This is a genomic window from Kitasatospora sp. NPDC059146, assembly GCF_042786665.1.
In the GTDB taxonomy this organism is placed as follows: Bacteria; Actinomycetota; Actinomycetes; order Streptomycetales; family Streptomycetaceae; genus Kitasatospora.
The window spans coordinates 1-40,523 of record NZ_JBHZCY010000036.1; the positions used below are offsets into that span (position 1 = coordinate 1).

Sequence of the window (40,523 nt, forward strand, 5' to 3'; positions counted from 1 at the left end):
GCTGCGGCACGGTCGGCTGTGGCTCGGCGACCACCGGCCCGGCCGGCGCGGCCGGTGCGGCCTGGTACGGCTGCTGCTGGTACGCCTGGTACCCCTGCTGCTGGTAGCCCCCGTACGAGTCCTGCCCGTACACCGGCTGCCCGTACTGGTCGTACGTCGGCGGCTCGTACGGCTGCGGCTCGTACCCCTGCTGCCCGTACGACTGCTGCTGCGGGAACTGCCCGCCCTGCTGGCCGCCCTGCTGGTAGCCCTGGGCCTGGGCCTGGGCCTGCTGCCCGCCGTACGAGCCCTGCCCGTACACCGGCTGCCCGTACTGGTCGTACGTCTGCGACCCGTACGGCTGCTCCTCGTACTGCTGCCCGTACGCCGGGGGCTGCTGCTGCCCCTGCGGGTGCCCCTCGCCCTGGCCCTGGCCCTGGTACGACTGCTGGTACGGCTGCTGGTACTGGCCGGTGGACCACTCCTGCGGCTGCCCGCCGTTGCCGCTGCCGTTACCGCTGCGATCGGTCACGCCCGCTCCTGGCTCAGGTCCCGTGCGGCGCGTAGAGCGCCCGCTTGTCGATGTAGCGGACCACCCCGTCCGGGACGAGGTACCAGACCGGCTCGCCCTTGGCGACCCGGTTGCGGCAGTCCGTGGAGGAGATGGCCAACGCCGGGACCTCCACCAGGGAGACCCCGCCCACCGGAAGCCCGGCGTCCGACAGAGTGTGCCCCGGACGGGTGCAACCGATGAAGTGGGCCAGCGAGAAGAGTTCGTCCGAGTCGTGCCAGGACAGGATCTGGGCCAGCGCGTCGGCGCCGGTGATGAAGAAGAGGTCCGCGGCCGGGTGCAGGGAATGCAGGTCGCGCAGGGTGTCGACGGTGTAGGTCGGGCCCTCGCGGTCGATGTCGATCCGGCTCACCGAGAACTGCGGGTTCTCGGCGGTGGCGATGACCGTCATCAGGTAGCGGTCCTCGGCCGGGGTGACCTGGCGGTCGCTCTTCTGCCACGGCTCACCGGTCGGGACGAAGATCACCTCGTCCAGGTGGAACGCGCTCGCCACCTCGCTCGCGGCGACCAGGTGGCCGTGGTGGATCGGGTCGAAGGTGCCGCCCATCACCCCGAGGCGCTTCTTCACCGGTTCCGGTCCGCCGGGATTCCCGGCCTGCTCTCCCATGCCGCCACACCTTACGCGACGCCCGTTGCGGTGCGGGAACGCCCGTGTGGGGGTTGTCCGCAGATGCGTGAGGGAGCGGCCGGCGCACCGGCCGGACGCTCCCCGAGCGGTCCCGGGACGGAGCTCAGCGGTCCCGGTTGAAGCGGGTGGTGATGAAGAGCAGGAGAACCAGGATGAACAGCGCGGCGCCACCCGTCAGCAGCGGGTTGAGGCTGTCGTGGTTGCCCCCCTCGGCGAGGAGGTTCAGGGCGGGGAGTGCGGCAGCAGTGCTCATGGTCGGCGGGACCTTCTCGGCTCGGTGACGGACCTGGGGGTGGTTCCGGGCCGGTGAGGGCCCACCCGTCATCGTACGGGGGGTTACGCGGCAACCGCTCGGCGGCCCACCGCCGCTGACCGGGCGTGAGCGAACCGAGGGGGACGCGGCGTCTACTGGCCCCGGAAGGCGCGGGCCATGATCCAGACCAGCAGGCCGATCCCGACGAAGGAGGCGATCACGATGATCCGCAGGAACAGGCCCGGGCCGGCCTCGTCGGAGATGGGTGCGGCCAGGCTGACCAGCGCTTCGGTGGACATCTGAGGGACTCCTCGAACTGCTCGGTACCGCGGCCGGGTCCGGTCTCGGTTCTCCAGGGCATTCAGGGTAAACCCGCCTCACACCGGCAGCGCCCACCGGCCCCCGCGCCGCGCCCGACCCACCACCGACCCGCCGCCAAGCCGCCGTCAAGTCGCCGCCGCACCGCCACCGCGGCCGTGCCCGGGGCCGTGCCCGGGGACGAGTACGCAACCGCGGACGTTGCACAGGCAGTCGTTGCAGACGAGTCACTGCCGGCGAAGACCAGCGGGGGGCCGGGCGCTGCGCCGAGGCCGCCGTCGACCAGGAGGTACGCAGACCATGACCGACACGACCGCGAACGCACCGAGCCGCCGTCGTCAGCGCTTCCCCGAGATCTCCACCCGGGCCTGGGAGCACCCCGCCGACCGCTCGGCGCTGGTCGCCCTGCGCCGGCTCTCCGGCTTCGACGACGTCCTGCGCAAGCTCGCCGGGCTGGTCTCCGAGCGCTCGATCCGGCTGATGTTCCTGGCCACCGCCGTGAAGACCTCCGAGCGCCAGTTCCCCGAGCTGTACGGCATGGTCCGCGACGCCGCCTACGTGCTCGACCTGGAGCAGGTCCCGGACCTGTACGTCAGCCAGGACCCGACGGTCAACGCGTTCACCATCGGCATCGACACCCCGATCATCGTGGTCACCAGCGGCCTGGTCGAGCTGCTGGACGAGGAGGAGCTGCGCTCCGTCATCGGCCACGAGGTCGGCCACGCGATGTCCGGCCACGCGGTCTACCGGACGATGCTGATGATCCTCACCAACATCGCCACCCGGATCGCCTGGGTGCCGCTCGGCAACCTGGCGATCATGGCCATCGTCACCGCGCTCAAGGAGTGGTTCCGCAAGGCCGAGCTGTCCAGCGACCGGGCCGGCCTGCTCGCCGGGCAGGACCTCCAGGCGTCCATGCGGGCCCTGATGAAGCTGGCCGGCGGGCACAACCTGGCCGAGATGAACGTCGACGCCTTCCTGGAGCAGGCCGAGGAGTACGAGAAGGCCGGGGACCTGCGCGACGGCGTGCTCAAGCTGCTCCAGCTGCTGCCGCAGACCCACCCGTTCGCGGTGGTCCGGGTCGCCCAGCTCAAGAAGTGGGCGGAGAGCGACGAGTACCGCTCGATCCTGGCCGGCGCCTACCCGCGCCGCACCGACGACCCGGACACCTCGGTCGGCGAGCAGTGGAAGGCCGCCGCCGAGCACTACACGACCTCGGTGAAGGAGAGCAAGGACCCGCTGATGGGCCTGCTGCGGGACGTGGCCGGCGGCGCCGCGACGGTCGGCGGCAAGCTGCGGGACACCTTCACCGGTGGCGGCCGCAACGACTCCGGCCCCCGCAACGGCTCCGGGGAGCGCGGCGACTCCGGGAACCGCGCCGACGGCTGACCCCCGCCCCCTCCCCCTCCGGCGGGACGGCCGGTGCCCCGCCCGGGTCACCGGCCACCCCGCCGCCGCCCCGCCGCCCCGCTGCCCAAGCCGCCCCCGACGCCGCCACCACCCCGACGCCCGCCCCGCTCAGCTCCCGGCCAGCACCCCGCACACCTGCCAGGCCGGCCGCGCGTGGTTGCCCGGGTCGACCGGCGTCGGCGCGGCCACCGCGGTGCCCTGCGCGGTGGCCAGCACCGGCTGCAGGAAGCCCGCCATCGAGGCGGTGCACGGCTCCGGGCCGGCCTGCAGCACCGCGTCCACCAGCCGCAGCTGCGCCTGCCCCAGGTCGACCCGGTCCAGTTGGAAGGTCAGCTCGCGCCGCACCGTCTCCAGGGTGACCGGGGCGCCGGCCGGGGCGCCGGCGGGCTTCAACGCGTAGACGAAGGTGTGGTCGGTGGTGATCTGCAGCGTGCCGCCGTCCGACTCGTCGACCCGCATCGCGCCGACCACCTTCACGGTGTCGGAGGCCAGCGCGACCTGCGCCGGGTCGAAGCGGACGATCCAGCCGGTCACCGCGTGGTGCCGGTCGTCCACCGGCTGGGCGACGCTCGCGTCGAACTGGGCCTGCTCACCGGGCGTGACGAAGACCCGCACGTCCGTGGTGGCGCCCTGGACCAGCTCCGCCGGCGCCAGCGAGGAGGCGACCAGGTAGCGCTGCACGGTGTCGAGGGCCTTGGTCACCTCGACCTTGCTGAAGTGCTCGGTGCCCGCGCCGCTCGGGGTGTTCAGTCCGGCCGCCCCGTCGCCGTACCCGGTCGGCAGCGCCGCGAACGGGTGCGCCGGGTCGGCGACCGGGCGCACGGCCGAAGCCGGGCTCAACGCGACCAGGCTGACGGTCAGTTGACTGCCCTCCGGCCGGGCCGGGATCCCCTTGGGCGAGTTCACCCCGAAGTACACCGCGGCCCCGAAGGCCAGCAGGATGAGCAGCAGCAGGGCCAGCGCCTGACGCGGCACGCTGCCCAGCGGCCCGAGCCGCACCCGGGCCCGGGTGGCCTTGCCGAAGGAGCCCGCGAGCCGCTCCCGGGCGGACAGTTCCTGGATCCGGGCAGCCCGGACGAACGACTCGTCGAAGACGACGGACCGGAACTCGTCCTCATTGCCGGAACCGCCCTCGGGCGTACCCTCAGGAGGCTCGCGCGGGTCACCCATAGCACCAGGGTAGGCGCACACCGGGCCCGCCACGAGGGCCCCGGCGCAGATTGCCGGGAACGCTCCGTGACCACCGCCCCGGGGCGTGCGCCCCCGGACACTCCCTTAGGGCGTCGACGCCGCCAGTGACGGCTCGGCCGGCACCGACCGCGGGTCCGCGCCCGGGCTGCTGCTGCCGGACTCCGGGCGCCGGGGCGCCCCCGAGGAGCCGCCCACGCCCTGGTAGACGGCCGCGACCGCCACCGCCACCAGGCTCACGCCCATGATCACGGCGAGCACCCAGGCCACCGGCCGGTGCCAGCGCTGCTGGGCCACGTACCGTCCGCGGGCCCGCACCGGGTCGTAGCGCCGCCCCCACCGCCGGCCCCGGCGGCCGGTCGCCCGGCCCGGGCCCGACCAGGGGTCAGGGTAGAGGTGGTCCTCGTCGAGTCCGCTCGGGTACGGGCGCAGCTCCAGCGGAAGCCCGTCCGCAGCCGGCACGTCATAGCTCCAGCCCGGTCCCGCGGAGTCCGGCTCGAACCGCGCCTCGGCGGCGGCGAGCTGCCGCTCCTTGGCGGTCGGCTCGTGCACGGCGGCGGACCGGACGAAGGCCTCATCGAAGACCACGGTGGCGAACTCGTCGTCCGCACCACCGTGGTCGGCGCCGTCGGGGTACGGCAAGCCCCCCACATCCTCAGCCACGGATTCAGCGTATTACCGGCCGGGCGATTTGTCTGTGGCTCCCGGCAGTTGGTCCGTCACCCGTGTGACGACCGCCCCGCGCGGCGCCCCGTTCGGCGCCCGCGCCCCGCCCTCACTCGGCGTCCGCGCCCCCGCCCACGGTCTGCTTCTCCTCGCCGCGGACGTGCCCGTCACCAGTGACGATGTACTTGGTGCTGGTCAGCTCCGGCAGGCCCATCGGGCCGCGGGCGTGCAGCTTCTGGGTGGAGATGCCGATCTCCGCGCCGAAGCCGAACTCACCGCCGTCGGTGAACCGGGTGGAGGCGTTGACGGCCACCGTGGTCGAGTCCACCAACTGGGTGAACCGGCGGGCGGCGGCCTGCGAGGTGGTGACGATCGCCTCGGTGTGGCCCGAGGACCAGCGGCGGATGTGCTCCACGGCCGCGTCCAGCGAGGGCACCACGGCCGCCGCCAGGTCGTACGAGAGGTACTCGGCGCCCCAGTCCTCGTCGGTGGCGGGCACCGCGGTGACGCCGGTGCCCTCGGCGGCCTTGAGCACCGCCTCGTCGCCGTGCACCGTCACCCCGGCCCCGGCCAGGGCGGCCAGCGCGAGCGGCAGGAAGGCGTCCGCGACGTCCTGGTGCACCAGCAGCGTCTCGGCGGAGTTGCAGACGCTGACCCGCTGCGCCTTGGAGTTCAGCAGGATGCCGACGGCCATCGCCAGGTCGGTCCGGGCGTCCACGTACACGTGGCAGTTGCCGGTGCCGGTCTCGATCACCGGGACGGTCGAACCCTCGACCACGGTGCGGATCAGCGAGGCGCCGCCGCGCGGGATCAGCACGTCGACCAGGCCGCGGGCGCGCATCAGCTCCTGCACCGAGTCCCGGCTCTCCCCCGGGACGAGCTGGATGACGTCGGCCGGCAGCCCGGCCGCGACGACGGCGTCCCGCAGGACGGCGACCAGCGCGGTGTTGGAGCGGTAGGCGGAGGCGGAGCCGCGCAGCAGCACCGCGTTGCCGGACTTGAGGCAGAGCGCGGCGGCGTCCACGGTGACGTTCGGCCGGGCCTCGTAGATGATGCCGACCACGCCGAGCGGCACCCGCACCTGACGCACGTCCAGGCCGTTCGGCAGGGTGTAGCCGCGCACCACCTCGCCGACCGGGTCGGCCAGGCCGGCCACGTCCCGCACGTCCGAGGCGATCGCGGCGATCCGCTCGCCGGTCAGGCTCAGCCGGTCGACCACCGACTCGGCCGTCCCCGCCGCGCGGGCCCGGGCCACGTCCTCGGCGTTGGCGGCGACGATCTCGGCGCTGCGGGCGACCAGCGCGTCCGCGATCGCCAGCAGCGCGGCGTCCTTGGCCCGGCGCGGCAGCGGGGCGAGCGCGGCGGCCGCCTCCCGGGCACGGCGCGCTACGGCGAGGACGGGGCTGTCGGCGGTGGCGAGGTCGTTGGTCATGCCGCCAAGGGTAGCGACTGCCCCCGCGCCGCCGAGCCGTCATTTCGCCCGGTGAGACACCGCCCGGACGGCTCCGCGCGCCCTCGGTACGGCCCGCGCCCCGCCCTCAGCACGAGCGCGCCCCACCACCGGTACGGCCGCGCCCCTCCCTCAGTACGGGTGCACCCCGCCCAGGTGCGGCGGCGGATCGCCGAAGCCCTCGGCGACCCGCTTGCGGTACGTCGCCCGGTCGACCACTTCCAGCCCGACGATCTCCCACGGCGGCAGGCTCGCGGTCACCTTGTGCTCGCCCCACAGCCGCAGCGCTATCGCCGCCGCGTCGTGCAGGTCCCGGGCCTGCTCCCAGTAGCGGATCTCGGCGTGGTCGGCCGCGTAGCGGGCGGTCAGGAAGAACGAGTGGTCGTGCGCCAGCCGCTCCAGCGAGGCCCGCAGCGCGGACAGCGGGGTGGTCTGCCCGGCCACGCTCAGCACCACGTGCCACAGCCGGGCCTGCTCCGGCACGCTCGGCGGATCCGCCGCCTGCGCGCGCTGCGGCCGCAGCCGGCGCACCCCGCCGGGCCCCTGCGACGGCGGACCGGCCGGCTCGGCGGGGCCGTCCCCGCGTCCGCCGTCGATGCTGGTCAGCCGCCGGCCCGCCGTCCCTCCGGTCAGCGCTGCCTCGCGCCTGCGTTCCACCGGCGGCCTCCTGTTCGGCGATCTCGTGTCGTCCCGTACCGGCCCGCCGGCCCCCGGCCGACCGGTACGGCTGCGCCCCTCCTCGCCCGCGGCCGGTCCGCTCCCGTACGGAGCGGCCCGCCGACCGCGCCGCGCCGTCCGGCCGCTGCCGGCCGTACGGCCGGTCAGCCGTGCAGAACGACCAGGTCGTCGCGGTGGACGACCTCGCGCTCGTACCCGGCGCCGAACTCCTGGGCCAGGTCGCGGGTGGACCGGCCGAGCAGGCGGGGCAACTCCCTCGCATCAAAGTTGACCAGTCCGCGGGCCACGATGTGGCCGTTTTCGGCAAGAAGGTCCACCGGATCACCCGCGGCGAAGTCCCCGTCGACCTTGGTCACCCCGGCGGGCAGCAGCGAGGCGCCGCCGGAGACGACCGCCTCGACCGCGCCCGCGTCCAGGTGCAGGGCGCCGCGCGGGCTGCTGGCGTGGGCCAGCCAGAGCATCCGGTCGGAGGTGCGGCTGCCGGTGCGCCGGAAGAGCGTGCCGGTGGGCCGCCCGGCCAGCGCGTCGGCGGCGTGGCTGGCGGCGGTGAGCACCACCGGGATGCCCGCGCCGGTGGCGATCCGGGCCGCCTCCACCTTGGTGACCATGCCGCCGGTGCCCACGCCCGCCTTGCCGGCACTGCCGATCTGGATGCCGTCGAGGTCGTGCGGGCCGCTCACCTCGGCGATCCGGCTGGTGCCGGGCCGGGACGGGTCGCCGTCGTAGAGGCCGTCCACGTCGGAGAGCAGCACCAGCAGGTCGGCCCGGACCAGGTGGGCGACCAGCGCGGCGAGCCGGTCGTTGTCCCCGAACTTGATTTCGGCGGTGGCGACGGTGTCGTTCTCGTTGACGACCGGCATCGCGCCCATCGCCAGCAGCTGGTCCAGTGTCCGGTAGGCGTTGCGGTAGTGGGCGCGACGGCTGGCGTCCTCGGCGGTGAGCAGTACCTGGCCGACCCGGATGCCGTACCGGGCGAAGGAGGCGGTGTACCGCGCGACCAGCAGCCCCTGGCCGACGCTGGCCGCGGCCTGCTGGCGGGCCAGGTCCTTGGGCCGCTTGTCCAGACCGAGCGGGGCGAGCCCGGCGGCGATGGCACCGGAGGAGACGAGCACCACCTCCGGCGGCTCCGGGCGGCTGCGCGCCTTGGCGAGCGCGTCCACCAGGGCGTCCACCCGGTCGGCGTCCAGGCCGCCGGCCGCCGTGGTGAGTGAGGAGGAGCCGACCTTGACCACGATCCGCCGTGCGGTCAGCACCTCCTCCCGCAGTGAGTCCTCGCTCATCTCGCTGTACGCCCTTCCGGTGTGGTGCGGGTGCGGCGGGGCCCGGCCCGGCCGCCATGGCCGAAATCTACGCGATCCGCGCAGGTCACCCCCAGGGGGTTTCACCGGCTGGACCGGCCCCGCTCAAGCTCCGGACCTCTCGGGCGACGTGACGGCGCGTCATGCCGGAACACAGCGGACGGCCCCGCCACCTGTCGAGGTGGCGGGGCCGTCCGCTGCGCGGCGGGGTCGACTCAGTGCTCCTCGTCGTCCTCGATCGCGGCCTGCCGGCCGCTGGAGAGCGCCTCGAAGGCGAGGTACTCGGCCTCGGCCGCGTCCCGGCCCTTCTGCTTCTCGCGGCGGCGGTCGACCGCCGGGCGCTGGGTCTCCATCCGGTGGTCCTCACCGCGGCGACCGAGCATCTCGGCGCCGGCGGCCATGGTCGGCTCCCAGTCGAAGACGACGGCGTTCTCCTCCGGGCCGATGATGACGGTGTCGCCCTCGCGAGCGCCGACCTTCCACAGCCGGTCCTCGATGCCGAGGCGGGCCAGCCGGTCGGCCAGGTAGCCGACGGCCTCGTCGTTGCTGAAGTCGGTCTGGCGGACCCAGCGCTCCGGCTTGACGCCGCGGATGCGGTAGGAGCCGTCCTCCTCCTCGATGGTGAAGCCCTCGTCGTCGACGGCCGTGGGCCGGATCACGATCCGGGTGGACTCCTCGGCCGGCTTGGCGGCGCGCGCCTCGGCGACGATCTTCGCCACCGCGAAGCTCAGCTCGCGCAGGCCCTTGCGGGAGGCGGCGGAGACCTCGTACACCTGGTAGCCGCGCTCCTCCAGCGAGGCACGGGTCAGGTCGGCGATGTCCTGGCCGTCCGGGACGTCCACCTTGTTGAGCGCGACCAGGCGCGGGCGGTCCTCCAGACCGCCGTACTCGGCGAGCTCGGCCTCGATGGTCTCCAGGTCGGTCAGCGGGTCGCGGCCGGGCTCCAGGGTGGCGCAGTCCAGCACGTGCACCAGCACCGAGCAGCGCTCGACGTGCCGCAGGAACTCCAGGCCCAGGCCCCGGCCCTGGCTGGCGCCCGGGATCAGGCCGGGCACGTCGGCGATGGTGTAGACGGTTTCGCCCGCGGTGACCACGCCGAGGTTGGGGATCAGGGTGGTGAACGGGTAGTCCGCGATCTTCGGCTTGGCGGCGGAGAGCACCGAGATCAGCGAGGACTTGCCGGCGCTCGGGTAGCCGACCAGCGCCACGTCGGCGACGGACTTGAGCTCCATCACGATGTCGCGGGCCTCGCCGGGCTCGCCGAGCAGCGCGAAGCCGGGCGCCTTGCGGCGGGCCGAGGAGAGCGCGGCGTTGCCGAGGCCGCCGCGGCCGCCCTGGGCGGCGACGAAGCTGGTGCCGTGGCCGACCAGGTCGGCGAGCACGTTGCCCTGGCGGTCCAGCACCACGGTGCCGTCCGGCACCAGCAGGACGAGGTCGGAGCCCTCGGCGCCGGTGCGGTTGCCGCCCGCGCCCGGCTTGCCGTTGGTGGCCTTGCGCTTGGGCGAGTGGTGGTACTCGAGCAGGGTGGTGACCTGCGCGTCCACGGTCAGGATGACACTGCCGCCCTCACCGCCGTTCCCCCCGTCCGGTCCGCCGAGCGGCTTGAACTTCTCACGGTGAACGGAGGCGCAGCCGTGGCCTCCGTTACCCGCGGCGACGTGCAGTTCGACGCGGTCCACGAAGGTGGTCATGGTTGTGCCTCCAGTACGGGGAAGGGTTCTTCTGCGTAAAGCGCGAAGGGTGGACCGGAGAATTCCGGCCCACCCTTCAGTGTGAGTCCTGTCAGACTCGGGAGTCCGTTCGGACTCAGGCCTCGACGGCCACGATGTTGACGACCTTGCGGCCGCGACGGTTGCCGAACTGCACCGCACCGGCGGTCAGCGCGAACAGGGTGTCGTCGCCACCACGGCCGACACCGGCACCCGGGTGGAAGTGGGTGCCACGCTGGCGGACGAGGATCTCGCCGGCCGAGACGACCTGGCCACCGAAGCGCTTCACGCCGAGGCGCTGGGCGTTCGAGTCACGGCCGTTACGAGTAGAGCTTGCGCCCTTCTTGTGTGCCATTTTTCGCTATCCCCTTACTTGCTGACCGAGTCGATGCTGGTGATGCGCACCGCGGTGTGCTTCTGACGGTGACCCTGACGACGGCGGTAGCCGGTCTTGTTCTTGTAGCGCAGGATGACGATCTTGTCGCCCTTGGTCTGGTCGACCACCTCGGCGTGAGCCTTCACGCCGGCCAGGACCCACGGGTCGGAGGTGACGGCGTCACCGTCGACGACCAGGATGGTCGAGAACTCCACCGAGTCACCCGGCTTGGCCTCGATACGGTCGATCTCCAGCACGTCGCCGATGGCGACCTTGTGCTGGCGGCCGCCTGCGCGAACGATCGCGTACATGCGGTACCTACTTTCCCAACTCGGTCGGAACTCCCGACGCCAGCCACCTGGGTACGGACACAGGGGCCTCCCTCCGAACGCGCGCGCACGGGGCGCGGTGCTCTCGGAGAGGTGATGTGCTCGGGAGCGCGGCGTAGACACGCCGATGGTCAAGAATACGGACCGGCCGCCCAGGGGGCAAACCGGCCGGTACGACCGGGGGCGGGAAGGACTCCCGCCCCCGGCGTGGGCACTACTCGGACGCCGTATCACCCTCGGCGGCCGCGGCCTTCTTGGCCGCCGCGCTCGTCCGCTTGGTCGCGGTCTTGCGGGCGGTGGTCTTCTTGGCCGCCGTGGTGGTCTTCTTGGCGGCGGTCTTCTTCGCGGCGGTCTTGCGGGCGGCCCGCTTCTTCGGCGCCGGGGCCTCCTCGGCCGACGCCTCCTCGGCGGGGGCCTCCTCCGCGGCCGGGGTCTCGACGACCTCGGTCTCCGCGACGGCGGTCCCGGCGGCGGCCTCCGGGGCCACCTCCGCGACGGGCTCGGCCACGACCTCGACCGCCGGCTCGGCGGCCGGGGCGGCGGCGGCCAGGGCCGCCTCCAGGGCCGCGTCGGCCTTCGCCTGCAGCACCACGATCTCGGCGGCCTGCGGGGCACCGGCCGGAGCCGTCGCCTTGCGCACCGCGCGGCGGCGCGGACGGCCGGCCGGAGCGGCGGCGGGGGCCTCGGCCACCGGGGCCTCCACCTCCACGGCCTTCGGCGTCTCGACCACCACGGTACCGACGGCCGGGGCCTCGACGCCCGGGACCTCCAGGGCCAGCTGGCCCTCGATCTCCTCGCGCACCGGCTCGGCGGGCTCCTCGAACGCCTCGGTGACGGCCTCGGCCACCGACCCGGCCTCGACGGCCTGCGGCTCCTCGTGGCCCGCGCCGCCCTTGCCCCGGCGACGGCGCTTGCCGCTGCCCGGGCCCGCCTCGACGGCGGTGGCCGCCGGGGCGTGGACGTGGGCGCTCGGCTGCTCCATGTGCACGATCACGCCGCGGCCGTTGCAGTGCACGCAGGCCTCGGAGAAGGACTCCAGCAGGCCCTGGCCGACCCGCTTGCGGGTCATCTGGACCAGGCCCAGCGAGGTGACCTCGGCCACCTGGTGCTTGGTCCGGTCCCGGCCCAGGCACTCCAGCAGTCGGCGCAGCACCAGGTCGCGGTTGGACTCCAGGACCATGTCGATGAAGTCGATCACGATGATGCCGCCGAGGTCGCGCAGCCGCAGCTGGCGCACGATCTCCTCGGCCGCCTCGATGTTGTTCCGGGTGACCGTCTCCTCCAGGTTGCCGCCCTGGCCGACGAACTTCCCGGTGTTGACGTCGATGACGATCATCGCCTCGGTGCGGTCGATCACCAGCGAACCGCCGCTGGGCAGCCAGACCTTGCGGTCCAGCGCCTTCATCAGCTGCTCGTCGATCCGGTAGGTGGCGAACACGTCCACCTCGGAGGTCCACCGCTGGAGCCGCTCGGCGAGGTCCGGCGCCACGTTGGAGACGTACTCGTGGATGGTCTTCCACGCCTCGTCGCCGGAGACGATGACCTTGGTGAAGTCCTCGTTGAAGATGTCGCGGACGACCCGGACGGTCATGTCCGGCTCGCCGTACAGCAGCGCCGGGGCGTTGCCGGTCGCGGCCTTCTTCTGGATGTCCTCCCACTGCTGCTGGAGGCGCTGGACGTCGCGGGTCAGCTCCTCCTCGGAGGCGCCCTCGGCGGCGGTGCGCACGATCACGCCCGCGTCGTCCGGGACGATCTTCTTGAGGATCTGCTTGAGGCGGGCCCGCTCGTTCTCGGGCAGCTTGCGCGAGATGCCGGTCATCGAGCCCTCGGGCACGTACACCAGGTAGCGGCCGGGCAGCGAGATCTGGCTGGTCAGGCGGGCGCCCTTGTGGCCGATCGGGTCCTTGGAGACCTGGACCAGCACGGACTGGCCGGACTTGAGCACCGACTCGATCCGGCGCGGGCCGCCGTGGCCCAGCGCACCGAAGTTGACCTCACCGGCGTACAGCACCGCGTTGCGGCCCTTGCCGATGTCGACGAACGCGGCCTCCATGGACGGCAGCACGTTCTGGACCTTGCCCAGGTAGACGTTGCCGACGTACGAGGTGGCCTGCTCCTTGTTGACGTAGTGCTCGACCAGCACGCCGTCCTCCAGCACGCCGATCTGGGTGCGCTGGCCGTTCTGGCGCACCACCATGACGCGCTCGACCGACTCCCGGCGGGCCAGGAACTCGGCCTCGGTGATGATCGGCACCCGGCGGCGGCCCAGCTCGCGGCCCTCGCGGCGGCGCTGCTTCTTCGCCTCCAGACGGGTCGAGCCCTTGATGGACTGCACCTCGTCCGGGTCGAAGGACGGCTCGGTGGAGCGGCGGCGCGGCTCGCGCACCTTCACCACCGTGCGGACGCCGTCCTCGGTGGTCTCGGCGGCCTCGACGGCGCCGGCCTCACCGCTGCGGCGGCGACGGCGGCGACGGCGGCGCGACGAGGACAGGCCGGCGGCCAGGTCGTCGTCGTCCTCGTCGTCCTCGTCGGCGACCGCCCGGGTCGACTCCTCGGCGGCGGGCTGCTCGGTCTCGACGGCCTCGGCGGCCTCGAAGTCCTCGGCCTCGCCACGGCGGCGGCGACGGCCGCCCCGACGGCGACGGCGGGACGGACGGCCGTCCTCCCACTCGTCCTCGGCCTCCGGACCGGCGACGGGGGCCTCCACGACGGGCTCCTCGACGACCGGGACCTCGACCGGAGCGGCCTTCACCGGAGCGGCCTTGACCGGAGCGGTCTTCACCGCAGCGGCCTTGGCCGGGGCCGACTTGGCCGGGGCGGCCTTGGCCGACGCCTCGGCGGCCGTCCTGCGACGGTTCGGCTCGACCCGGGTGCGGACCCGGCGGCGGCGGCCGACACCGCTGTACTCGTACTCGTCCTCGTCCTGGCGCTCGGCCTCGACGGCCGGGGCGGCCTCGACCGGCGCCGGGGCGGCGGCGGGCTGCGGCGGCGCGGCGGGCGCGACGTAGGGGGCGGGCTCCTGGAACACCGGGGCCTGGAAGACCGCGGTGGCCGGGCGCACGGCGCGGCGGCGCACCCGGTGGTGCGGCTCGGCCTCGGCGGCCGGGGCGGGGGCGGCGACCGGCTCGGCGGCGACCGGGGCCTCGGCGACGGCCTCGACGGCCTCCTCCTCGGCGGGCTCCTCCTCGACGGCGGGCTCCTCGGCCACCGGCTCCTCCACCGGGGCCTCGACCACCGGCGCGGCCTCGACCACGCGACGGCGGCGCGGGCGGCGGGCCGGAGCGGCCGGGGCCTCCTCGGCCACCGGCTCGGCGACCGGCTCCACGACCGGCTCGACGACCGGGGCGGGGGCGGCGGCCACCGGCTCCTCGACCGGGGCCTCGGCCTTCTTGCGGGTCCGACGGGCCCGAACGGGCTTCTCCGCCTTCTCCTCGGCCTTCGCCTCCGTGGTCTTCGTCTCCGTGGCCTTCGCCTCGGCCTCCGGTGCGGTGACCACGATCGCGGTCTCCTCCGGAGCGCCGGCCGGAGCCTCGGCACGCTTGCGGGTCCGGCGGGCCCGGACCGGCTTCTCGGCCGCCGGCGCCGCCTCGGCGGGCGCCTCGGCCGCAACGGCCGTCGGCTCGACCGGGACCACCGTCTCGGCCGTCTCGGCGGCCGCACCCTGCGGGGTGCCCGCCGGGCGGGACACCGCCCGGCGGCGACGGCGCGGCGGCGCGGCGGACGCGCCCTCACCACCGGTCGCGGCGGTTTCGTTCTGTTCCGTGGCCGCAGTCTGCTGCGGATCGGTGTTATCGAGCATGCGGGTGGATCTCCCGTCAGGCCCCCGGGCTCCACATCCGGGCACGGCACGGCACCAGTGGGCGGCCGGCATCGCGAGGATGCTCGGGCCGGACCCTTTGACGGTGCCGCCGTGCGGACGCGAGGCCGCACAGGGGCTCGTAGTCTCGCTCGGCGCCCCGCGTTGCGCGGGGTGTCGAAAGTCTTCTGGTCTGACCAGTCTTCTGAGTTTTTCCCAAGCTGAGCCGTCCCCCAACCCCGGGTGGCTCCCGGACGGGGTCCCGAGCCCACCGACCGTCGTGGTCGGCGGGCCCCGAGTGGCCGGCCTGTGCTGCGACGACGCTCGCTCCCCTGGGGAGCCGCGGCAACCCTGGAGGACCGTCGGGTCCAGTGAGGCACTGGACCCGGCCTCCGCCCCCTAGGCGGACGCGGTAGCGCGCGGCCTGCCGGCCGTTTCTCAGCCGGCCGGGGCCGCGGCGCGGTCGAGCGCCAGCGGGTCGGTCACCGTGCCGGACTCCTCATCGAGCGGCCCCTGCGCCAGCCTGGTCACCTCTGCGGGGACCGGCGGCGCCAGGTCGGCCGTCGCACGGAGACCGGACAATACGTCGTCGGGTCGTACGGCGGGTGTGGCGTGTCGTACTACCAGGCGCAGTATCGCACAGGGACGGCCCGTCCGAACATCGCGGCCGTTTCCGACCGCCGTGTCCGCACCGCCGTCGACCTGCGGCTCGACGGCGACGAGCGCCGCCACCGCACCGCGCGCGTCGAAGACCCGCACGCCGTTCTTGGTCCGGCGCTCGACCTCGACCTTCTCCTCGGCGAGGAACGCGCGGACCGCCTCGGCGGCCTCGGCCGGCTCGACGCCGTCCAGGCGCACCAGCCACTCGGAGGCCTCCAGGCGCTCCACGAAGTTGGGCGTGCGCACCTCGACCGCGTCGATCACGTCCAGGCCGTCCGGCAGCGACTCGTCCAGCTGCGCCCGCAGCTGCTCCGGGTCGCGCGCGGCGGCCAGGCCGATCTCCAGGTACTCCGCCTCGCTCGCCACCCCGGTCGGGGCGGCGTTGGCGTAGGACACCTTCGGGTGCGGGGTGAAGCCCGCCGAGTAGGCCATCGGAACGGCGGACCGGCGCAGGGCGCGCTCGAAGGCGCGCTGGAAGTCACGGTGGCTGGTGAAGCGGAGCCGGCCGCGCTTGGTGTAGCGGAGACGAATCCGCTGCACCGTCGGCGCGGGCGGCGGACCGTCGGGCGTACGGCGTGCCAGGGTCGCTCAGTCCTTAGTCAGTTCTCCCCGTCCGGCGCGGCGCAAACCCGCCACTGTCCGGACTCTGTCACCCCAAAGGGTACGCGCCCCGCCGCCCCGCTCGCTCCGCCCCTGGTCAGCCGCCCACGACCGACCCCCGCCCGGAACACTCCGGACGGGGGTCGAGAGCCCTGCGCCGACTACTTGTTGACGACCGTCAGCGGCAGCATCTTCTTACCGGTCGGGCCGATTTGGATGGCCGTGTCCATCTGGGGGCACACGCCGCAGTCGAAGCACGGAGTCCAGCGGCAGTCGTCGACCTCGACCTCCTCCAGGGCGTCCTGCCAGTCCTCCCACAGCCAGTCCTTGTCGAGGCCGCTGTCCAGGTGGTCCCAGGGCAGCACCTCCTCGTAGGAGCGCTCGCGGGTGGTGTACCAGTCGACGTCGACGCCGGTGCCGGCCAGGCCCTTCTCGGCGGAGAGCATCCAGCGGTCGTACGAGAAGTACTCGCGCCAGCCGTCGAAGCGGCCGCCGTCCTCGTAGACCGCGCGGATGACCGCGCCGATCCGGCGGTCGCCGCGGGAGAGCAGGCCCTCGACGATGCCGGGCTTGCCGTCGTGGTAGCGGTAGCCGATGTTCTTGCCGTACTTGCGGTCGCCGCGGATGGAGTCGCGCAGCTTGGCCAGGCGGGCGTCGGTGGCCTCGGCGGACAGCTGCGGGGCCCACTGGAACGGGGTGTGCGGCTTGGGCACGAACCCGCCGATGGAGACGGTGCAGCGGATGTCGTTCTGGCCGGTGACCTCGCGGCCCTTCTGGATGACGTTCTTCGCCATCTCGCCGATCTGGAGCACGTCCTCGTCGGTCTCGGTGGGCAGGCCGCACATGAAGTACAGCTTCACCTGGCGCCAGCCGTTGCCGTAGGCGGTGGCGACGGTGCGGATCAGGTCCTCCTCCGACACCATCTTGTTGATCACCTTGCGCATGCGCTCGCTGCCGCCCTCGGGGGCGAAGGTGAGGCCCGAGCGGCGCCCGTTGCGGGACAGCTCGTTGGCGAGGTCGATGTTGAAGGCGTCGACGCGGGTGGACGGCAGCGACAGGCCGATCTTGTCCTCGGTGTAGCGGTCGGCCAGCCCCTTGGCGATGTCACCGATCTCGGTGTGGTCGGCGCTGGACAGCGACAGCAGGCCGACCTCCTCGAAGCCGGTCGCCTTGAGCCCGCGCTCGACCATCTCGCCGATGCCGGTGATGCTTCGCTCCCGCACGGGGCGCGTGATCATGCCGGCCTGGCAGAAGCGGCAGCCGCGGGTGCAGCCGCGGAAGATCTCCACGGACATCCGCTCGTGCACCGTCTCCGCGAGCGGGACCAGCGGCTGCTTGGGGTACGGCCACTCGTCCAGGTCCATCACGGTGTGCTTGGACACCCGCCACGGCACGCCCGGGGCGTTCGGCACGACGCGGCCGATCCGGCCGTCGGCCAGGTACTCCACGTCGTAGAACTTCGGCACGTACACCCCGCCGGTGCGCGCCAGGCGCAGCAGCAGTTCGTCGCGCCCGCCCGGGCGGCCCTCGGCCTTCCAGGCGCGGATGATCTCGGTGATGTCGAGGACGGCCTGCTCGCCGTCGCCGATCACCGCGCAGTCGATGAAGTCCGCGATCGGCTCGGGGTTGAACGCCGCGTGGCCGCCGGCCAGGACGATCGGGTCCTCGTCGGTGCGGTCCGCGGCCTCCAGCGGGATGCCGGCCAGGTCGAGCGCGGTCAGCATGTTGGTGTAGCCGAGCTCGGTGGAGAACGACAGCCCGAACACGTCGAAGGCCTTGACCGGGCGGTGGGCGTCCACGGTGAACTGCGGCACCCGGTGCTCGCGCATCAGTGCCTCGAGGTCCGGCCAGACGCTGTAGGTGCGCTCGGCCAGCACCCCCTCGCGCTCGTTCAGCACCTCGTAGAGGATCATGACGCCCTGGTTGGGCAGCCCGACCTCGTAGGCGTCGGGGTACATCAGCGCCCAGCGGACGTCGCAGGCGTCCCAGTCCTTGACGGTCGAGTTGAGCTCGCCGCCGACGTACTGGATCGGCTTCTGGACGTGCGGGAGGAGTGCCTCCAGGCGTGGGAAGACCGATTCGACAGTCATGTACTAGGAACCCTTACGACGTGATTCGGTGCCGCGATTCGGCACGGGAGGGGTGACCCTCAAGGGTAGCCCAATCCGGGGAACGGCCCGTCCGGGACGGTTGCCCGCCGGTGCGCCCCGGCGCGATCCGCACCCGCCGGTGACCGCCCCGGCACGCGCGGTGCGCGCCCGCCGCCCGGCCCCGTCCGCCGTTGACACGCCCGGAACGCCCGTGCGGTACTGACAGGGCCCTGCCCAAGGCCCTGCACCCCTTCCGGAGACGGGAGTTGGGTCGTACGCTCGGCCAACGCCGACTCCCCGGCGGCCCGCTCGCCCCAGTACGCCCTCCCCCGTCCCCGCGCGGCCCCCTCACCCCGGCCCCGCGGAGCCCGTCCCCCGGCCCGCAGGCCGCGTCCGGCGGCGCGGCACTCCCGCGCGCCCCGGCGGCCGTACGACCGGTCGCAAGGAGAACCATGACCGACACCGGTCGGCGGGTCCGGCCCCTGGCCCTGCGCGCCCCCGACGCCCGGCCGGCCCGCTACCCCACCGCGGCCCAGGCGGAGAGCGCGGCCCGCCGCCTCGCCCTGCGCCACCCCGACCGCTGCCGGCTGCGCGAGGTGGGCCGCTCCCGGGCCGGGCGCCCGCTGCTGCTGCTCTCGGTGGACCGCGGGCCGCGCGCCGCCCTGGTGGTCGGCGGCCCGCACCCGAACGAGCCGATCGGCACCGCCGCCGCCGTCCGGCTGGCCGAGGTGCTGCTGGAGCGCCCCGCCCGGCCCGGGCTGTCCTGGCACCTGCTGCTCTGCCTGGACCCGGACGGCGCCGCCCTCAACGCCGGCTGGCTGGACGGCCCGCTCACCATGCGCCGCCACTACGAGCACTTCTTCCGCCCCGCCTTCGAGGAGCAGCCCGAACTGCTGCCCGCCCCCGGCTCCGGCCGCCCGCCGATGCCGGAGAGCCTGGCGCTGACCGGACTGATCGACGAGCTGCGCCCCTTCCTGCAGTGCTCCCTGCACGGGGTGGACTTCGGCGGCGCCTTCGTCCAGCTGACCGGCCCGGTGCGCGGCCTGGCCGAGCGCTTCGCCCGCTCCGCGGACCGGGCCGGCATCCCGCTGGACGTGGACTCCTACGACGCGGTCGGCTGGTCCAGCCCCGCCCCCGGCACCTATCTGATGCCACCGCCCGGCAGCACCGGCACCCCCCGGGCGCTGCCGGACGAGCCCGAGCTGTCCACCTGGTCGTACGCGGCCCGGTACGGCGGGGTGACCGCCGTCCTGGAGGTCCCGATGTGGGCCGTGGACGCGGTCGGCGACGCCCGGGTCCATCCGGCCGGGCCGCGGGCCGTCGGCGAGGCGGCCCGCGAGCTGACCCTGCGCACCGAGCAGCTCGACGCGCTGCTCGCCCGCGTCCCGGCCCAGGCCCGGGAGGCGTACGGCCCGCTGGTGCGCACCGCCGAGTTCAACCTGGCGGTGGCCCCGCGGATGGCCGCCGAGTGGCTGGAGCTGTGGTGCCCCGGCCCGCTGAGCGCCTCCCGGGCGACCACGGCCGGGCTGGTCGCCGCCCGGCTGCCGCTGCGGGTGGCCTCGATCCTGCTGCGGTTGCTCGCCGACGCCCGCGGCCCGGCCGCCGAGGCCACCCGGGAGCGCGCCCGCGCCGTCGTGGCGGACAGCCTGGAGCGGCTGCGGCACCGCTTCGGTGCCCGCTGGGTGCCGGTCCAGGAGCAGCTGGCCCACCAGACCCGGGCGGTCCTGACCGCCGCCGACTGCCTCTTGCATCCTGCCTGACGATTCGTCAACTCTCTTGCAGGGCAAGGCGAAGGGCCGGCCCGAAGGGATCCGGACCGGCCCTGGGAGCCGAACGTTCAGGGGAGCCGAACGTTCAGGGGAGCCGACGGCTCACGCCGCTATCGGCCGCTGGCTGCGCACCGCCTGGAGCAGCCCGATGCCGATCCAGACCGCGAACATCGAGGAGCCGCCGTAGGAGACGAAGGGCAGCGGGATGCCCGCGACCGGCATGATGCCCAGGCACATCCCGATGTTCTCGAAGGCCTGGAAGGAGAACCAGGCGATGATGCCGGCCGCCACGATCGTCCCGTACAGGTCGGTGGCCTGGCGGGCGATCCGGCAGGCCCGCCAGAGGATCACGCCGACCAGCGAGATGATCGCCAGCGCTCCGACGAAGCCGAGTTCCTCACCGGCGACGGTGAAGACGAAGTCGGTCTGCTGCTCCGGCACGAACTGCCCGATGGTCTGGGTGCCGTGGAACAGCCCCTTGCCGGTCAGTCCGCCCGAGCCGATCGCGATCCGGGCCTGGGCGGTGTTGTAGCCGACGCCGTTGGGGTCGAGCTGGGGGTTGGCGAAGGCGGCGAAGCGGTCGATCTGGTACTGGCTGAGCAGCCCGAGCTTCCAGATCGCGATGCTCCCGCTGACCCCGAGCGCCAGGATGCCGAGCACCCAGCGGTTGGCGGCGCCGGAGCCGAGCAGGATGCCGAGCACGACCGCGGACATCACCATGACCGACCCGGCGTCCGGCATCAGCAGCACCAGGCCCATCGGCAGGCAGGCCCAGACCAGGCCCCGGAACACCGCCCGGTGCGAGGGGAACTCCCGCTCCCCCGCGTCGACCTGGTCCGACAGCACGACGGCCATCGCCAGCAGGATGGCGACCTTCGCGAACTCGGCGGGCTGGACGGAGAAGCCGCCGCCGAGCTGGATCCACGAGTGGGCGCCGTTGACGGTCGAGCCGATCGGGCTGAGCGTCGCCATCAGCAGCAGGATCACGCCGACGTAGACGAAGGGCACCAGGGTGCGGACCCGCCGGGCTCCTATCGCTATCACCACGGCGCACAGCACCAGGCCGATCACGAAGTTCGTCAGGTGCCGGTAGAGGAAGTACTGCGGGTCCCCGTGGGTGAGGTTGTCGCGCCCGCGGGTGGCCGACCAGACCAGCAGCGAGCCGACGAGCGAGAGGGCCAGGCCGGCCAGCAGCAGTATCCAGTCCAGCCGCCAGAGCGGGGAGTCCTTGGCCAGGGCCTTGGAGACCCCGCTGCGCTGCGGGCTCAGCCGCAGCTGCCGGTACGAGCCGTAGGAGGTCATGCCCGTCCCCTTCCCGGGCGGTTCGGTTCGAGCGCGGCGGCGTCGGCCGCGGTGTACGCGGCCGGGCTGCCGGCCGGGGGCGCCGGGTCGAGGAAGGCCGCCGCCGGGGCGGCGTCGGGCAGGGCCGGGGCCACCATCGCCGGGGCCGCGGCGGACACCGGGGTGAGCTGCGTGGCGGCGGCCCCCCGGTCCGCACCGGCGTCGTACGAGGCCGGCTTGATGATCGCGGTGCCGTCCGGGTTGAACTTCGGCAGCTGGCCCTGCGGCGCGGGCAGCAGCGCCTTGCCGTTGTCGATGTTGCCCTTGTCGTCCACGCCGTACAGCGCCTGGTAGATCCGGCGCACGGCGTCGCCGGAGCCGCCGGAGCCGGTGCCGCCCTGGCTTATCGTCATGACGACCGCGTAGTCCTTGCTGTACGTGGTCAGCCAGGAGGTGGTCTGCTTGCCCTCGACCTCGGCGGTGCCGGTCTTGGCGTGCAGCTCGATCTTGTTCTGCGGCCAGCCGGCCCCGGCGAACTTCCAGGCGGCGGTGCCGCTGGTGATGACGCCGGCGGTGGCCTGGTCGATGTAGCTGAGCAGCTTCTGGTCGCCCGGGAACTTGGCGTCCTCGTGCGGGGCGATGTCGCGGACGAGGTCCCCGCTCGGGCTTATCACCGCCTTGGCGATGGTCGGCCGGTAGAAGATGCCGCCGTTGGCCAGCGCCGAGTAGATCCGGGCCATCTGGACCGGGGTGACGAGGGTGTCGCCCTGGCCGATCGCGAAGTTGACGGCGTCACCGGCGCGCATCTGGTAGCCGTCGACGCAGTTCTCCCGGGCGATCTGGTCCGAGAAGCTGTTGCCGCCCTTCTGCGCCTGGGCGCACCAGGCGTCCTTGTTGTTGTCGTAGAAGGACTGCTTCCACTGCCGGTCCGGCACCCGGCCGGGGACCTCGGCCGGCAGGTCGATGCCGGTCTTGGCGCCGAGGCCGAACTCGTGGGCGGTCTTGAAGAACCAGTCGCCCGGGTTCTTCGGCTTGATGCCGCCGTCCTTCATCCACTGGTCGTAGGCCAGGCCGTAGAAGACGGTGTCGCAGGAGACCTCCAGCGCCTTCTCCAGGGAGATGGAGCCGAAGTTCTCGCTCTCGAAGTTCTTGAACTCGCGGCCGCCGATGGTGAGGCTCTTGGGGCAGGCGTAGGTGCCGTCCAGCGAGTAGCCGGCCTGCACGGCGGCGGTGGTGGAGACGACCTTGAAGGTCGAGCCGGGGGCGGACTGACCCTGTATGGCGCGGTTCAGCAGCGGGAAGTTGGAGTCCTTGCTGGTCAGCGACTGGTAGTCCTTGCCGCTGATGCCGCCGACCCAGAGGTTGGGGTCGTAGGTGGGGGCGCTGGCCATCGCGACGATCCGGCCGGTGTGCACGTCCATCACGACGGCGGCGCCGGAGTCGGCCTCGTAGTTGCGGTTGGTGACCTTGTCGAAGGTGTTCCGGGCGTCGTTCATGGCCTGCGCCAGGTTGTCCTCGACGACCTTCTGCACCCGGGCGTCGATGCTGGTGACCAGGTTGTCGCCGGTCTGCGGGGCGACGGTGCCGGCGGTGCCGATCACCCGGCCGAGGTTGTCGACCTCCAGCTTGGTGATGCCGGCGGTGCCGCGCAGGTCGCGGTCGTACACCGACTCCAGGCCGGCCCGGCCGATCTGGTCGGCCGGCAGGTAGCGGTCCAGGCCGCTCTTGGCGGCGGTCTTGCTGACCTCGTCGTCGGTGACCGGCGAGAGGTAGCCGAGCACCTGGGCCATGTTGGCGCCCTCGGCGCCGGTGTAGCGGCGCACGGCGGTGGGCTGCGCGGTGACCCCGGGGAAGTCCTCGCGGCGCTCCATTATCTGCATCGCCTGCTGGGTGGTCGCCTCCTTGGTGACCGGGATCGGCTGGTAGGGAGAACCGTTCCAGCAGGGCTGCTGGGTCTTGGCGTCGCAGAGCCGGACCTTCTCCTGGACGTCCTTGGCGGGCATCCCGAGCACGTCGGCGAGCCGGCCGAGCACCCCCTTGCCGCCGTCCTTCTGCTGGAGCAGCGAGGTGCGGCTGACGGACACCACCAGCCGGGTCTCGTTGCCGGCCAGGATCCGCCCGGAGGCGTCCAGGATCTCGCCGCGGACGGCCGGTTCGACCACCTCGCGGATGTGGTTGCCGGTCGCCTTGGCGGTGTACTCCTTGGCGTTGCGGATCTGCAGGTACCAGAGCCGTCCGCCCAGGGTGGCGAGCAGCGACAGCACCAGGATCTGCAGAACCACCAGACGGATCGTCACCCGCCGGGTACGGCCGGTCTCGGGGATGTTGCTCACGTCTCGTGCGCTCCAGGGGTGCGGGAGGGTCAGGAGGTCTGGGGGCGGGCCTGGACCGGCCGGTTACGGGCGCCGGGCGAAGCCGGGCACGCGCCGCTTCTTGTACGCCGGGCCGCTGGAGACCTCGCGCGTGGTGCGGTAGCGGGCCAGCGATCCCAGACCCAGGCCCGGCCCGCTCTCGTCGTCGTCGGCGGCGGTCACCGGGTCGCGGCCGAAGCGGCGGCCGAGCATCATCACCAGCGGCACCACGAACGGGGCCAGCAGCAGGTCGTACAGCAGGGCGCTGACCACCAGGCCGCCGAGGCCGACGTGCCGGGCCGCGGTGTCGCCGACCAGGGCGCCGACCAGCGCGTACAGCAGGGTGGAGGCGATCGCCGCGGCGCCGACCACCAGCAGCGCGCCGGAGACGGAGCGCTGGCGGCCGTGCTCGGGGCGCAGCAGCCCGGCGGCGTAGCCCATCAGGCAGAGCACCAGGGCGTAGCGGCCGATCGCGTGGTCGGAGGGTGGTGCGAGGTCGGCCAGCAGGCCGGCCGAGAAGCCGACCAGGCAGCCGCCGGTCGGCCCGTAGACCATGGCCAGGCCGACCACGACGAGGAGCAGTATGTCCGGGGTGGCTCCCGGGAGCTGGAGCCGGCCGAAGACGCTGACCTGGAGGATCAGGCCGAGCAGGATCAGGACGGCCGAGACGGGGATGCGGGCGAGGCGCATGGCTCAGTTCCCCCCAGTGGGCTTGGCGGGCGGGGCGGCGGGCGCGGAGCCCTGCGGCTGGGCGGGCGCGGCCGGGGCCTGGCTCTGCCCCGGGGTGGGGGCGGGCGGCAGCACGGCGTCGCGCGGGTCGGTGCGCGGGGGCACGACGACCACGCCGACCAAGTCCAGTCGGGTGAACTGGACGAAGGGCTCGACCAGGACGGTCTTGGTCAGCTGGCCGGCGTTGGCCTGGACCTCGGTGACCTTGCCGACCGGGACGCCGGGCACGAACGGGCGGCCGCTCTGCGAGCCGAAGGTGACCAGCCGGTCGCCGGTCTTGACCTGGGCCTTCCCGTTGAGCAGGGAGACCTTCATCGGACTGTCGCCGCCGCCGGAGGCGAAGCCGATCTCGCCGCTGCCCTCCAGCCGGGTGCCGGCCGAGAAGCCGGGGTCGGAGGCGAGCAGCACGGTGGCGGTGGTCGGGCCGACGGTGGTGATCCGGCCGACCAGGCCCTGGCCGTTGATGACGGTCATGTCGCGGGTGAGGCCGTCGTCGCTGCCGGCGTCGACGGTGATGGTCCAGGAGAAGCCCTGGGCCGGGCCGATCGCGATGACCTGGGCGGCCTTGACGGTGTAGCCGCCGGCGCCGGCGGTGCGCAGCAGGTCGTCCAGCTGCTTGGTGCGCCCGGTGGCCATGTCGGAGGAGGCGAGCTTCTGCCGCAGTTCGGTGTTCTCGCGGGCGAGCTGGTCGGTGCGGCCGCTGTCGGTGGCGGCGTCGCGGAAGGCGCGGACGGTGTCCGCGACCGGGTCCACGACGGTGGCGGCGCCGCGCTCGACCGGGCCGAGGACCTTCGCGGCGGCGTGCCGGGCCGGGCCGAGCGGGGAGTCCTCACCGCCCTTGATGTCCACGGTGATGAGCGCGAAGGCGACGGCCACCAGCAGGATGAGCAGCAGCCGGCTCTCTCGTGTGTCCCTCACGGTGCTGGTACTGCCCCTTCGTACCTGGCGACCGCCCGGGGCTGTGGGGCCCGGGCGGCGGCCCGTTCAGTTGAGTGTCGGATGGTGTCGTCGTGGTGCTAACGGCGCGGCGAGGCGTCCAGTACCTGCTGGAGCGCCTCGAACTCCTCGACGCACTTGCCGGAGCCGAGCGCGACGGAGTCGAGCGGGTTCTCGGCGATGTGGATCGGCATGCCGGTCTCGCGGCGCAGCCGCTCGTCCAGGCCGCGCAGCAGGGCGCCGCCGCCGGTGAGCACGATGCCGCGGTCCATGACGTCGCCGGCCAGTTCGGGCGGGCACTGGTCGAGGGTGGTCTTGACCGCGTCGATGATCGAGTTGACCGGCTCGTCGATGGCGGCGCGGACCTCGGCGGCGGAGATGACGACGGTCTTGGGCAGGCCGCTGACCAGGTCGCGGCCGCGGATCTCGGCGTGCTCGTCCTTCTCGCCCTCCATGCCGAAGGCGCTGCCGATGCTCATCTTGATCTGTTCGGCGCTGCGCTCGCCGAGGAGGAGCGAGTACTCCTTCTTGATGTGCTGGACGATCGCGTTGTCCAGCTCGTCGCCGGCCACCCGGATGGACTGGGCGGTGACGATGCCGCCGAGGGAGATGACGGCGACCTCGGTGGTGCCGCCGCCGATGTCGACGACCATGTTGCCGGTGGCCTCGTGGACGGGCAGGCCGGCGCCGATCGCGGCGGCCATCGGCTCCTCGATGATGTGCACCTGGCGGGCGCCGGCCTGCGAGGAGGCCTCGATGACGGCGCGGCGCTCGACGCCGGTGATGCCGGAGGGCACGCAGACCACGACCCGCGGGCGGGCCAGGTAGCGGCGGCGGTGGATCTTGAGGATGAAGTAGCGCAGCATCCGCTCGGTGATCTCGAAGTCGGCGATCACGCCGTCCTTGAGCGGGCGGATGGCGACGATGTTGCCGGGCGTGCGGCCGATCATCTTCTTGGCCTCGGCGCCGACCGCCAGGATGCCGCCGGTGTTGGTGTTGACCGCGACGACGGACGGCTCGTTGAGGACGATCCCCTTGCCCCTGACGTACACCAGCGTGTTGGCTGTTCCGAGGTCGATCGCCAAGTCGCGGCCGATGAAGGACAGGTTGCTCGCCATGGGGTGTGGGTGCCTTCCCGGGCTCGGAGTTCTTGGGGGGTGGACGGATGCGCGCCCACGCTTGGGCGGAGACCGGCTGAGCTGCCGTACCGGGCCCTTGAGTCGCGTCCATCGTAGTCACGCCGCACGGCACGGACATCGACGCGGGGCATACCGTCCATTGTCCGGAGCGTGATCGCTTCTCCGAGCATTGGGACGCCGTGTCGGCGTTCCCAGTTCCCTATTTCACGATAAGAATGCCCCGGCCGGGCCAATGGTCCCGACCGGGGCGGTACCAACGTCCCTGCCGGGGCGTGGCGTCCGAAGACGGACTCCGCGTCAGGCGTTCGCGGGGAAGAAGATCTTGATCTCGCGCTCGGCGGACTCCGGGGAGTCGGAGGCGTGGATCAGGTTCTCGCGGGTGATCGTCGCGTAGTCGCCGCGGATGGTGCCGGAGCCGGCCTCCAGCGGGTTGGTGGCGCCGGCCAGCATCCGGATGCCCTTGACGACCTCCTCGCCCTCGACGATCAGCGCGATCGACGGACCGGAGGTCATGAACTCCAGCAGCGGCTCGTAGAACGGGCGGCCGACGTGCTCGGCGTAGTGGGTCTCCAGGGTCTCCCGGTCGAAGGTGCGCAGCTCGACCGCGGTCAGCTGCCAGCCGGCCTTGCGCTCGATGCGGCTGATGATCTCGCCCGCCAGGCCGCGGCGGACGGCGTCGGGCTTGAGCAGGACGAGAGTGCGCTGGGACACGGTGCGTCTCCTGGTGATCTGGTACGACATGCGGTACGGGGCAGAGGTTACCTTGCGTGAACGACCGGTCGGTTGCGCCCACCCGGCCGGGGTCAGGCGGCCTGGGCCTGCGCCTCGGTGGCGGCGGCGCGGGCGGCCTTGAACTCGTCGACCTTGCGGCCGTAGTGCACCGAGCACCACCACAGGCCGGCGAAGACCACGCCGAGGCCGAACATGGTCGGCAGGACGAAGCCGCTGGCGATCAGGCCGATCTGCAGCGCCCAGCCGATCTGCACCGCGCCGGGGCGGTTGATCATGCCGCAGAGCGCGATGCAGAGCGCCATCGCGATGCCGCTGACGATCCACACGGTGGCCGTCGAGACGCTGGAGAGCTGCATCGCGACCAGCGCCGCGAAGAGCACCAGCAGCGCCTCGCCGATCAGCGTCGAGGAGCAGAGCGTCCTCATGTCACTTCCTCCCGAGCAGCAGGCGGGCCTCGCCCACCGTGATGACCGAACCGGTGACCAGGACCCCGGCGCCGCCGAGGTCGCCCTCCTCCTCGGCCAGGGTGACGGCCGCGGTGATGGCGTCGTCGAGGCGGGGCTCGACCTGGACGCGGTCGTCGCCGAAGATCTCGACGGCCAGGGCCGCGAGGGCGTCCACGTCCATGGCGCGGTGGGTGGAGTTCTGGGTGATGACGACCTCGGCCAGGATCGGCTCGAAGGCCTCCAGCACGCCGGCCACGTCCTTGTCCCCCGAGGTGCCGATCACGCCGACCAGGCGGGTGAAGCCGAAGGACTCGTTGATCGCGGCGACGGTGGCCCGGGCGCCGTGCGGGTTGTGCGCGGCGTCCAGGATGATCGTGGGGCTGCGGCGGACGATCTCCAGGCGGCCCGGCGAGGAGACGCCGGAGAAGCCCTGGCGGACCTTGTCGACGTCCAGCTGGCCGCCGCGGGCGCCGCCGACGCCGAAGAAGGCCTCGACCGCGGCCAGCGCCAGCGCCGCGTTGTGCGCCTGGTACTCGCCGTGCAGCGGGATGAAGACGTCCTCGTACTCCTCGCCGCCGAGCCCGCGCAGCGTCACCAGCTGGCCGCCGACGGCGAGCTCACGGCGGATCACGCCGAACTCCATGCCCTCGCGGGCGACCGTGGCGTCCACCTCGACGGCCCGGCGCAGGATGACCTGGGCGGCGTCCAGCTGCTGCTGGGCGACCACGGCGACGGCGCCGGACTTGATGATCCCGGACTTCTCGACCGCGATCTCGCCGGTGGTGTTGCCGAGCTTGTCGGTGTGGTCCAGCCCGATCGGGGTGATCACGGCGACGGCGGAGTCGATGACGTTGGTGGCGTCCCAGGAACCGCCCATGCCGACCTCGACCACCCCGACGTCCACCGGGGCGTCGGCGAAGGCCGCGTAGGCCATGCCGGTGAGCACCTCGAAGAAGGACATCGGGACGGGCTGCGCGGCGTCGACCATCTGCACGTAGGGCTCGATGTCGCGGTAGACCTCGACGAAGCGCTCCGGGCTGATCGGGGCGCCGTCCAGGGTGATCCGCTCGGTGACGCTCTCCACGTGCGGGCTGGTGTAGCGGCCCGTGCGCAGTTCGAAGGTGTTGAGCAGCTGCTCGATCATCCGGGCGGTGGAGGTCTTGCCGTTGGTGCCGGTGATGTGGATGGAGGGGAAGGACCGCTGGGGCTGGCCCAGGATGTCCATCAGCGCCTCGATCCGGTCGAGCGAGGGCTCCAGCTTGTTCTCCGGCCAGCGCTTGGAGAGCTCCAGTTCGACGTCGCGCAGGGCGTCGCCGGTGCTGTCGTCGGAGGGGCGGAGGGTGTACGGATTCGGGTCGGCCTTGTCGCTCACGTCCACAGTCTACGGAGCGGCGGCGGCCCGTCCTCACAGGGCGAGGGGAACGGCGCCGACGGGATCGCGGCGGGGTGGGCGCGGGGTGAGAACGGCCACTTTGCCCCGTCTTTGCCCGGCTTCTTGATTTTGCTCCCTTTACTATCGATTCAGCGAGTTTGTACGGCAATGGAGCATCGATTCGCAACCCACAGGAGCTGACAGCCTTTGATCATGAGGAGCACTGCGCCATGCCCGACGCCCTGCACGACTGGATCGTGCTCCGCCAGGACGCCGTCGTCTGGTTCGCCGGACTGATCTCCCTGGCCCTCGTCGGCTACATGGCCCTCGTCTTCGGACGCTTCCTCGTGTACTGGGCCGGCTCCCGCCACGCCTTCCGGCACAGCCGCCCCGCCCCGCCCGGCGACCCCGCCGCCCTCCAGTGGCACCTGGTCATCCCCTGCCGCGACGAGGAGGCCGTGGTCACCCAGACCCTGGACGGCCTGCGGACCAGCGCACCCGAGGCCCACCTCTGGGTGATCGACGACGACAGCGAGGACGCCACCCGCGAACTCGTCCTCGCCGCCGCGGCCCGCGACCCGCGGATCCACCTCGTCCAGCGCCGCCGCCCGCACGCCCGGATCGGCAAGGGCGCCGCGCTCAACGCCGCCTACCGCGAGATCTCCGCCTGGCTCCCCGAGTCCACCGACCGCTCCCGGGTGGTCATCGGCGTGGTCGACGCCGACGGACAGCTCGACCCCGGCACCCTCGGCCAGGTCTGCAACCCCAAGGCCCTCGGCCGCCCCGACACCGGCGCCGTCCAGATCGGCGTCCGGATGCGCAACGCCGACGACGAACGCCCGCTGCCCGGCCGCGGCCGCACCGCCAACGCCCTCGCCCGCGCCCTGGTCCGGATGCAGGACGTCGAGTTCCAGGCCAACAACGCCGGCATGCAGCTGCTGCGCCGCCGCACCGGCAGCGTCGGCCTCGGCGGCAACGGCCAGTTCGTCCGGCTCACCGCCCTCGACTCGCTCACCGCCGAGGAGGGCCGGGCCGGCCGCCCCTGGCCCGAGCGCGCCCTGCTGGAGGACTACGAGTCCGGCCTCGACCTGCGCCTGGCCGGCTGGCGGCTCACCCACGTCACCGAGGCCCAGGTCTCCCAGGAGGGCCTGGTCTCGCTGCGCCGCTTCCTCACCCAGCGCACCCGCTGGGCCCAGGGCAACATGCAGTGCCTGCGCTACACCGGCCGGGTGCTGCGCTCCCCGCACTACCCGGCCTCCGGCAAGGCCGAGGTGCTCTACACCTTCCTCCAGCCGGTGGTCTGCGTCCTGCTGGTGCTGCTCTTCCCGCTCTCGCTGGCCATCACCACCGCCGGGCTGGTGCTCTTCCCCGCCGAGACCGCCGACTTCCAGCTCCGGTTCGGCCCGTGGATGCTGCTCGCCTTCGTGCTCGCCACCCTGCCGATGGTGTTCTGGGGCCTCGCCTACCGCAGGGCCGTCCACCCGGACCGCAGCCGGCTCACCGGACTGCTCTGGGGCGTCCTGGTGTGGCTGTACGCCTACCACCTCTTCGTGGTCGCCGCCCGGGCCGCCGTCCGACTGCTGCTCGGCCGCAACGGCTGGGCCAAGACCCGGCGCAACGCCGAGAAGGTCGCCGTCGGCGCCCCCACCGCGCTCGAGTCCTGAGCCCCCACTCCCCCACCCCGCGTCGTCCTCCCGGAGCCCCCGCATGAGCACGTGCCTGCCCCCGAACAGCGTCGCCGTCGTCCTCGGCACCCGCCCCGAGCTGGTCAAGCTCGCCCCGCTGATCCACGAACTCGGCAACGCCACCCGGCTGGTGCACACCGGCCAGCACTGGGACGAGGCGATGTCCGGCCGCTTCCTGCGCGACCTCGACCTGCCGGAGCCCGAGCTGCTCACCGGCGTCGGCGGCCGCCCCCGGGCCGGCCAGATCGCCCAGTCCCTCGGCCAGCTGGACGCCGCCTTCGCCGAGGACCGCCCCGCCGCCGTCGTCGTCCAGGGCGACACCAACGCCACCCTCGCCGGAGCGCTGGCCGCCAACGCCCGGGAGATCCCGCTGGTGCACGTCGAGGCCGGGCTGCGCAGCTACGACCGGGCGATGCCCGAGGAGCACAACCGGGTGATGGTCGACCACGTCTCCGACCTGCTCTGCGCCGCCACCGAGGACAACGTCGCCAACCTGCGCGCCGAGTCCCTCGACCGGGGGCGGATCGAACTCACCGGCAACACCGTGGTCGAGGTGGTCCGCCGTCAGCTGCCCGACGCCGCCACCCGCGCCGCGCTGCTCGCCGCGCACGGGCTGCGCCCGGACGGGTACGTGCTGGCCACCGTGCACCGCCCGGAGAACACCGACACCGCCGAGGCGCTCGGCGCCGTACTCGCCGAGCTGGACCGGATCGCCCGGGCCGGCACCCCGGTGCTGTTCCCGATGCACCCGCGCACCCGGGCCGCCGTCGCGCGCTTCGCACTGGACGCCCTGCTGGAACGCCTGGCCGTCACCGAGCCGGTCGGCTACGGCGACTTCCTCGGCCTGGCGAGCCACGCGGCGCTGCTGGTCTCCGACTCCGGCGGCGTGCAGGAGGAGTGCACCGTGCTCGGCCGTCCGCTGCTGGTGGTGCGCCGCTCCACCGAGCGCCCGGAGGCGGTCGACGCCGGCTTCGCCGCGCTGGTGCGGCCCGGCGAGGAACTCGGCGAGCTGGCCCGCGGCTGGCTGTCCGACACCCCCGAGCGGCTGGCCCGGCTGGCCGCCACCCCGAGCCCGTACGGCGACGGCCGCGCCTCGGCCCGGATCGCCACGCTGACCGCCGCCCTGGCCGGACCCGCCGGGAGCACCGGGACCGCCGGGAGCGACGCCGCCCAGGACGCCCCGCTGGCCGCGTAGGGCCTCTTGACAGCCGGATTGGTCTACTCCACCTTGTGAGGCAAGTCTCCGTTCCCGACCGGGACTTGAGTTGTCGGTAGCTCCCGCACGCGCACCATCGACACCCCGGACGGCACTGACCCCACCCAGCGCCGCCGGGCCTCCCCCACTGGAGATGGAGTCATGCCACCTGCCCGACACCGGCGCCCGCGCGCCCTCCACCCGCTGCTCGCCGGCACCTGCGCCCTCGTCCTCGGCCTCGGCGGGCTCGTCCTGGCCGACGGCACCGGCGCACACGCCGCCGACACCGACCTGATCACCAACGGCGGCTTCGAGACCGGCGACCTCTCCGGCTGGACCTGCTCCAACGGCACGGTCCGGAGCGCCGGCGCCCACTCCGGCCGGTACGCCCTGCAGTCCACCCCCGCCGGCTCGGACACCGGCGAGTGCACCCAGACCGTGTCGGTGAAGCCCTCCTCCTCGTACACCCTGAGCTCCTGGGTCCAGGGCTCGTACGTCTACCTGGGCGCCCGCGGCACCGGCGGCGGCGATCCGAGCACCTGGACCCCCGGCGGCACCGGCTGGAGCCGGCTGAGCACGAGCTTCACCACCGGCCCGGGCACCACCAGCGTCACCGTCTACCTGCACGGCTGGTACGCCCAGCCGGCCTTCCTCGCCGACGACGTCACCCTGCTCGGGCCCGGCGGGCCACAGTCCTCCCCCAGCCCGACCGCCACGGCGACCGCCACCGGCACCGCCTCACCGAGCCCGACGGCCACCGGCACGGGCACCGGCACCCCCACCCCCACCGGCACGTCCACCCCGACCAGGCCGCCCGGCCTGCCCAAGCACGTCCTCACCGGGTACTGGCAGAACTTCGACAACGGCGCCACGGTGCAGCGGATCAGCGACGTCCCGGCCGCCTACGACATCATCGCGGTCGCCTTCGCCGACGCCACCGCCACCCGCGGCGGCCTGGGCTTCACCCTGGACCCGGCCCTGTCCACCAAGCTCGGCGGCTACACCGACGCCCAGTTCAAGGCCGACATCGCGGCCAAGCGGGCGGCCGGGAAGCGGGTGGTGCTCTCCGTCGGCGGCCAGAACGGCACGGTCTGGGTGGGCGACTCCGCCTCCGCCGCGACCTTCGCCGACACCGCCTGGGCCCTGCTGCAGAACTACGGCTTCGACGGGATCGACATCGACCTGGAGAACGGCATCGACTCCACCTTCATGGGCCAGGCGCTGCACTCCCTGGCGGCGCGGGCCGGCAGCGGGTTCGTCCTCACCATGGCGCCGCAGACCATCGACATGCAGTCGACCGGGATGGAGTACTTCAAGCTGGCGCTGAACGTGAAGGACGTCCTCACCATCGTCAACATGCAGTACTACAACTCCGGTGCGATGAACGGCTGCGACGGCAACGTCTACTCCCAGGGCACCGAGGACTTCCTCACCGCCCTGGCCTGCATCCAGCTCAAGGGCGGACTGCGGCCCGACCAGGTCGGGCTCGGGGTGCCGGCCTCCACCAGCGCCGCCGGCGGCGGCTACACCGACCCCGGCACGGTGAACAAGGCGCTGGACTGCCTGGCCTCCGGCACCGGCTGCGGCAGCTACCGGCCGGACACCGCCTGGCCCGGCATCGGCGGGGCGATGACCTGGTCGACCAACTGGGACGCCAGGGCGGGCAATCCGGTCTCCGCCACCATCGGCGCCCACCTGCACGCCATGCCGTGAGCCGCCCCCGGGCCGGGGTCAGACCCCGGCCCGGGCCTCCGGGACGTGCGCGCAGCCGCCGTGCCGGCGGCGCAACTCGGCCGTGATCTCGGCCAGTTCACCCTCGGGCAGCAGCGGCAGCATCATCGCGACGCCCTGCAGCAGACCGCCGAGCAGGAAGGTGGTGTCCGCCGTCGCCGCGACCAGGCCGCGGACCTCGGCCACCCGGCCGTCCGCGACCGCCTCGATCAGCTGGGCGGCGTTCGCGCTCTCCTCGTCCACCTGGACGGCGCCGCCGTCCAGAGGGGCCCGGCGGGCCATCGCCCGCAGCACCCGGTCGCCGACCTCGGGGGCGTACGCCTTGCGGACGGCCTCGGCGGCGATCCAGGTGAGCAGGGCGGTCACCTCCCGCTCGGCGTTCTCCGCCAGCAGCAGGTCCAACTCGTGGTCGAACGCGAGCTGGTTGCCGTGGCGGAAGGCGAGCAGCAGGGTCGCCGCCCTGGCCTTGGCCTCCTCGACCGCCTCGGCAGGCAGTTCCTGGGCCAACTCCTCGGTCACCACCACGCCATGCCTCCCGTCCGTCGCTCAGCAGGAACGCTCAGCAGAAACACCTTCGGAAACTCCGAGCACACCGTACACATCCGACCTGAAAACTTCCGCGAACGCGCGCGGGCAAGACCGGAATCAATTCGCTCGGAATAGGACCTCACCCGGTCCAGGATGAATATTCGCCGGAAGGGAGCAATGTTGCTGCTCTATTAGGCGTAGTGACCGTCCCGCCGGGCCCGCCGAAAACGGCGCGCCGCAAACGAACGCGCCGTAACCAGCGCGCCCGAAGGAGCACGCCGGAAGGAACACACCGGAAGGAGCGCGCCGAGAATCGGGCACGCCGGAGAACGCCGAGGGGCCGCACCCCGCGCGTCGCGGGATGCGGCCCCCAGGGGCGGTGCGGGCTCAGCCCTGCGGCAGCGCCGCGAGCTGGGCGGTGATCCGGGCGATGTCGGCCTCGGCGGCCTCCTGACGGCCCCGGATCTTGGCGACCACCTCGTCCGGCGCCTTGGCCAGGAAGGCCTCGTTGCCGAGCTTGGCGGTGGTCTGGGTCTTCTCCTTCTCGGCGGCCGCGAGGTCCTTGGCGAGGCGCTTGCGCTCCGCCGCGACGTCGATGGTGCCGGAGAGGTCCAGCGCGACGGTGGCACCGGCCACCGGCAGCGAGGCGGTGGCCGCGAAGCCCTCCTCGGGGACGGTCAGCCGCAGCAGCGAGCGGATCGCGTCCTCGTGGACGGCCAGCACGGTGCCGGCCAGCTCCAGCTGGGCCGGGACGCGCTGCGCGGGCTGCAGGCCCTGGTCCGAGCGGAACCGGCGGACCTCGGTGACCACCTGCTGCAGCGTGGCGACCTCCGACTCGGCGGCCGCGTCGCGGTAGCCGCTGTCCTTCGGCCACTCGGCGACGACCAGCGACTCGGCGCCGGTGAGAGTGGTCCACAGCGCCTCGGTGACGAACGGGACGACCGGGTGCAGCAGCCGCAGGGTGACGTCCAGGACCTCGCCCAGGACCCGGCGCGAGGCGTCGGCCTGCGGGCCGCCCTTGGCCAGGGTGGTCTTGGAGAGCTCCACGTACCAGTCGAAGACCTCGTCCCAGGCGAAGTGGTACAGCGCGTCCGAGAGCTTGGCGAACTGGTAGTCCTCGTACAGCCCGTCCACCTTGGCGACGGTGGCGTTCAGCCGCGACAGGATCCAGCGGTCGACCGCGGTCATCTCCTCGGGCGCCGGCAGCGGGCCCTCGGTGGTGGCGCCGTTCATCAGCGCGAAGCGGGTCGCGTTCCAGATCTTGTTGCAGAAGTTGCGCGAGCCCTTGACCCAGTCCTCGCCGATCGGCACGTCGGCGCCCGGGTTGGCGCCGCCGGCCAGGGTGAAGCGGACGGCGTCGGCGCCGTAGGCGTCCATCCAGTCCAGCGGGTCCACCGCGGTGCCGGAGGACTTCGACATCTTCTTGCCGAACTCGTCGCGGACCAGGCCGGTCAGCGCGACGGTCTTGAACGGCGCCTCGCCGTCCATCGCGTACAGGCCGAACATCATCATCCGGGCGACCCAGAAGAAGATGATGTCGTGGCCCGTCAGCAGGACGTCGGTCGGGTAGAACTTCTCCAGGTCGGCGGTCTTCTCCGGCCAGCCCAGCGTGGAGAACGGCCACAGGCCGGAGGAGAACCAGGTGTCCAGGACGTCCGGGTCCTGGACCCAGCCCTCGCCGGTCGGCGGCTGCTCGTCCGGTCCGACGCAGACGACCTCGCCCTCGGGGCCGTACCAGACCGGGATCCGGTGGCCCCACCAGAGCTGGCGCGAGATGCACCAGTCGTACATGTTGTCGACCCAGTCGAAGTAGCGGCGCTCCAGCTCCTTCGGGTGGATCTCCACCTTGCCGTCGCGGACGGCGTCGCCGGCGGCCTTGGCCAGCGGCTCGACCTTGACCCACCACTGCAGCGACAGCCGCGGCTCGACCACGGTGTGGCAGCGCGAGCAGTGGCCGACGGCGTGCATGTACGGGCGCTTCTCGGCGACGATCCGGCCCTGCTCGCGCAGCGCGCCGACGACGGCCGAACGGGCCTCCATCCGGTCCAGGCCGAGGAAGGGGCCGTGCACGGTGATCGCACCGCGCTCGTCCATCACCGTCAGGTTCGGCAGGCCGTGGCGCTGGCCGATGGCGAAGTCGTTCGGGTCGTGCGCGGGCGTCACCTTGACGGCGCCGGTGCCGAACTCCGGGTCGACGTGCTCGTCGGCGACGACCGGGATCTCCCGGTCGGTCAGCGGCAGCTTGATGGTCCGGCCGACCAGGTGCCGGTAGCGCTCGTCGTCCGGGTGGACGGCCACCGCGGTGTCGCCCAGCATCGTCTCGGCCCGGGTGGTGGCGACGACGATCGAGTCGTCACCGTCGCCGTAGCGGATCGAGACCAGCTCGCCCGGCGTGTCCTCGTGCTCCACCTCGATGTCGGACAGCGCGGTGAGGCAGCGCGGGCACCAGTTGATGATGCGCTCGGCGCGGTAGATCAGGCCGTCGTCGAACAGGCGCTTGAAGATGGTCTGGACGGCCTGGGACAGGCCCTCGTCCATGGTGAAGCGCTCGCGCGACCAGTCCACGCCGTCGCCGAGGCGGCGCATCTGGCCGAGGATGCGGCCGCCGTAGCTCTGCTTCCACTCCCAGACCTTCTCCACGAAGGCCTCGCGGCCCAGGTCGTGGCGGGAGAGACCGGCCTCGGCGAGCTGCTGCTCGACCTTGTTCTGGGTCGCGATGCCCGCGTGGTCCATGCCGGGCAGCCAGAGCGTCTCGAAGCCCTGCATGCGCTTGCGGCGGGTCAGCGCGTCCATCAGCGTGTGCTGGAAGGCGTGACCGAGGTGCAGGACGCCGGTGACGTTCGGCGGGGGGATGACGATCGTGTACGCGGGCTTGTCGCTCTTCGCGTCCGCGGTGAAGTAGCCACGGTCCACCCAGCGCTCGTACAGCTCGCCCTCTACGTCCGCGGGGGTGTAGGTCGTCGGGAGGGTTGCCGCATCGTCCCCGGTGGTGCTCACGGGGCGCTGGTTCGTCGTGTCGGTCACGACGCACAGTTTACGTAACCGTGGGCGCTGGTTACGAACCGCTTTCGGTCCGCGGACTCGGCCGGTCCGGGCGCTCCCGCCGCCGGTGCCGTGCGGTAGCGTGCCCGGGCACTCGTCCGGGTGACCGGGCGTGCACGGACATACCCATACGAAGATCGGCCGCGAGTGCGGCGGGGGAGCACGAGGACACATGTACGGCCAGGGACAGGGACAGCAGTATCCGCCGCCGCAGGGCCAGCCCTACGGCGGCCAGCCCTACGGCGCACCGCCGCCGCAGCAGCCCTACGGCGCCCCGCAGCCCCAGTACGGGTACCCGCCGCAGCAGCCCTACGGCGCCCCGCAACCGCAGTACGGCGTGCCCCCGCAGGGCCCGTACGGCCAGCCGGGCTACCCGGCGCCGCCGCGCAAGGGCAAGGGCGGCCTGGTGGTCGGCCTCGTCGTCGGCGCCCTGGTGCTCGGCGGCGGCGGCTTCGCCGCCTGGAAGTTCCTCGGCGCCGGCAGCGACTCGGGCGGCCGCTACAAGCTCAGCGCACCGCAGACGCTGCTCGACGGCTACGTCCAGAAGTCGGCGAAGGAGGAGGCCGCCGACATGAGCAAGCCCGAGGTCGCCAAGGTCGGCACCGACCTGCACGCGCTGGTGGCCAGCTACAGCAAGGGCGCCGACGTCAAGAACATGGACTCGTTGTCGGTCGTCGGCATCTACGGCTCCCTCAACGACCCCGCGCAGATCATCGCCGACTCCAAGAAGGACAGCGGCGGCCTGACCTGGTCCACCCCGATGACCGACTTCCCCGCCAAGGACGGCCACGCCTCCGACGGCAAGCTCAGCTGCGGCGTCGCCAGCATCATCGGCAAGCCCGGCCCGACGGTCTGCGTCTGGGCGGACAAGTCCACCTACGGCCGGGTCACGTTCAGCCACCTCAGCCTGGGCACCACCGGCAGCACGGGCGGCAGCGACTCGGGCCTCACCCCCGACCAGGCCGCGGAGAAGACCCGCACCGTCCGCGACGCCATGAAGGTGGCCCGCTGACCCGCGGCCCCGCCCGGCCGCCCCCGCGGCAGCACCACTCCGCCGGTACCCCCGGCGGTCTCCACGCGCGACGTCCCAGAAAGGGTCCCGCATGTCCGACCAGAACCCGTACGGGCCCCCGCCGCAGCCCGGGTACCCGGCGACCCCGCCGCCGGCCGCCCCCGGCTACGGCGGTGTCCCGCCGCAGGCCCCGCCGCCCGGCTACCCCGCACCCGGCGGGCCGGAGGCCGGCGGCTACCCGGGCTACCCGGGCACCCCGGAGGGCGCACCCGGGGCCTACCCCGGTTACGGCGGGTACGCGCCGGTGCCGCCGCGCAAGTCGCGCCGCACGCTGTGGATCGTGCTCGGCACCGTCGGCGCCGTCCTGGTCGTCCTGATCGGCGTGTTCGGGTACCTCGCCTGGAACGTGACCAGCGGCACCGGCACCGAGAAGCTCGTGATGCCGGCGACCTTCAAGGACCTCAAGGCCAACGACGACCCGGCGGTGACCGGGAAGCTGCAGGACGAGCTGACCTCCAAGATCGGCCAGGGCGACGGCAATTGGAAGCCCACCGGCGTCGCCGGGGTCTACCAGGACGCGGACTCCACCCCGCAGCTGATCGCGGTCGGCGTCTACGGCAAGGTACTGCTGCCCAAGCAGGAGCTGGACCAGATGTTCGCCGGCTTCTCCGGCGCGGGCGGCACGATCAGCGGCCGGCACGCGGTGGACCCGGGCCCCAAGGGCGGCCAGATGGAGTGCGCCACCTCGCAGAGCGGCGAGAGCAAGCTGGCCCTCTGCGCCTGGGCCGACAAGAGCACCGTCGTCATGGTGCTCAAGGGCTCCGACGACGGCACCCAGCCCGACATCGACAAGCTCGCCGCCGACACCCGCGACCTGCGCGCGGTCGCCGAGGTGCCCAAGTAGGCCCGCCCGGACCCGCGGTGACGAAGGGGCCCCGCACCGGATTCCGGTGCGGGGCCCCTTCGCTGCCTCCGGCCGAAGGCCGTCGGCCCGGCCTCAGGCGCTCTTGTCGCGGCGCTCGCGCTTGATCATGTCGCGCGGGACGAGGGTGGGGATGGCGTGCTTGGAGACGACGTCCCCGGTGACCACCACGCGGGCGACGTCCTGACGCGAGGGGACCTCGTACATCACGGACATCAGCACCTCCTCCATGATGGCCCGCAGACCGCGCGCGCCGGTGCCGCGCAGGATCGCCTGGTCGGCGATCGCCTCCAGCGCGTCCCGGGAGAACTCCAGCTCCACGCCGTCCAGTTCGAAGAGCTTGCGGTACTGCTTGACCAGCGCGTTCTTCGGCTCGGTGAGGATCTGCAGCAGCGCCTCGCGGTCCAGGTTGTGCACGCTGGTGATCACCGGCAGACGGCCGATGAACTCGGGGATCATCCCGAACTTCACCAGGTCCTCGGGCATCACCTGGCGGAAGTGGTCGCTGGCGTCCGACTCGCGCTTGGAGCGGATGTTGGCGCCGAAGCCGATGCCCTTGGCACCCGCGCGGCCCTCGATGATCCGCTCCAGGCCGGCGAAGGCACCGCCGACGATGAACAGCACGTTGGTGGTGTCGATCTGGATGAACTCCTGGTGCGGGTGCTTGCGCCCGCCCTGCGGCGGCACCGAGGCGGTGGTGCCCTCCAGGATCTTCAACAGCGCCTGCTGCACGCCCTCGCCGGAGACGTCGCGGGTGATCGACGGGTTCTCGCTCTTGCGCGCGACCTTGTCGATCTCGTCGATGTAGATGATCCCGGTCTCGGCCTTCTTGACGTCGTAGTCGGCCGCCTGGATCAGCTTGAGCAGGATGTTCTCGACGTCCTCGCCGACGTAGCCGGCCTCGGTCAGCGCGGTGGCGTCAGCGATCGCGAAGGGGACGTTCAGCATCCGGGCCAGGGTCTGCGCCAGCAGGGTCTTGCCGGAGCCGGTGGGGCCCAGCAGCAGGATGTTCGACTTGGCCAGCTCGATCGCGTCCTCGCGGCCGTTGCCGCCGCTACGGCCGGCCTCGCCCGCCTGGACCCGCTTGTAGTGGTTGTAGACCGCGACCGACAGCGCCTTCTTGGCGAGGTCCTGGCCGACCACGTACTGGTCCAGGAACTCGTAGATCTCACGCGGCTTCGGGAGCTCCTCGAAGCGGACCTCGGAGGTCTCGGCGAGTTCCTCCTCGATGATCTCGTTGCACAGGTCGATGCACTCGTCGCAGATGTACACGCCTGGGCCGGCGATCAGCTTCTTCACCTGCTTCTGCGACTTGCCGCAGAACGAGCACTTGAGCAGGTCGCCACCGTCTCCGATGCGTGCCACGAGGTGCTTCCCCTTCGCCAGGGGCCCCGCGGGGGTTCCGGGGCCTGGTGCTGTGGACCGTCCGCGCCGACGGCGCTCGGTCTCGCTATCCGACGGTACTCTGCCGGGCCCGTGATTCCGTCCTCTTCGCCGGGTCTGCCCTACGCCCTGGGCGAATTGATACCGAACAGATGCCGTGACAGCGCCCGCCGACGGGTCGGGGGGGGGGGGGGCCCCCGGGGGGGCCCCCCCCCCCCCCGCCAACGGCCGACCGCGGAGCGGCGGGGTTTGGGGTGGCGGGTTAGATGGT

Annotated in this window: 32 protein-coding genes and 1 pseudogene; 7 read left to right on the top strand and 26 right to left on the bottom strand. The window is 72.9% G+C overall.

Annotation, left to right across the window (positions count from 1 at the left end; genetic code table 11):
- The 4 genes and pseudogenes from ACFXPX_RS17795 to ACFXPX_RS17810 all read right to left on the bottom strand — a co-directional run.
- A pseudogene (locus ACFXPX_RS17795) lies at positions 1–511 on the bottom strand (hypothetical protein); the annotation flags it as partial.
- 13 nt (positions 512–524) lie between these two features.
- On the bottom strand, positions 525–1,157 hold the full coding sequence (gene nadD / locus ACFXPX_RS17800; RefSeq protein ID WP_375893133.1) for a nicotinate-nucleotide adenylyltransferase: 633 nt from the start codon (positions 1,155–1,157) through the stop codon (positions 525–527).
- 124 nt (positions 1,158–1,281) lie between these two features.
- Positions 1,282–1,431 (bottom strand): hypothetical protein, encoded by a 150-nt coding sequence (locus tag ACFXPX_RS17805; RefSeq protein WP_350505430.1) that lies wholly within the window; start codon positions 1,429–1,431, stop codon positions 1,282–1,284.
- 152 nt (positions 1,432–1,583) lie between these two features.
- The gene (locus tag ACFXPX_RS17810) at positions 1,584–1,730 is read right to left on the bottom strand and encodes a hypothetical protein (protein WP_188306314.1); all 147 of its coding nucleotides are present in this window, start codon (positions 1,728–1,730) and stop codon (positions 1,584–1,586) included.
- Positions 1,731–2,049: 319 nt separating this feature from the next.
- Here ACFXPX_RS17810 and ACFXPX_RS17815 point away from each other — a divergent pair, with 319 nt between their 5' ends.
- Entirely contained in the window at positions 2,050–3,138 is a 1,089-nt protein-coding gene (locus ACFXPX_RS17815; RefSeq protein WP_380403592.1) for a M48 family metallopeptidase, read from the top strand.
- A 129-nt stretch (positions 3,139–3,267) separates the two neighbouring features.
- On the opposite strand, the gene ACFXPX_RS17820 is transcribed toward ACFXPX_RS17815, so the two are convergent.
- From ACFXPX_RS17820 to ACFXPX_RS17870, 11 genes are all read right to left on the bottom strand, one after another.
- Positions 3,268–4,329 (bottom strand): hypothetical protein, encoded by a 1,062-nt coding sequence (locus ACFXPX_RS17820; RefSeq protein ID WP_375893131.1) that lies wholly within the window; start codon positions 4,327–4,329, stop codon positions 3,268–3,270.
- A gap of 105 nt (positions 4,330–4,434) precedes the next feature.
- Positions 4,435–5,010 (bottom strand): hypothetical protein, encoded by a 576-nt coding sequence (locus tag ACFXPX_RS17825; protein WP_375893129.1) that lies wholly within the window; start codon positions 5,008–5,010, stop codon positions 4,435–4,437.
- A 112-nt stretch (positions 5,011–5,122) separates the two neighbouring features.
- The gene (locus ACFXPX_RS17830) at positions 5,123–6,445 is read right to left on the bottom strand and encodes a glutamate-5-semialdehyde dehydrogenase (protein ID WP_380642102.1); all 1,323 of its coding nucleotides are present in this window, start codon (positions 6,443–6,445) and stop codon (positions 5,123–5,125) included.
- Between the two features lie 150 nt (positions 6,446–6,595).
- Complete coding sequence (locus ACFXPX_RS17835; RefSeq protein ID WP_375893126.1) at positions 6,596–7,120, bottom strand: hypothetical protein; 525 nt, start codon at positions 7,118–7,120, stop codon at positions 6,596–6,598.
- A 164-nt stretch (positions 7,121–7,284) separates the two neighbouring features.
- Complete coding sequence (gene proB / locus ACFXPX_RS17840) at positions 7,285–8,421, bottom strand: glutamate 5-kinase (protein WP_375893124.1); 1,137 nt, start codon at positions 8,419–8,421, stop codon at positions 7,285–7,287.
- Between the two features lie 233 nt (positions 8,422–8,654).
- The gene (gene obgE, locus ACFXPX_RS17845; protein ID WP_375893123.1) at positions 8,655–10,130 is read right to left on the bottom strand and encodes a GTPase ObgE; all 1,476 of its coding nucleotides are present in this window, start codon (positions 10,128–10,130) and stop codon (positions 8,655–8,657) included.
- A gap of 115 nt (positions 10,131–10,245) precedes the next feature.
- A complete protein-coding gene (gene rpmA / locus ACFXPX_RS17850) occupies positions 10,246–10,503 on the bottom strand; it encodes a 50S ribosomal protein L27 (RefSeq protein WP_030058248.1) in 258 nt (85 codons plus the stop codon).
- 14 nt (positions 10,504–10,517) lie between these two features.
- Complete coding sequence (gene rplU, locus ACFXPX_RS17855) at positions 10,518–10,835, bottom strand: 50S ribosomal protein L21 (RefSeq protein ID WP_375893120.1); 318 nt, start codon at positions 10,833–10,835, stop codon at positions 10,518–10,520.
- Positions 10,836–11,067: 232 nt separating this feature from the next.
- Positions 11,068–14,652: a ribonuclease E/G gene (locus ACFXPX_RS17860; protein WP_380642105.1), complete on the bottom strand. Its 3,585-nt coding sequence runs from the start codon at positions 14,650–14,652 to the stop codon at positions 11,068–11,070.
- 435 nt (positions 14,653–15,087) lie between these two features.
- Entirely contained in the window at positions 15,088–15,849 is a 762-nt protein-coding gene (locus tag ACFXPX_RS17865; protein ID WP_375893117.1) for a TIGR03936 family radical SAM-associated protein, read from the bottom strand.
- Between the two features lie 221 nt (positions 15,850–16,070).
- Positions 16,071–17,999 carry a TIGR03960 family B12-binding radical SAM protein gene (locus tag ACFXPX_RS17870; RefSeq protein ID WP_380592997.1) on the bottom strand — a complete coding sequence of 643 codons (1,929 nt, stop codon included), beginning with the start codon at positions 17,997–17,999 and terminating at the stop codon, positions 16,071–16,073.
- A gap of 452 nt (positions 18,000–18,451) precedes the next feature.
- On the opposite strand from ACFXPX_RS17870, the gene ACFXPX_RS17875 reads away from it, so the two are divergent.
- A complete protein-coding gene (locus ACFXPX_RS17875; protein ID WP_380592995.1) occupies positions 18,452–19,759 on the top strand; it encodes a M14 family zinc carboxypeptidase in 1,308 nt (435 codons plus the stop codon).
- A gap of 111 nt (positions 19,760–19,870) precedes the next feature.
- Here ACFXPX_RS17875 and rodA read toward each other — a convergent pair whose 3' ends face one another.
- The 8 genes from rodA to ACFXPX_RS17915 form a co-directional block, all read right to left on the bottom strand.
- Positions 19,871–21,070 (bottom strand): rod shape-determining protein RodA, encoded by a 1,200-nt coding sequence (gene rodA / locus ACFXPX_RS17880; protein ID WP_375893113.1) that lies wholly within the window; start codon positions 21,068–21,070, stop codon positions 19,871–19,873.
- Positions 21,067–23,382, bottom strand: coding sequence for a penicillin-binding protein 2 (gene mrdA / locus ACFXPX_RS17885; RefSeq protein WP_380642107.1), 2,316 nt, complete (start codon positions 23,380–23,382; stop codon positions 21,067–21,069). The genes rodA and mrdA overlap by 4 nt, the downstream gene beginning before the upstream one ends.
- Before the next feature lie 63 nt (positions 23,383–23,445).
- Entirely contained in the window at positions 23,446–24,090 is a 645-nt protein-coding gene (mreD, locus tag ACFXPX_RS17890) for a rod shape-determining protein MreD (protein ID WP_375893109.1), read from the bottom strand.
- A 3-nt stretch (positions 24,091–24,093) separates the two neighbouring features.
- Positions 24,094–25,047, bottom strand: coding sequence for a rod shape-determining protein MreC (mreC, locus tag ACFXPX_RS17895; RefSeq protein ID WP_375893107.1), 954 nt, complete (start codon positions 25,045–25,047; stop codon positions 24,094–24,096).
- 98 nt (positions 25,048–25,145) lie between these two features.
- On the bottom strand, positions 25,146–26,171 hold the full coding sequence (locus ACFXPX_RS17900; protein ID WP_317621116.1) for a rod shape-determining protein: 1,026 nt from the start codon (positions 26,169–26,171) through the stop codon (positions 25,146–25,148).
- A 330-nt stretch (positions 26,172–26,501) separates the two neighbouring features.
- Positions 26,502–26,915, bottom strand: coding sequence for a nucleoside-diphosphate kinase (gene ndk / locus ACFXPX_RS17905; RefSeq protein WP_375893106.1), 414 nt, complete (start codon positions 26,913–26,915; stop codon positions 26,502–26,504).
- 92 nt (positions 26,916–27,007) lie between these two features.
- The gene (locus tag ACFXPX_RS17910; protein WP_375893104.1) at positions 27,008–27,361 is read right to left on the bottom strand and encodes a DUF4233 domain-containing protein; all 354 of its coding nucleotides are present in this window, start codon (positions 27,359–27,361) and stop codon (positions 27,008–27,010) included.
- A gap of 1 nt (position 27,362) precedes the next feature.
- Positions 27,363–28,754: a bifunctional folylpolyglutamate synthase/dihydrofolate synthase gene (locus tag ACFXPX_RS17915; protein WP_375893102.1), complete on the bottom strand. Its 1,392-nt coding sequence runs from the start codon at positions 28,752–28,754 to the stop codon at positions 27,363–27,365.
- 230 nt (positions 28,755–28,984) lie between these two features.
- Between ACFXPX_RS17915 and ACFXPX_RS17920 the strand changes: the two genes are divergently transcribed.
- The 3 genes from ACFXPX_RS17920 (at position 28,985) to ACFXPX_RS17930 (ending at position 33,347) form a co-directional block, all read left to right on the top strand.
- Positions 28,985–30,418 (top strand): glycosyltransferase family 2 protein, encoded by a 1,434-nt coding sequence (locus ACFXPX_RS17920; protein WP_380642109.1) that lies wholly within the window; start codon positions 28,985–28,987, stop codon positions 30,416–30,418.
- 43 nt (positions 30,419–30,461) lie between these two features.
- Positions 30,462–31,634: a non-hydrolyzing UDP-N-acetylglucosamine 2-epimerase gene (wecB, locus tag ACFXPX_RS17925; protein ID WP_380642111.1), complete on the top strand. Its 1,173-nt coding sequence runs from the start codon at positions 30,462–30,464 to the stop codon at positions 31,632–31,634.
- A 162-nt stretch (positions 31,635–31,796) separates the two neighbouring features.
- Positions 31,797–33,347 (top strand): chitinase, encoded by a 1,551-nt coding sequence (locus tag ACFXPX_RS17930; RefSeq protein WP_380642113.1) that lies wholly within the window; start codon positions 31,797–31,799, stop codon positions 33,345–33,347.
- Positions 33,348–33,365: 18 nt separating this feature from the next.
- Here the strand turns inward: ACFXPX_RS17930 and ACFXPX_RS17935 are convergent, their stop codons facing one another.
- Positions 33,366–33,890, bottom strand: coding sequence for a hypothetical protein (locus ACFXPX_RS17935; protein ID WP_375893096.1), 525 nt, complete (start codon positions 33,888–33,890; stop codon positions 33,366–33,368).
- A gap of 390 nt (positions 33,891–34,280) precedes the next feature.
- Complete coding sequence (locus ACFXPX_RS17940; RefSeq protein WP_375893094.1) at positions 34,281–36,917, bottom strand: valine--tRNA ligase; 2,637 nt, start codon at positions 36,915–36,917, stop codon at positions 34,281–34,283.
- A 190-nt stretch (positions 36,918–37,107) separates the two neighbouring features.
- On the opposite strand from ACFXPX_RS17940, the gene ACFXPX_RS17945 reads away from it, so the two are divergent.
- Both ACFXPX_RS17945 and ACFXPX_RS17950 read left to right on the top strand, forming a co-directional pair.
- Positions 37,108–37,947, top strand: a complete 840-nt coding sequence (locus ACFXPX_RS17945; RefSeq protein WP_380524791.1) for a hypothetical protein — start codon at positions 37,108–37,110, stop codon at positions 37,945–37,947.
- Positions 37,948–38,038: 91 nt separating this feature from the next.
- Complete coding sequence (locus tag ACFXPX_RS17950) at positions 38,039–38,851, top strand: hypothetical protein (protein ID WP_380524790.1); 813 nt, start codon at positions 38,039–38,041, stop codon at positions 38,849–38,851.
- A 93-nt stretch (positions 38,852–38,944) separates the two neighbouring features.
- Here the strand turns inward: ACFXPX_RS17950 and clpX are convergent, their stop codons facing one another.
- On the bottom strand, positions 38,945–40,234 hold the full coding sequence (gene clpX, locus ACFXPX_RS17955; RefSeq protein ID WP_030283761.1) for an ATP-dependent Clp protease ATP-binding subunit ClpX: 1,290 nt from the start codon (positions 40,232–40,234) through the stop codon (positions 38,945–38,947).
- Positions 40,235–40,523: the final 289 nt, after the last annotated feature.

Bases quoted from the DNA above. Each gene is read 5' to 3' on its own strand.
- nadD (WP_375893133.1), bottom strand. From the start codon at position 1,157: ATGGGAGAGCAGGCCGGGAATCCCGGCGGACCGGAACCGGTGAAGAAG.
- ACFXPX_RS17805 (WP_350505430.1), bottom strand. From the start codon at position 1,431: ATGAGCACTGCTGCCGCACTCCCCGCCCTGAACCTCCTCGCCGAGGGG.
- ACFXPX_RS17810 (WP_188306314.1), bottom strand. From the start codon at position 1,730: ATGTCCACCGAAGCGCTGGTCAGCCTGGCCGCACCCATCTCCGACGAG.
- ACFXPX_RS17815 (WP_380403592.1), top strand. From the start codon at position 2,050: ATGACCGACACGACCGCGAACGCACCGAGCCGCCGTCGTCAGCGCTTC.
- ACFXPX_RS17820 (WP_375893131.1), bottom strand. From the start codon at position 4,329: ATGGGTGACCCGCGCGAGCCTCCTGAGGGTACGCCCGAGGGCGGTTCC.
- ACFXPX_RS17830 (WP_380642102.1), bottom strand. From the start codon at position 6,445: ATGACCAACGACCTCGCCACCGCCGACAGCCCCGTCCTCGCCGTAGCG.
- proB (WP_375893124.1), bottom strand. From the start codon at position 8,421: ATGAGCGAGGACTCACTGCGGGAGGAGGTGCTGACCGCACGGCGGATC.
- obgE (WP_375893123.1), bottom strand. From the start codon at position 10,130: ATGACCACCTTCGTGGACCGCGTCGAACTGCACGTCGCCGCGGGTAAC.
- rpmA (WP_030058248.1), bottom strand. From the start codon at position 10,503: ATGGCACACAAGAAGGGCGCAAGCTCTACTCGTAACGGCCGTGACTCG.
- rplU (WP_375893120.1), bottom strand. From the start codon at position 10,835: ATGTACGCGATCGTTCGCGCAGGCGGCCGCCAGCACAAGGTCGCCATC.
- ACFXPX_RS17860 (WP_380642105.1), bottom strand. From the start codon at position 14,652: ATGCTCGATAACACCGATCCGCAGCAGACTGCGGCCACGGAACAGAAC.
- ACFXPX_RS17870 (WP_380592997.1), bottom strand. From the start codon at position 17,999: ATGACTGTCGAATCGGTCTTCCCACGCCTGGAGGCACTCCTCCCGCAC.
- ACFXPX_RS17875 (WP_380592995.1), top strand. From the start codon at position 18,452: ATGACCGACACCGGTCGGCGGGTCCGGCCCCTGGCCCTGCGCGCCCCC.
- rodA (WP_375893113.1), bottom strand. From the start codon at position 21,070: ATGACCTCCTACGGCTCGTACCGGCAGCTGCGGCTGAGCCCGCAGCGC.
- mreD (WP_375893109.1), bottom strand. From the start codon at position 24,090: ATGCGCCTCGCCCGCATCCCCGTCTCGGCCGTCCTGATCCTGCTCGGC.
- ACFXPX_RS17910 (WP_375893104.1), bottom strand. From the start codon at position 27,361: ATGAGGACGCTCTGCTCCTCGACGCTGATCGGCGAGGCGCTGCTGGTG.
- ACFXPX_RS17920 (WP_380642109.1), top strand. From the start codon at position 28,985: ATGCCCGACGCCCTGCACGACTGGATCGTGCTCCGCCAGGACGCCGTC.
- wecB (WP_380642111.1), top strand. From the start codon at position 30,462: ATGAGCACGTGCCTGCCCCCGAACAGCGTCGCCGTCGTCCTCGGCACC.
- ACFXPX_RS17930 (WP_380642113.1), top strand. From the start codon at position 31,797: ATGCCACCTGCCCGACACCGGCGCCCGCGCGCCCTCCACCCGCTGCTC.
- ACFXPX_RS17945 (WP_380524791.1), top strand. From the start codon at position 37,108: ATGTACGGCCAGGGACAGGGACAGCAGTATCCGCCGCCGCAGGGCCAG.
- ACFXPX_RS17950 (WP_380524790.1), top strand. From the start codon at position 38,039: ATGTCCGACCAGAACCCGTACGGGCCCCCGCCGCAGCCCGGGTACCCG.